The following is a 54,238-nucleotide window of genomic DNA, read 5'->3' as shown; positions in this document are numbered from 1 at the left end:
GGCCCACCCTAGGGCGGGTCCGTCTCCGTGACGACGGCGAGCAGCTGGAACGGCAGCTCCTTGTCCCAGTGCGAGACCCCCAGGGCTATCCAGAGCCCGTGCGCGCGCCAGAGGTGGACGTCGGGCACGGAGCTGCTGAGGATGTCCCAGGGGTCCGGTATCTCCTCGCCCGCCATGCCCCGGTCGAAGACCGACCACAGGCTGAAGCTCTGCGGCTCGCCCCAGCGCGCGGTCAGCAGCACCGCCAGCGCGTCGCGCTCCGCCTCGTACTGCTCCTCGACGAGCGCGCGCCGCGTGCCGTCGTCGTCCCAGAACTCCTCGCTCGTGGCGAGCTCGGCGATGTGGTAGCCGGGGCCGCTGTCGCCCGCGTCCGATCTGCCGCGCTGCCCGGGGAAGGGGCGGGAGCGCAGCCGATCGATGGTCGCCAGGTGCCGAGCGGTGGTCATGGGTCCAGTAAAGCCGCAGCCACTGACAATTGGCGTTCCGTCAGGCATCCCTGAGGGGGAGCCGGCTCCGGCGGCGCTGAGCACCTGGGGATACACGGCGGAGAGACCCAGACCCCTCAGGACAACCGGAGCACCCAGGTGGGCCGCGTCGTAGAAGTTCCGGCCGGTATGCCATGGAACGGTGGGGGCCTGGTTGCCCACGACGTTTCGGGGCAGGCGGGTGGGTAACGTTCCGTGCAAGCCCCCGCCCGGAGGTGGGAGATGCCCGACCTCGCAGAGCTGCTGCGTGACACCATGCGCCGACGCCATCTGAACGCCCAGGCGCTCGCGGAGCTGACCGGAATCCGCACCCCACGTATCAGGGTGTTCGCCGTTGACGGCGCCACCGGCCCGATCCGCCCCACCGAGCAGGAGCTGCACGAGCTGGCTCACGCGCTCTCCCTGCCCGCGTCAACCGTGCTCGATGCCGCAGGTCTCCTGCCGGTGGGTACGCCAGGCTCGTGACGCCCGGCCGTTGCGGACGGTCACGTTGTTGGTCTCCACCGCGATGTTCTCGCCGACGAGCAGCCTGCTCACGGTGGCCTTCAAGCGATTGCCGTCCTTCAGGTCCTCCTGCTGGGCGGCCATCGCCCGGGACTGCAGGAGCTCCATGGTGGCGAGGTCGGTCGAGTAGCCGGCGCCGTCGACGGTGTGCGGGTGCACCCCAGCCAGTCGCGTGAACATGCTAGGCAAGATCGATCTTGTGGGGCCGACCTTCCGTGAGCCGGGCGCCGCTCGCCGGCCGTCCGGGCATTGAGTACGATCCGCAGACACGCGTTCGAGCTGGGAGGACACACGGTGGGCCGGCTGACCGGCGGAGATCCGTCGCTGTTGCGGCGGATCAACTCCGCGGTGGTACTCCATGCGCTGCGGGGCTCCGACGCGCGTACGCTCACGGACCTCACCCGCATCACGGGCCTGTCCCGGCCCACCGTCGAGGGCGTGGTCGAAGGGCTCATCGAGACCGGTCTGGTGGTCGAGGCCGCGGCCGAGGAGGGCGAGACCCGGCGCCAGGGGCGGCCGGCGCGGCGTTTCCGGTTCCGCGCGGAGGCCGGGCACCTGATGGGCGTCGAGATCGGCCCACACCGGGTGGCCGCGCTCATCTCGGGGCTGGACGGCCGGATCATAGGAGCGGGGTCCCGGGAGGTCTCGGAGACGGCTTCGGCGGACGAGCGGCTGGAGCGCGTGCGGACGGTCGTCGCCGATGTGCTCCGGCGCACGGGCGTGCCGCGCAGCAATCTGCGCGCCGTCGGCGTCGGCACGCCCGGCATCGTGGAGGCGGACGGGACGGTACGGCTCGGCACGGCGCTGCCCGGCTGGACCGGACTGGCGCTGGGCGAGCGGCTGCGGCGTTCGTTCCGCTGCCCGGTGCTGGTGGAGAACGACGCGAACGCGGCTGCGGTGGCCGAGCAGTGGAAGGGCGCCGCCACCGATTCGGACGACATCGTTTTCGTGCTCGCCGGGCTGAGTCCCGGGGCCGGCTCGCTGATCGGCGGGCGGCTGCACCGGGGCTTCGGCGGGGCCGCCGGGGAGATCGGCGCGCTGCACCTGCTGGGGCGGGGGGCGACGCCGGAGAAGCTGCTGTCGACGACCGACGAGCCGCTGCACCCACTGGACGAGCAGGCGGTGGCGGAGGTGTTCGCGCTGGCCCGGAAGGGCGACGCGCGGGCACGGGCGGCGGTGGAGCGGTTCATCCAGCGGCTGGTGCACGACGTGGGGGCGCTGGTGCTGGCGCTGGACCCGGAGGTCGTGGTGATCGGCGGCTGGGCGGCCGGTCTGGACGGGATACTCCCGCCGCTGCGGGAGGAGTTGGCGCGGTTCTGCCTGCGTCCGCCGCGGGTGGTGCTGTCGATGCTGGGCGAGGCGGCGGTGGCGACGGGTGCGCTGCGGCTGGCGCTGGAGCACGTGGAGGAGCAGCTCTTCGCGGTGGAGGGCACGGTGACGGCCCGCCGCTGAAGAGCGGGACGGCGGGCCGGTATCCCCTGACCCGTGCGCGCCGTGGGCCCGTACACGCGTGGCCCGTACACACCATGGCCGGAACGCGCCCTGGTCAGGAGACGGCGCGGTCCGGCACGACGTGGTCAGGAGACCACGCGGGTGAGGGCACGGCGTGGTCGGGTGACGCCGTCAGGACGCGATCTGGAAGTCGCCCGCGTCGCCGAAGGTGAGCCGGCAGGTGTCGGCGCGGTACGTGGCCACCGAGACCGCCGCCGTACGGCCCTCGGAGAAGTACCGCGTGGTGACGACGAGCACCGGGGCGCCGGGCAGCCGGTCGAGCTCCCTGGCGTCGTCCGCGCGGGCGGAGCCCAGCTCGACGGCGCGCTCCTGGCCCTCCAGGGTGAGGCGCTGCAGCTCGCGCAGGACGGTACGGGCGCGGGCCGGGCCGGAGGGCGCCTGGATGGCGGTGAGGTCCGGCACCGAGGCGGTGGGGACGTACAGCTGCTCGGCGGCGACCGGCTGGCCGTGCGTCACGCGCAGGCGGCGTACGGAGTGGACCGCCTCGTCGGCGTCGGGGGCGAGGTCGAGGAGGCGCGCGACGGCGGCGGGCGGCACGGTGGAGACACAGTCGACCGGCTCCCAGGCCTCGTCGCCCGGGCCGGGCCACTGGTGCTGGGTGGTGGAGACGTCGACGCCCACGCGCGGCGGGGCCACGGTGGTGCCGACCCCGCGGCGGCGCTGGAGGCGGCCTTCGAGTTCGAGCTGTTCGAGCGCCTGGCGCAGCGTGGCACGGGCGACGCCGAAACGGGCGGCCAGTTCACGCTCGTTGGGCAGGATCTCCCCCACCGCGAAATCCGAGTCCAGCGCCTCGCTGATCACGGTCTTGAGGTGCCAGTACTTGGGCTCCGGCACCGATTCCAGCTGCGTGGTCCCCACCCTGATCCTCCGCGATCGCCCTGCCCCGGCGGCTTTCCGTGCCTTGTTTATTAAAGGTTCCTGCACTAACCCTCCGACCGACCATAAGGGGGCGCTCCCCCTTGGTCAAGACCAATGCGCGCCGGACGCGAGCGCGGGAACGCGCCGGCCCCGCGTCCGGGAGGGGAGCGCGGGGCCGGTGGGAAAAGGAGCGGACCGGCCTCCTACGGCAGCGGTCGCGGCAGCGTGAGCGCGGCCAGCTTGTCCGGGTTGCGGATGACGTAGACGGTGTGGATCCGGCCGTCGACCGCTTCCACCTGGATGAGGGTTTCGGGCTTTCCGTCCACGTGTACGACCAGCGCGGGGGCGCCGTTGATCTCGGTGTAGCAGTACTCCGAGCCCGGCAGGGGCGCCTTGGCGATGGCGAAGAAGAAGCGGCCCACCTTGTCGGCGCTTTCGATGACGCGCAGCGGCGCCTTGGCCTTGCCGCCGCTGTCGCCGACCAGCCGGACGTCGGGGGCCAGCAGGGCGAGCAGCTCGCCCAGATCGCCGCCGGCGGCCGCGTCCAGGAAGCGCTCGGTGAGGTCACGGCGCTCGGCCGGGTCCACGTCGTACCGGCGCCGGCCCTCGTCCACGTGGCGCCGGGCGCGGCCGGCGAGCTGGCGCACCGCCGCCTCGGACCGGTCGAGGGTGGTGGCTATCTCCGCGAACGGGAAGCCGAACGCCTCGCGCAGCACGAACACGGCGCGCTCCAGCGGCGAGAGGGACTCCAGGACGACCAGGACGGCGAGCGAGACGGAGTCGGCGAGCACGGCGCGCTCGGCGGTGTCCGGGACGGTGGGCCCGAAGTCCGTGGTGACGGGCTCGGGGAGCCACGGCCCGACGTACGACTCGCGCCGCGCCTGCGCCTGGCGTAGCCGGTCGATGGCGAGCCGGGTGGTGATCCGTACGAGGAAGGCGCGTGCGTCGCGGACGGCGGCGTGGTCGGCGCCCGACCAGCGGAGCCATGCCTCCTGGACCACGTCCTCGGCGTCGGCGACACGGCCGAGCATCCGGTAGGCCACGCCGGTCAGGACGGGCCGGTGCGCTTCGAAGACCTCGGCGATGCCGGTGACGTCGGAGACGTCTGACTGGGTATCAGTTGCCACGCGTCCATCCCAGCCGACGAGGAAGGGCGTGTCCAGGTGAGAAGGATGCGGTTCTGACCACATGTGGACGGCCGTGCCCCTTGAACTGAACACTACCGAACGGTAATGGTTGCTGACAGAGCGTCTTAAACAGGGCGCCCACGGCAGGGAGCAGGTGCAGCCAGCATGGCCGGACAGGTCTCGTTCACCGTCGAGTCCCTCCAGGGGCCCCGCACACTGACGCTCGAATACGAACGGGCCGGTTCGGGCCGGCCGCTGCTCCTGCTCCACGGCATCGGGCACCACTGGCAGGCGTGGCAGCCGGTGCTCGACATCCTGGCCGCCGAACGGGACGTGATCGCCGTCGACCTGCCGGGGTTCGGTTCCTCGCCCGCGCTGCCCGACGGGCTGCCGTACGACCTGCCCACGGTGGGCCGGGTGCTGGGCATGCTGTGCGAGACCCTGGACGTCGACCGTCCGCACGTGGCGGGCAACTCCCTCGGCGGGCTGCTCGCCCTGGAGCTGGGGCGCGAGAGGCGCGTGCGGTCCGTGACGGCGCTGGCCCCGGCGGGCTTCTGGAACGAGAGCGAACGCCGGTACGCCTTCGGGACGCTGCGCGCGATGCGGACGGGCGCCGAGTCCCTCCCCCTGCCGGTGATCGAACGGATGTCACGGTCCGCTGCCGGGCGGGCGGCACTGACCAGCACCGTCTACGCCCACCCGGGGCGGCGGTCACCGGAGGCGGTCGTCGCCGAGACACTGGCGTTGCGTCATGCGACCGGCTTCCACCCGACGCTCACCGCGGGGCGCGACGTCCTGTTCACCCACGACGTGCCGGATGTGCCGGTCACCATCGCCTGGGGCACCCGCGACCGGCTGCTGCTGCGCCGGCAGGGCGTCCGCGCCAAGCGCGCCATCACCGACGCCCGGCTGGTGAGCCTGCCGGGGTGCGGGCACGTGCCGATGAGCGACGACCCGGCCCTGGTCGCACGCGTCCTGCTGGACGGGAGCCGCCGCTGAGCCGCCCCGCGAGAACGCCGACGGCGGACGGGCGTTGGCGGAGGGGGTCCGCTCACCGCGTCGGCGCTGAGGCCTGGACCGGGGGCGGGAGCTCGGCCCGGGGCGATTGTCAGTGGTGGGTCCTACCGTCTTTTCCATGACGCGATCCGTGCAGGCACTCGCCTATTCCCGTCCGTCCGCCCTGGAGTCCTCGCAGGCCGGACGGCTACTCGGCCTGGAGACGTCCGGCGGGCTGACGCCCGCCGGCGCCGAGGCCCATCCCCGTTTCTTCTCCGGTTTCGTGACGTCGCCGCAGATAGCGGCGCGCGGCCTGCTGGCGGTCGCGGACGTCGCGGCCGCCCGGTACTTCCAGCGGCTGCGACCGGCGTCGCTGGACCCGGTGGTGACGGGGAACGGCGACCGGCTGCGCTTTGAGTCGTTCTCGGGCTGCGGCGGGGTGTACGCGCGGCTGGACGTGCTGAGCGAGGGCCTCGACGGCGCCGAGACCGGGCACGGCACGACCAATGTGGACGTCAACAACCCGCTGCGTGAGGCGCTCTCCCGGCTGACCGGTGGGGACCCGCTGCACCTGCGCGTCGGGCCCGAGGAGTTGGCCGTGACGACGCTCGGTGGCGCGGTGGTGGAGAAGAAGGTGCCGTTGCCGGACCGCTGGCTGCGGGGCTTCGCCGAGGCCCAGGTGGCGTGCGCCGGGTTCGACCTGCGCGCGGAGCTGTCCGCCGCCGAGGCCGTACGGTTCCTGCGGGCGCTGCCGCGGACGGCGGGCGGCTCCGGGCGCGGGCCGCTGTGGGTGGTGCCGGCCGGGAAGACCCTGCGGCCGACGACGCGGCCGGTGCCGGGCGCGGTGTGCCTGCCGGGTCCGGAGCGGCTGGTCGCGCTCCAGCGGGTGCTGCGGCACGCGACGGCGCTGCGCGTGTACGGGCCGGTGGTGGACGGGGCGGCGACGGCGAGCGCCTGGGAGGTGGCGCTGCCCGGGATGCGGCTGACGCTCACACTGTCCCCGGACGCTTCGCGCGGCTTCTCCGGCGAGGGCGGGGTGCTGGAGGCGCTCGCCACGGAGGAGGCGGCGCAGGACGCCGAGCTGGTGTCGGTGCTGCTGGCGTGGGAGCCGCGGATCGACCTCGCCGACCTGGCCGCGCAGGCCGGGCTGTCGGTGGAGCGGGTGCGGGCGGCGCTGACCCGGCTGGGCACGGCGGGCCGCGTGGGCTACGACGTGGCGGACGCCGCGTACTTCCACCGTGAGCTGCCGTACGACGCCGACCGCGCGGAGCGGCACAACCCGCGGCTGGTGGCGGCGCGGGCCCTGGTCGCGTCGGGTTCGGTCGAGCTCTCCGGGGACGAGGGCCTGGCGCTGGTGTCCTCGGGTGAACGCCGCTACCAGGTGCGGTGGTCGGAGGGCGGGGTGCTGAGCTGTACGTGCCAGTGGTGGGCGGACTACCGGGGCAGGCGGGGGCCGTGCAAACACGCGCTGGCGGTCAGGATGGTCCGCCGTGGCGCCCTGGCGGTCGCCGGAGGTGCCCGATGATCGCGGCGGAGGAGCTGCTGAAGGCCGTGCGCGAGGGGCGGCGGGACGATGTGCCGGCCCTGGTGCAGGAGCTGGACCCCGCCGGGCGCAAGGTGGCGCTCGCGGAACTGAAGGAGCTGCGCAAGGAGCTGCGCGGCTGGGACTGGGACCGCTGGGAGGAACGGCGGAGCATCTCGCGTGCGCTGCTGGTGGCGGGTGCGGGCTGCCACACGGGGGCCGCGGCGGCGGCCGCGTGGATCGGCGCCCGCGATCTGCGGGACTGGGAGCGGCTGCCGACGGGGATGCTGCTGGACCTGCTCGCGGACCGGGAGGCGGGGTGGCTGGGCGATGTGGCGCACCGGCTCGCCGGGAGGCCCGCCACGGCCGAGGAGGACTACCCGCTGGTCCACGAGCTCGTCCGGCTCTCGGACTGCCCGGTGCCGGTGACGGACGGGTACGTCCACGGCTGGGCGGACGCGGTGGCCCGGCAGGGCATCCTGCCCGCGCTGCGCACCGACCCGTATGCGCCGGCGCTGGTTCCCCGCCTCTTCGAGACCACGGAGCTGCCGAGCACGCTGACGTGGTGCTCCGACGACTGGCAGGCCGGGCTCGTGGCGCTGGCCGACGAGGGCGTGGTGGAGCGGGGCGTGCTCGTCGACGCCTGTGTGGCGCGGCTGCTGCGCGGGGCCAAGCCGGGGGCCGTCCGGTTCTTCCTCGACCTGCTGCGGCGGCTGCGGCTGACGGCCGATGAGGAGCGGGTGCGCAAGGCCGACTGGATGGGCATGGCGGCCGACGGCCCGTCGATCGTGGCGGCGCACGCCCAGGAGGTGCTGGCGCGGCTGTCCGCGGCGGGGGACCTGTCGGCGCGGGAGCTGGCCGAGGTGTCGGGGTCGGTGCTGTTCCGTACGGAGAAGAAGCTGGTGCGGGCGCAACTGGTCCTGCTGGGCAAGGCGCTGCGGCAGGGCGGCGCGGACGCGGCGGCGGAGCTGCTGCCCGCGGTCACCGAGGCGTTCGGCCATGCGGACACCGGGGTGCAGGAGCGGGCGCTGAAGCTCGTCGGGCGCCATCTGTCCGGCGTGGGCGAGGAGACGCGTACCGAGCTGGCCGGGGCGGCCGCTCTGCTGAGCCCGGTGCACCGGGCCGCGGCGGCCGAGGTGTTCGGCGAGGCGCTCCCGGCGGAGGGGGACGGGGAGGCGGAGCCGTACGAGGAGTTCCTGCCTCCGGCGCCGGAGGCGCGGCGCGTGGCCCCGGCGGCGGACAGCCTGCCGGAGCTGGTGGAGGACGTGGCGGTCCTGCTGAAGGCGGGCGACGACGTCCTGGGCGTCGAGCGCGCGCTGGACGGCCTGGTGCGGTTCGCGTACCGGGACCTCGACGCGCTGCGTGAGGCGCTGCTGCCGCTGGTCGCGGATCTGCGGTGGTACGGGCGCGACGCGAACTTCATGCAGTACCTCCAGCCGCTGGACATCGTCGTGGGGACGGTGGTCGGCAAGGTGACGACGGGACATCTGCACGCGGCGTTGCGGGCGGAACCCTCACACGGCTGTGTGCACCGCGCCCTGGACCGGCTCCCGCTGGTGCGGGCCCAGGAGGCGGCGGTGACGCTGCTCAAGGGGTCGACTCCGTATCTGCTGGCCACGCCGACCTGGCACGCGGGGGCGGTGGATCCGGGTGAGCTGGTGGAGCGACTGCGCGGCTACGAGCAGCTCGGTGTCACGCCGGGGGAGATCGATTTCGCGCAGGCGCTGCTGCGGGTGCGAAGGGCCGGGCCCAAGGCGGCCCGGGCCGCCGAGGACGCCGCCCGGATGGGCACGCCGGCCGGGGAGCGCCTCGCGCGGTGGCTCACCGCCCCCGAGCTGTGGGCGCCCGCCGTACGCGGGGTCGCCGAGCCCACGGCACCGGCGGACCACTGGCCCGCCTGGACACGTCAGCTGCCGCGGCGGATCGTGATGACCACCGACCAGACCCCCGGGTCGCTGCGGGACTTCCCGCGCGCGTTCCGTGCCCTGGGCGCGGCTTCGACCGACGACGGCCGGGGCTGCTACCACTGGTCGGGTGCGGCGCCCCACTGGACCGCCGTACTGCCGGAGGATCGCGAGCGGCTCGCGACGTGGCTGCTGCCGCTGGCCACGGCCGCTGCCGACGACATACGCGGCGGCACGTCATTCCTCGCGCCGCTCGCCGAGGCGGGCGGCGAGGCCGGGCCCTCGCTGCACCTCGCGCTGGCCACCGGGATGGGTGCGCGGCACGCGGAGGACCGGCTCGTCGCGGTCGACGCCCTCCTGGTGCTGGCGGCGCGCGGCGAGCTGGACGCGGCGCGGCTCGGCCAGGACCTGGCGGAGCTGGTGCGCATCGGCACGGTCAAGCCCAACCGGCTGGCCGACTCGGCGCGTACGGCCGCGGCGACCGGGGCGTACGCCACCACATGGGCGGTGCTCGCGAGCGCGCTGCCCGGGCTGGTCGAGGGTGGTGAACCGGTGCGCGGGCTGGGCGAGATACTGGCGGTCGCCGCCGACTGCGTCGAGCGGTGCGGTGCGGTGTCGGCCCCCGTCCGCCCGATCCCGGGGCTGGACGCGCTGGCGGCCCGCCGCGGCTCGTCGCAGCTCGTCGCGCAGGCGAAGCGGCTCGCGCAGGCCCTGGCGAGGACGCCCGACTCCCCCGTACGTCCGGTCGAACAGTCCACGCCAGAAACGGCGGAAAATGGTCGTTAAAGCACCAGACCCATGCTTAACCCATCAGTCACAAAGGGTTCGTGATCACGCAACACCGCTGGGTCACAGTGATGCCATGACTGATGTGACCGCTACGAAGAGCGCCCGCCGCCACCAGCACCGCCACCACCACTGGCGGCGGGACCTCGTCGAACTGGCCGCCCTGTTCACCGCCGTGGCCGTCGCGGACGCGGTGGCGAACACCATCGCGCACGGCCCCGAAGGGCCGTACCTCCTCGGTGTCTCGGCGGTCGTCCTGATCGCCACGGCGGCGTTCCACACCTGGTGGGCACGGCGCCACAGCCATGCGCCGCCGGCCGAAGACGGCCTTGATACCGGCGGCGGCACGGCGCCCGCCACGTCCGCCGTGTCCGCCGCCCCGGAACCGGCCGGGGCGACGGCGCCCGAGGATTCCGCGCTGTGGCGGATGCGCACCACCGTGCGCGACGAGCCGGGCAGCCTCGCCGCCCTGTGCACGGCGCTCGCCCGGCTGCGCGTCGACATCCTCACCCTGCAGACGCACCCGCTGGCCGAGGGCACGGTGGACGAGTTCCTGCTCCGCGCCCCCGCCTCGCTCCCGGCGGCCGAGCTCACCCGGGAGGCCGCCGCGGCGGGCGGCACCTCCACGTGGATCGAGCGCGCCGACGCGCACGACCTGGTCGACACCCCGACGCGGGTGCTGGGCCTGGCCACCCGTACCGCGCTCGACGCCGCCGAACTGCCCCTCGCCCTGCGCCGGCTGCTCGGCCGGTGCACCATCCACTCCGTACCCGCCGTCTCGCTGTCCGGCCGCCCCACCGGCGCGACCGCCCCGGTGGAAGGAGCGCTGGAGGACGGCGAGAGGGTGATGCGGCTGCGTGACCCGAACGGCGGGGTGATCACGATCGAGCGCCCCTACCTGCCGTTCACGCCCACCGAGTTCGCCCGCGCCCGCGCGCTCGTGGAGCTCGACGCCCGCCTCGGCCCGCGCATCCCCCACGGGCAGGACGTGCTGACGCTCCCGGAGGGCAACGAGATCACCGTCCGCCGCGCCGACCGGCGCGACCTGCGGGCCGCGCGCGCCATGCACGACCGCTGCTCGGACCGCACGCTCGGGCTGCGCTACCACGGTCCGGTCGGCGACGCCGACCGCTATCTCGACCACCTCCTCAGCCCCCGCTTCGGCCGCACCCTCGCCGTCGAGACGGCGTCCGGCCGCCTCGTCGCCCTCGGCCACCTGCTGTGGGACGGCGACGAGACGGAGGTCGCCCTGCTCGTCGAGGACGAGTGGCAGCACCGCGGCATCGGCTCCGAGCTGCTGCGCCGCCTGGTGGAGCTCGCCGTCGAAGCCGGCTGCGCGAGCGTGTACGCCGTGACGCAGTCGTCCAACACCGGCATGGTCGCCGCCATGCGGGGGCTGAACCTTCCCCTCGACTACCAGATCGAGGAAGGAACCCTGGTGATCACCGCGCGGCTGGACGCCCCGGGCGCCCCGAACGGCGCTCCGGGCTCCGCTCCCGTCCACCGCTCCGGCGAGGGCCACGGACAGGCGCGGCGCTGAGCGCCTCCGTCAGGTCCCGCCACAGGTCCTCGACGTCCTCCAGGCCGACCGACATCCGCAGCAGCCGGTCACTCACCCCGGCCGCGCGCCGGTCCGTCTCGTCCACCACGCGGTGGCTGATGGACGCCGGGTGCTGGATCAGCGTGTCGACGCTGCCGAGGCTCACCGCGGGCGTGATCAGCCGCACTCCGGCGATCACGTCCCGCGGGTCCCCGTACACCTCGAAGGAGACCATGGCGCCGCCGATCTCCGGGTAGTGCACCCGAGCGATCCGCGGATCGACCGCCAGCCGGCGCGCCAGTTCGGCGGCGGACACCGACGCGGCCCGCATGCGCACCGGCAGCGTGGACAGCCCCCGCAGCAGCAGATAGGCGGCCAGCGGGTGCAGTACGCCCCCGGTGGCGAACCGGATCCGCCGCAGCTGGCCGGCGAACTCCTCGTCGCAGGCCACCACACCCGCGAGCACGTCGCCGTGACCGCCCAGGTACTTGGTCGCGCTGTGCAGCACGATCCGCGCCCCGTGCTCGGCGGGCCGCTGGAGGACGGGAGTGGCGAAGGTGGAGTCGACGAGGAGCGGCACCTCTCCGCAGGCGTGGGCGACGGCGCGGACGTCGACCTCGGCGAGCGTGGGGTTGGCGGGGGTCTCGACCATCACCAGACCGGTGTCGGGCCGGATCGCGTCGCCGATGCCGGCGGGGTCCGTCCAGGTCACCTCCGTCCCGAGCAGCCCCGCCGTGAGCAGGTGATCGCTGCACCCGTACAGGGGCCGTACGGCGACCACATGGCGCAGGCCCGCGCTCGCCCGGGCGAGCAGGACGGCGGTGAGGGCCGCCATGCCGCTGGCGAACGCCACGGCGCTCTGCGTGCCCTCCAGCCGGGCGAGCGCCGTCTCGAAGCGCGCGGTGGTGGGGTTGTCGAGGCGGGCGTAGACCGGCGGTCCCTCCGGGAGGGCGCCGGTGGCGGCGAACTCGTCGATCCGCGCGGCCTCCGCCCTCGCGTCGTACGAGGGGTACGTGGTGGACAGGTCGAGGGGGACGGCGTGCAGGCCCAGAGCGGCGAGGTCTTCGCGCCCGGCGTGCACGGCTTGGGTGGCCGGCGCCCACGGGGTGCGGGGCTCGATCGCGGCGGTGCGGTCCATGGCATCCATGGACCGCACTGTGAACACATTCCGGGGAGGCGGCGGATAACCCCGTGCTACGTTCGCCGCATGGCCGAATCTGTCGTACTGGACACGGTCGATCTGCACATACTTCGCCTTTTGCAGAACGACGCCCGGACCACGTACCGCGAACTCGCCGCCGAGGTGGGCGTCGCCCCCTCCACCTGCCTCGACCGGGTGGCGCGGCTGCGCCGCACCGGCGTCATCCTGGGGCACCGGCTGCGACTCGATCCGGCCAAACTCGGACGCGGCCTGGAAGCGCTCCTGCTGGTGCAGGTGCGCCCGCACCGGCGGGAGTTGATCGGCCCGTTCGTCGAGCGGATCCGCGCCCTGCCGGAGTCCCGGGCGCTGTTCCATCTGACGGGACCGGACGACTACCTGGTGCACGTGGCCGTCGCGGGCCCCGCTGACCTGCAGCGACTCGTACTGGACGAGTTCACGTCGCGGCGCGAGGTGGCGCGGGTGGAGACGCGGCTGATCTTCCAGCAGTGGGAGTGCGGGCCGCTGCTGCCGGCCGCCGCGGGCGCTCATGTGTCAGCCGACTAGCCACGGATGAGGGTGACGCCGAGACCCGTGGCATACCAGGATGGCCTCATGCCAGAGACCTCCAGCAGCGCTCTCCCCCGCCAGGTGGCCGACGCGTATGTCGACGCCCTGGTCGCACTCGATCCGATCACCGGTACGTACCTGGGCGTCAGGGAAAGCGCCGGACTCCTCCCGGACTTCACGCCCGCCGGACAGGAGGAGCGCGCCGCGCTGGCCCGTGCCACGCTCGCCCGGCTCGACGAGGCAGAACGCCGGCCCGGCGCGGACAGCGACGCCGAGCGGCGCTGCGCGCGCCTCCTGCGCGAGCGGCTCACCGCGGAGCTCGCCGTCCACGAGGCCGGGGAGGGGCTGTGCGCGGTCAGCAACCTGCGCTCGCCCGCGCACAGCGTCCGCATCGCCTTCACGGTGATGGCGACGGAGACGGACGAGGACTGGGCGGCGGTCGCCGAGCGGCTGCGCGCCGTGCCCGCCGCGCTGGACGGCTACCGCGCGTCGCTCCGGGCAGGGCTGGACCGGGGCCTGAAGGGCGGTCCGCGCGCCACGGCCACCGTCGTCGGGCAGCTCACCGAGTGGACGGGCCACGGCGGGGCCCGGACCGGCTGGTTCGAGGAGTTCGTCACCGCCGGACCCACCGCGCTGCGCACGGAGCTGGACGCGGCGGCGCGCGGCGCCACCCGGGCCCTGGCCGAGCTGCGCGACTGGATGCGCGACGTGTATGCCCCCGCGGTGGAGGGCGCGCCCGACACCGTGGGCCGCGAGCGCTACGCCCGCTGGGCCCGCTACTTCACCGGCGCCGACTTCGACCTGGACGAGGCGTACGCGTACGGCTGGGCCGAGTACCACCGGCTCCTCGCCGAGATGCGGACCGAGGCGGAGAAGATCCTGCCGGGCGCCGGCCCGTGGGAGGCGCTCGCCCACCTCGACAAGCACGGCTCCCACGTGGGCGTCGAGGAGGTACGGGTCTGGCTGCAGGAGCTGATGGACGAGGCGATCGAGGCGCTGGACGGCACCCACTTCGAACTCGCCGAACGGGTACGGAGGGTGGAGTCGCGGATCGCTCCGCCCGGCAGCGCCGCCGCGGCGTACTACACGGGTCCGTCCGAGGACTTCTCACGCCCCGGCCGCACCTGGCTGCCGGTCGACGGCGAGACCCGGTTCCCGGTGTACGACCTGGTGTCCACCTGGTACCACGAGGGCGTCCCGGGCCACCACCTCCAGATCGCGCAGTGGGCGCACGTGGCCGACCAGCTCTCGCGCTACCAGGCGACGGTCGGCGGGGTGAGCGCCAACCTGGAGGGGTGGGCGCTGTACGCGGAGCGGCTCATGGACGAGCTGGGTTTCCTGCCGGACCCGGAGCGGCGGCTCGGCTACCTGGACGGGCAGATGATGCGGGCGTGCCGTGTGATCGTGGACATCGGCATGCACCTGGAGCTGGAGATTCCGGCGGATTCGCCGTTCCACCCGGGTGAGCGGTGGACGCCGGAGCTGGCGCAGGAGTTCTTCCGGCGCCACAGCAGCAGGTCACCGGCGTTCGTGGAGAGCGAGTTCACCCGCTATCTGTCGGTGCCCGCGCAGGCCATCGGCTACAAGCTGGGCGAGCGGGCGTGGCTGCGGGGCCGGGAGAACGCCCGCAGAGCGCACGGTGCCGCCTTCGACGCGAAGAAGTGGCACATGGCGGCGCTGTCGCAGGGGCCGCTGGGCCTGGACGACCTGGTGGACGAGCTGTCCCGGCTCTAAACTCCGCCCGGCTCTGAGCTCCGCCCGGCCCCGGCGCCCTCCGTGAACGCGGGGCGTCGGGGCCGCAGGCCGGGCCTGCGGGCGCGCGGGTGGGGTGCTCGGCGCGAACAGCGGTCAGCAGCCGCAGTCGCCGTCGACCGGGGCGGTCAGCGGGTCGGCGTCGCGCCGCTCGCGCCCCTCCCAGGTCTCGAACTCGAAGCCCTCGCGCGCCCAGTACTCGAAGCCGCCGAGCATCTCCTTGACCTGGTAGCCGAGTTCGGCGAGGGCGAGCGCCGCCCGCGTGGCGCCGTTGCAGCCGGGGCCCCAGCAGTACGTGACCACCGGCACGGACTTGTCGAGCAGCTGCTCGGCCTGCTCGGGGATGAGCGCCGTCGGCAGGTGCACCGCGCCGGGGATGTGGCCCTGGTTCCAGGACTCGGTGGAGCGGGAGTCCAGGACGACGAAGCCGGGGTCACCGCCGGCCGCGAGCGCCGAGGCGACGTCCGAGACGTCGGCGTGGAAGGCGAGGCTGGCCGAGAAGTACGCGGCCGCGGCGGCGGGCGAGGCCGGGGGGACCCGCAGGACGGGGTTGGCGGCGGCGGACGCGGGGGCGCTGGTGGTCTGGATCGTCGTCATGGCAGAAAATCTACGGCGCGATGATCATTGCAATGAAGTGACAATCCCCGGAGGTTGCCTTGATCAGCCGGTGATTCCCCTGTTATTCGTCATCCATGACGGGATATTCACCGGACGCCACCGACTGGCGCATACTGACGGCTCTTCAGGACCAGGGCCGGGCGACCTTCGCCGAGCTCGCCCGTACCGTTTCCATGTCCGCCAGCGCCGTCACCGAGCGGGTGCGCCGACTGGAGGAGGCCGGGGTGATCAGCGGCTACACGGCGGTGGTCGACCGCGAGAGGCTCGGACTCCCCATCCTGGCCTTCGTCCGGCTCCGGTATCCGCACGGGAACTACAAGCCGTTCCACGACCTGCTGGACACGACGCCGGAGGTCCTGGAGGCCCACCACGTCACGGGCGACGACTGCTTCGTACTGAAGGTGGCCGCCCGGTCCATGACGCACCTGGAGGAGATCTCGGGCAAGATCGCGGCGCTGGGGTCGGTGACGACGAGCGTCGTCTACTCGTCGCCGCTGCCGCGCCGCCCGATCAGCCGCTGACACCTCAGCCGCCGAGGCCGCTTCCGCCGGTGTGGAGCCTCACCCGGGAGCCCGCCCTCTCCTTGACGACCTCCAGCTGGACCGGGACGCGGCGGCGCAGGTCGCCGACGTGGCTGACGATGCCGACGCTGCGGTCCCGCTCCCGCAGGGAGTCGAGGACGTCCAGCACCTCGTCGAGGGTCTGGTCGTCGAGGCTGCCGAAGCCCTCGTCGATGAAGAGCGTGTCGAGGCGCACGCCGCCGGCCTCGTCCGTGACGACGTCGGCGAGGCCCAGCGCCAGGGCGAGCGAGGCGAAGAACGTCTCGCCGCCGGAGAGGGTGGCCGTGTCGCGCTCGCGGCCCGTCCAGGCGTCGACCACATGCAGCCCGAGGCCGGACCGCTTGCCGCCGGCGCGGGCGTCGGAGTGGACCAGGGTGTAGCGGCCGGCGGACATGCGCTGGAGGCGGGCGGTCGCGGCGGCCGCGACCTGTTCGAGCCGGGCCGCGAGCACGTAGGACTCCAGCCGCATCCTGCGCTCGTTCTCCGCGGACGTACCGGCGGTGAGTCCGGCGAGCCGCGCGACGCGGTCGTACTCCTCGCGCAGCGGTCCCAGCCTGCGGACCTCGGCGTCCGCCTCCCGGGACAGCCGGGCCAGCTGGGCGCACCGGTCGCGGTGCGCGTCGAGCGTGGAGGCGGCGTCGCGCAGGGCGCGGTCGGCGGCGGCCAGCGCGGCCAGCGCCGCGTCCGGGTCGGCGGGTGGGCGCTCGGCCGCGGCGCGCGTCCCCGGCTCGGCGAGCCGGTCGGCGACCGCGGCGGCCGCAGCCTGCCAGTCGTCCAGCCGGTGCTGGAGGTCCCGCTGCCGTACGTCGTCGAGCAGCGCGGCGGCCGCGGCGTCCGGGGTGTCGAACCCGGCGCGGAACGCCGCGTCGGCGAGCCGGTCGTCGGCCTCCTTGAGGCGCCGGGCGGTGTCCTCGGCGGCCCGTACGGCCTCGGCGGCCTCGGTGAGGCGGGCGATCCTGAGCTCCAGGAGGGTGGCGTACTCGGCGACGCCGCCGGTGCCGTCGACGCCGCGCACGCGCGCGAGTTCGGCGTCGACGTCGGCCTGCGCGCGGTCGAGGGCCTCGCGCTGCGCGGTACGCGCGGCGGCGCGGCGCTCCACCTGGCGGCGTACGTCGAGGCGCCGCCGGTGCTCCGCCTCCTCCCGGTCGAGCCTCTCGCGGGCGGCGTGCATGCCGCCGGCCACGGCCCGGGCCTCGTCGTACGCGCGCTCCAGCCGCTCGACCGCCGTGGCGAGCTCGCCGACCGTGGGCTGGGCGTCGCCCTCCGCGCCCGCCAGGGCTTCGGCGCGGGCGGCCGTCAGCGCCTCCCGCACCACGGCGAGATCGCGCTCCGCGGCGGAGCGGTTCTCGTCCGCGTGGGTGTACGCCGCGTAGGCGCGGTCCTCCGCCGCGCGGTCGACGTGGTCGTCGGCGGCGCGGGCGGGCGCGGGGTGGTCGGGCGAGCCGCAGACGGCACAGGGGTCGCCGTCCACGAGCTCCGCGGCGAGTTCGGCGGCGATGCCCCGCAGGCGGCGCTCGCGCAGGTCGAGCCACGTCTCGTGGGCGTCGTTCGCCTGCTCGCGCGCGGCCGCGAGGCGGGACTCGGCTGCCTCGGCGTCGCGTATGAGGGCGTCGCGGCGGTGCGCGGCGGCGAGGCGGCGGCGCGCGGGGTCGAGGCGGCCCGCGAGGTGCTCGGCGCGGGTGGCGGCCTCCTGGGCGGCCTCGACGCCGTCCTGGAGGGTGCGGCGCAGGGTGTCCCAGCCGGCCAGCCAGGCGTCCGCGTCGTGCAGGGTGTCCTCGTCGGCGCGGGCCTGGCGCTCCAGCTCGGCGCGCTCGCGGGCGATCTCGGCGCCGCGCCGCTCGGCCAGGCGGGCGTGCTCCAGTCCCCCGAGCTCCTGGCTCAGGTGTCCGGCCAGCGCCGTGAGGTGTTCGGTGCCCGTGTCGGCGAGGTCCGGCGCCAGTCCGGCGGCGGAGAGTGAGGCCGCGGCCCGCGCGTGGGCGGCGTGCGCGGCCCGGTGCGCCCGCTCGGCGTCGTCGCGCAGGCTCAGCGGCCCGGCCACCCGCTCGGCCTTGCGGGCCCGGTCGAGCCGGGCCTGCCAGGCATCGCGCTCGGCACGCCGCAGTTCGAGCTCCTCGCGGCGGCGCACGGCGTCCTCGTACCGCCGCTGTCGTGCTGCGAGCTCGCGCTCCTCGTCGAGGGCGCGGCGCGCGGCGGCCTGCCTGCTCTCGGCCGCGGCGAGCGCGCACGCGGCCACGTCCAGCGCCTCGCGGGCCCCCGCGCGGGCGACGGCGGCCCAGGCGAGCACGGAGTCGGCGAGCCCCGGGTCGCCGGGTTTGCCGTCGGGCGCGGGCCAGTCCGCGGCGGCGGGTCCCGCCGCCTGCGCCATCCGGTGGGCGAGGCCCAGGAGCCGCTCGTCGCCGTCCCGCACCTGCTGCTCGGCGACGCGCCGCAGTCCGGCGAGGTGCTCCTCGACGGCGGCGAAGCGCCGGGTGTCGAAGAGCCGGCCGAGGAGCTTGCCGCGCGCCTCGGCGTCGGCGCGCAGGAAGCGCGCGAAGTCGCCCTGCGGCAGGAGCACCACCTGGCAGAACTGCTCCCGGCTCATGCCGATGAGCTGGGTGATCTCCTCGCCGATCTCCTGGTGGGAGCGGCTGAGCGCCTGCCAGGCGCCGCGCTCGGGGTCGTATTCACGCAGCCAGGACTGGGCCTTGTCCTTGGTGAAGCCGGAGCCGCGCTTCTTGGGGCGGAGCTGTTCGGGCCTGCGGGTGATCTCCAGCCTGCGGCCGCCGACGGTGAGGTCGAGCACGACCTCGGTGGCCGTCCCGGCCGGGGCGTGGTCGCTGCGCAGCGAGGTGCCGGGGCCTTGACGGGCGCCGGGCACCGCGCCGTACAGGGCGTAGCAGACGGCGTCGAGGACGGAGGTCTTGCCGGCGCCCGTCGGTCCGTGGAGCAGGAACAGTCCCGCCTCGGTGAGGGCGTCGAAGTCGACGGTCTGGGTGGTGCCGAAGGGGCCGAAGCCGGTGATGTCCAGCCGGTGCAGCCTCATGCGGTCACCTCGCGCCGCTCCATGTCGACCCGTACGTCCTCGAAGGCACGCTGCAGCGCCTCCCTCTCCGGTGCGTCGGGGCCCGCTCCGCCGCGTACGTGCGCCACGAAGTCCTCGGCGATCTGCTGGTCGCTGCGGCCGCGCAGGCGCTGGGCGTAGGAGGTGGTGGGCTCGTCGTCGGGCCGGTCGGGGTCGAAGACGAGGCTGAGGGTGTGGGGGAAGCGCGCGGCGAGCCGGGCCATGGGCTCGGCCGGGCGGACCGGGTCGGTGAGGGTGGCCTCGATCCAGGACCGCTCGTGGCGGGCGAGCGCCGGGTCGTCGAGCAGGTCGTCGAGGCGGCCACGGATGCGGGCGAGGGGGCGCGGTACCGGGCAGTCGATCCGCTCGGCGGCGGTGATCCCCCCGTCCGGGCCGAGGTCGATGAGCCACATCGTCTTGCGGTGGTCGGTCTCGGAGAAGGAGTACGCGAGCGGCGAGCCGGAGTACCGCACGCGCGGGGTGATCGTCTGGCTGCCGTGCAGGTGCCCGAGGGCGGTGTAGTCGACGCCGTCGAAGACGGCGGCCGGGACGGCCGCCACTCCCCCGACGGTGATGTCCCGCTCGCTGTCGCTCGGCTCGCCGCCCGCGACGAAGGCGTGGGCGAGGACGACGGAGCGCGTGCCGGCGGGCCGCCCGGCGAGGTCGGCGCGGACCCGCTCCATGGCGGCCGACAGGACGGCCTCGTGGCCGGCCTTCTTCGCCCCGAACTCGTCCCGTACGAGGGCCGGTTCCAGGTACGGCAGCCCGTAGAAGGCGACGTCGCCGTGCGCGTCGGCCAGCACCACCGGGGTGCCGACCCCGGCCGGGTCGGTCCTCAGGTGGATCCCGGCGCGCCCGATGAGTCCCGCGCCGACGCCGAGTCTGCGCCCCGAGTCGTGGTTCCCGGAGATCATCACGGTCGGTACGCCGGCCTCGGCGAGCCGGTGCAGCGCCGTGTCGAACAGCTCGACGGCCGGCAGCGGCGGCACCGCCCGGTCGTAGATGTCCCCCGCCACCAGCACCGCGTCCACGTCGCGGTCGCGCACCGTCGCCACCAGGTGGTCGAGGAACGCCGCCTGGGCGTCGAGCAGGCCGACGCGGTGGAAGGACCGCCCCAGGTGCCAGTCCGACGTGTGCAGGAGTCTCATGGGCCCTGAGATTAACGGTGTGCTCTGACAACGCGTGCCGCTTCAGGCATCTCCGTACGCCTCGCCGCCCAGTTCCAGCGCCGCCGTCCCGGCCGTCGCATCCGCGAGCCAGGCACGGAAGTTGCCGACGTCGGTGTCCGGCAGGCCGACCTCGATGGTGACGGCCTCGGCGTAACGCACGTCACGCACCGCCCGCCCGGTCGCCCGCAGGTCGTTCTCCAGCTTCCCGGCCCGCTGGTGGTCGACGGTGACGGTGGCGAGCCGGTAGCGGCGCCGGGTGACGGTGCCGAGGGCGTCCAGTGCTTCACCGACGACACCGCCGTACGCCCTGATCAGTCCGCCGGCGCCGAGCTTGACCCCGCCGTAGTAGCGGGTGACGACGGCGGCGACGTACCGCACGTCCCGGCGCAGCAGCATCTGGAGCATGGGCACACCGGCGGTGCCGCCCGGTTCGCCGTCGTCACTGGCCTTCTGTACGGCGGCGTCGGCGCCGATGACGTACGCGAAGCAGTTGTGGGTGGCGGTCGGGTGCTCCCTGCGGACGCGTGCGACGAAGTCCTGCGCCTCCTGCTCGGTCGCGGCGGGCGCGAGCGCGCAGAGGAAGCGCGAGCGGTTGATCTCGGTCTCGTGCACGCCTTCGCGGGCGACCGTCCGATACTGCTCCTGCATCCCGCCACCCTATGCGGGGCCGTCCGCGGGGAAGGAATCGCACCGGAGGGCGGTTGGCGCACTCACAGAGGGACACACCGAGGCATACACAGGAGGCAGAGCGTGCAGAGCCAGTCCGGGGCCGCGTCCGAGGCCGAGACCATCCGCAGGATCCTGACCGAGTCCGGGGACACGTGGGCGGTGGTCGGGCTGTCCAACAACCGCTCGCGCGCGGCGTACGGGGTCGCGGCCGTTCTCCAGCGCTTCGGGAAGCGGATCGTGCCCGTCCATCCGAAGGCGGAGACGGTCCACGGGGAGCAGGGGTACGCGTCGCTCGCGGACATCCCCTTCCCCGTGGACGTCGTGGACGTCTTCGTCAACAGCGACCTCGCCGGGGGCATCGCCGACGAGGCCGTGGCCAAGGGCGCCAAGGCGGTCTGGTTCCAGCTGGACGTGATCGACCGGGAGGCTTACGCGCGCACGCGCGCCGCCGGGCTCGACATGGTGATGGACCGCTGCCCGGCCATCGAGATCCCGAAGCTCGGCTGAGGGCGGGGGGCTCGGCTCGCGGCGGGGGCTCAGCTCGCGGCGGGGGCCGCCCCGAGCCCCTCCAGGACCACCGCGCCCGGCAGGTCGGCGAGGGCCTTGCCGGGCACGATGAGCTTGCCGCGGCGGCGGCCGCTGCCGAGCAGCACCCACTCGCGGTCGACGACGGCGGAGTCGATCAGGAGCGGCCAGTCGCCGGGCAGGCCGATGGGCGTGATCCCGCCGTACTCCATGCCGGTCCCGCCCGTCGCGGTGTCCATGGGCGCGAAGGACGCCTTGCGGACGCCCAGGTGCCTGCGGACGACGCCGTTGACGTCGACGCGCGTCCAGGACAGCACCACGCAGGCCGCGAGCGAGCTCTCGCCGCCCCGCTTGCCCGCCACGACCACGCAGTTGGCGGAGGCGTCGAGCAGGTCCTGCCCGTGGTGCTCGACGAAGGCGGCGGTGTCGGCGATGGCCGGGTCGGTGTCCACGTACAGCAGCCGCTCGGCGGGCACGTGCCCCCGCCACGCGCGTACGGCGGCGGCGACGGGTGCGGTGAGCTCGTCGAGGCAGTCGGGGGCGGGGCGGGCGTGGTCGAAGTCTCCGATGGGTGCGCGCATGCGCCGCACGCTAACAGCGGTGCGGCGAGGGACGTTTGAGCGTCTCAGAGGACGGGCTCAGCGGACGGGCGGGACGGAGACGGCCATCGTCATCTCGACCGCCTCGTCCCCGTCGTTGCGGTACGCGTGCGGGACGTTGGACTCGAAGACGGCGGAGGTTCCGGCCGGTACGCGGTGCTCGACGGCGTCGACGACCAGGGTGAGCTCCCCGGCCGTGACGTGCAGCAGCTCGGTGGTCCCGCCCGGATGCGGGTCGGAGGCGTGGACGTCGCCCGGCATCAGGACCCACGCCCACAGCTCCAGCGGCCCCCGCGCCTCGGTGCCGGCCAGCAGCGTGGTGTGACTGCCCTTGTCCGTGGACCACATGCGCACGGCCTGCTCCTGGGGCACGAGGCGTACGTGCGGGCCCTGTTCGTAGTCGAGCAGCGTGGTGATGGAGATGCCTAGCGCGTCGGCGAGCTTCACGGTCGTGCCGACGCTCGGGTTCGTACGCGCCTGCTCGATCTGGATGATCATGCCGCGGCTGACCCCCGAGCGGGCCGCGAGCGCGTCGAGGGTGAAGCCCCGCTCTCCCCGCCAGCGCTTCAGGTTGCGGGCGAGCGACTGCGTGAGCTGATCGAGGTCCGACACATTCCGTCCAATATTCTGGATGACAGAGTTCAACAGGCTGCACTACGGTGTGGTGCACTTCCTTGTTCACCGCACTGTACTGCGAGGCGACGACACCATGACAGCGCTGTTCGCCCTGGCCACCAGCCTCCTGTGGGGGCTGGCCGATTTCGGCGGCGGGCTGCTCACCCGGCGCACCCCCGCCCTCACCGTGGTCGTCGTCTCCCAGACGATCGCGGTCGTCGTCCTCGGCGCACTCGTCGTCGCGACCGGCGGCTGGAGCGAGGCGGGGCCGCGGCTCTGGTACGCGGTGGCCGCCGGCGCCGTCGGCCCGGTGGCGATGCTCGCCTTCTACAAGGCGCTGGCGCTCGGCCCGATGGGCGTGGTGTCCCCGCTCGGCTCCCTCGGCGTGGTCGTGCCCGTCTCGGTCGGCCTCCTGCTGGGCGACCGGCCGGGGGTGCTGCAGTTCGCCGGGATCGGCGTGGCCGTCGCGGGCGTGGTGCTGGCGGGCGGGCCCGAGCTGCGCGGTGCGCCGGTGCGGCGGCAGGCCGTGCTGCTGACGCTGGTGGCGGCGTTCGGCTTCGGCGCGGTGATGGCGCTGATCTCCGAGGCCTCCACCACCCTCACCGGGCTCTTCCTCGCGCTGTTCGTGCAGCGCGTCACCAATGTGGCCGTCGGCGGCGCGGCCCTGTACGCCTCCGTGAAGCGGGGCGGGCGCGCCCTTCCGGAGGACGGCGGCATAGGCGTGGTCGTGGGCGCCCTGCCCGCCCTCGCCTTCGTGGGGCTCGCGGACGTCGCCGCCAACGGCACGTACGCCCTCGCCGCACAGCACGGCCCCGTCACCGTGGCCGCCGTGCTGGCCAGCCTCTACCCGGTGGTGACGGCGCTCGCCGCGCGCGGTGTGCTCAAGGAGCGGCTGCGGGCGGTGCAGGCGGCCGGCGCCGGGCTGGCGCTGGTGGGGACGGTGCTGCTGGCCGCCGGCTGATCAGCGCCCCTCCGCTTCGGCCGGCGCCGCCACTTCCGCGAGTTCCTCCAGTTTCCCCAGCTCCCCCAGTTCCGCCAGTTCCGCGAGCGCCTCCAGCTGCTCCGGCGTGACGCCGTCCGGTATCGGCCGGGGCGTGGGCGTACGCAGCGGCGGCTGCCAGCCCTTTTCGGCGTCCCAGCTGCGTACGACGCGGGCAGGCGCCCCCGCCACCACCGCGTGGTCGGGCACCTCGCCGCGGACGACCGCGCCCGCGGCGACCACGACGTTGCGGCCGAGCCTGGCGCCGGGCAGGATCACCGCCCCGGTGCCGAGCCAGCAGCCGGGGCCGATCTCCACGGGCTCGCTGCGCGGCCACTGCCGGCCGATCGGCTCGTGCGGGTCGTCGTAACTGTGGTTGGTCGAGGTGATGTAGACGTACGGGCCGCAGAAGGTGTCCGCGCCGATCGTCACCCGGGCGTCGGCGATGACATGGCTGCCGCGGCCGAGGACGACGCCGTTGCCGAGGGTCAGGACGGGGTCGGGGCCCAGGTCGAGACCGGGCATCATGCCGGCGGTGAGGGTCACCTGCTCCGCGATGATGCAGCACTCGCCGAGCTCGATCCACCCCTCGCCGAAGACGGTGCCCTGGGGGAAGGCGAGCCGGGTCCCGGCGCCGAGCGCGCGGAACCGCAGCCGCCCGGGGTGCTCCGCGGTGACGGCCCCGGCCTCCTGCAGCCGGCGCCAGCCGGCGTGAGCCGCGCGGGAGAGGAGCTTTCGCCACCAGGCGGCCGGCGATGAGAACGTGTTTCTGTTCTTCGGCACCCGCACACGGTAGTCCGCGAGGTCACGGCCGACCGGCGCGCGGGCCTGTGATGTTCGCCCCACCGTCGTCCCGGGCCGGGCCGTCGCTTACGGTTCCCCCTGGCGCGACCCACAGCACATGAGCATCCGAGGGAGCAGGCGATGGCAGAGCGGGCCTTGATCACGGGCGTCGGCGGCAAGGAACCGAAGGTCGACCCGGAGGCCTTCGCCGCACCGACGTCCGTCGTGGTCGGCGAGGTGACGATGGCCCGCGGGTCGAGCGTCTGGTACCACGCCGTGCTGCGCGCGGACCTCGGGCCGATCACGCTGGGCGCCGACAGCAACGTCCAAGATAATTGCACGGTACATGTGGATCCCGGTTTCCCGGTCACCGTCGGCGAGCGGGTCTCGGTCGGCCACAACGCCGTCCTGCACGGCTGCACGGTCGAGGACGACGTCCTCGTCGGCATGGGCGCCACCGTCCTGAACGGGGCCCACATCGGCGCCGGCTCGCTGATCGCGGCCCAGGCGCTGGTCCCCCAGGGGATGCGGGTCCCGCCCGGCTCCCTGGTCGCGGGGGTCCCGGCGAAGGTCAAGCGGGAGCTGACGGCCGAGGAGCGGGAGGGCATCAAGCTCAACGCCGCGATGTACCTGGAGCTGGCGCGGGCCCACCGTGAGGTCCCGGAGGACTGAGCCCCCGCGGGCGGCCCGGCGCGCCGGGCCCGACCGGTCCGCCGGGCCCACCCGATCGCGCCGGCCCAGCGGACCCGCCCGGTCGAGCCGGCCCAGCGGACCCTCCTGGTCGAGCCGGCCCACCCGGTCACGCGGGCCTGGAGCGGCCGGTCAGTCGACGGCGACCGGTTCCGGGGCCACCGGAGTCGCCGGAGCCGCCGGGCCCTCGGCGGCGGCGCGGGCCTCCGCCTGGGCCGCCGCCTTCTTGGCGCGGCTCTTGAGGATCAGCATCGACGTCAGGCCGATGACGACGGCGAGGACGAGTCCCACCCACGAGAACCGCTTGAGCCAGGCCTCGGCGACGACGCCGACCGAGTAGATGACGGCCGTGGTGCCGCCCGCCCAGAGGATGCCGCCGAAGACGTTGGCGATGGCGAACTTCCAGTACGGCATGCGCAGCACACCGGCCAGCGGCCCCGCGAAGATCCGCAGCAGTGCCACGAAGCGGCCGAAGAAGACGGCCCACATGCCCCACTTCTCGAAGGACCGTTCCGCCAGGGCGATGTTGGCTTCGCTGAAGTGCTTGGGGAACTTGCCGCCGAGCCAGGCGAGCAGCGGACGGCCGCCCTTGCGGCCGATCGCGTACCCGATCGAGTCGCCGATGATCGCTCCGGCGGTGGCGCACGCGCCCAGGACGTACGGGTTGATGTCGCCGTGCTGCGAGGCCAGCAGCGCCGAGCTGACGAGGACGATCTCACCCGGCAGCGGGATACCGAGGCTTTCGAGCCCGATCACCACCCCTACCAGGAGGTAGATACTGAGCGGTGGAACGGTCTCGAGCCACTCCTGGACGTGCAACGCCGGCTCCTCCGTGTGGATCTGTGGATCGTGGACCCGCGGATCGTGCGTCCGCGGATCGTGGATCTGCTGATGGGCTGCGGCGGCCTCGATCGGGCTGCCCGGGGCGTGCGGCGCGGCGCGGCGGCGGCGCACGCCCGGGCAGCCTACCGCCTCACAGGGCGAGCACCCTCGCGCGCACGGTGAGCCGGAGGTCCCGGGCCGACGCCCCGAGCCGTACGGTGCGGGTTCCGGTTCCGAGGACCCAGGCGTGCCGCGCCGGGTCCCAGCAGGACAGGGTGCGGGGGGCGATGGGGATGGTGACGCGGCGGACCTGGCCGGGCCGCAGCTCCAGGCGCCGGTAGCCCGCCAGCACCAGCGGAGCCTGGTCCAGGGCCAGGTCGGGCGAGGGCCCGACGTACAGCTGGGGGACGGCGACGCCGGTGCGCGAGCCGGTGTTGCGGACGGTGAAGCTCGCCGTCAGGCCGCCCCCGCGCGCGGGCGTCACCACGAGTCCCGCGTACGCGAAGGTGGTGTACGAGAGCCCGTGCCCGAAGGGGAACAGCGGCTCCACGCCCTCCGCGTCGTACCAGCGGTACCCCGTCCTGACCCCCTCCGTGTACTCGGCGACGCCGTCGGCGCCGGGGTAGCGGCGCGGGTCGCCGGCGGTCGGGTGGCGTGAGTCGGAGGCGGGGAAGGTCTGGGTGAGCCGGCCGCCGGGGTCGGTGTCGCCGAACAGGACGGCGGCGGTCGCGGCGGCCCCCTCCTGGCCGGGGTAGTACATCTGCAGCACCGCCCCCGTCCTCTCCAGCCACGGCATGGTGACGGCGGACGAGGTGTTGAGGACGACGGTGGTACGGGGGTTGGCGGCGGTGACCGCGCCGATCAGGGCCTCCTGGTGGCCGGGCAGCGCCAGCGTCGTACGGTCGCGCCCCTCGATGGCGTCCTCGTACGCGAACAGCACCACGCTGTGCGCGGCGCGGGCGGTGCGCACGGCTTCGGCCACGTCCGCCGCGCGCGTGGCGCCCGTGATCCGGCGGAGCCGGAAGGCCTGCCCCTTCGCACCGCCCTTCGCGGTGACGTGGAGGGAGTGGCGCCCGGGGGCGAGGGTGCGGGTGGTACGCCGCACCTTGAGGCCGTCCGGAGCGGTGGCCGCCAGGCCGAAGCCGTCGAAGAGCTCGGCCATGGCGTCCCGGCGCGGGAAGAGTTCGCGGCCGTCCAGCACGACCCGGGGCCGCTCGCCGCTGTAGTGGACGAGGAGCGTCCACTCGTCGGGCTCGTCGACCGTGAGCGTCCCTTCGTACGTCCACGTCTCGCCGGCCCGGACGCTCTGGCGCTCGAAGCGGGCGCCCGGGGACGTGGCGGGCAGCGGCTTGCCGTAGAGGTCCTCGCCGAGGGCGTACGTCACGCGTGCGCCCCGTCCCGCGCGGGCGGTGAGGGCTTCGAGCGGGCTCACGGCCCGGTCGGGCACGACGTGGGCGCTGCCGCCGCCGCTGGAGAGGGGCAGCGCGCCGGTGGGGCCGATGACGGCGAGGGAGCGGGTGGCGGGGCCGGCGAGCGGGAGGGTGGCGCTCCCGTCGCGCGGGGCGTTGCGCAGCAGGGTCGCGCCCGCCACGGCGACGCGGTACGCGACCCGGGCGCCGGCCTCGGCGTCCCGGGCGGGGCGGGCGGGGGCCGTGCCGTCGAGGAGTCCGAACCGCTCCATGATGGTGAGGATCCGCCGTACGGCGCGGTCGACGGTGGCCTCGGGCACGGTGCCGTCGCGCACCGCGCGGCGCAGGGGTTCGCCGAACCAGCGACCTGCGGGCATCTCCATGTCGAGGCCCGCGCGGAGGGCGGGGGCGGCGCTGTGGGTGGCGTCCCAGTCGCTCATCACCCAGCCGTCGAAGCCCCAGCCTTCGCGCAGGATGCCGGTGAGCAGGGCCGGGTTCTCGCACGCGTGGAGGCCGTCGACCTTGTTGTAGGCGCCCATCACCGCTCCGGCCCCGGCGGCGACGGCGGCCTCGAAGCCGCGCAGTTCGGTCTCGTACAGGGCCTGTTCGCCGATCCGTACGTCGACGGTGGTGCGGTCGGTCTCCTGGTTGTTGAGGGCGAAGTGCTTGACCGTGGCGATCAGGCCCTCGCCCTGGATGCCGCGGATCTCCTCGGCGACGAGGTCGGCGGAGAGGAGCGGGTCCTCGGAGAAGGTCTCGAAGTTCCGTCCGGCGTACGGGGTGCGGATCAGGTTGACCATGGGCGACAGCAGGACGTCCTGGCCCAGCGCCCGCCCTTCGTGGCCGATGACCCGGCCGTACTCCCGGGCGAGGGCGGGGTCGAAGGTGCTCGCGAGCATGACGGGCGCGGGCAGGGCGGTGGCGCGGGCCGTTCTGAGGCGTACGCCGGCGGGGCCGTCGGCCAGCCGCAGCGGGGGGATGCCGAGGCGCGGGACGCCGGGGACGTAACCGGCCTGTCCGAGGTTCTCCGGGTCCTTCGCGCCGTGCAGGAGGCCGAGTTTCTCGTCGAGGCCCAGCCGGGCGAGCAGCTCGTCGACGCGGCTGTGCCGGGGGGTGGCCCGGGCCTCGGGGGCCGGTCCGGGGAGGGGCGTTCCGGTGGTGACGGCCGCGGCGGTGACGGCTCCGGTGAGCAGGCGGAGGGTGGTTCTCCGGGTGACGGTTTCCGACTCTTGTGACATAAGCGCACTATGCGGGACGACTCGCCTGACACCGGGTCAGACAGGGCCGCCCCCGCACCCGAAGAGGGGTGTGGGGGCGGCCGCACGCGCGCGCGTGCGCACGCGTGAAGGTGCTTTACGCGTTCGGGCGCAGGGTCCAGGTGATGGTCATCTCGCCGGTGACGGCGCCGTCCTCGCGCGTGATCTCTACGTTGACCGGGAACTCGGGGCGCTGACCGGCGTCCAGCTCGGCGACGACCTCGGCCTTGGTGCGGCCCAGCGTGGCGGTGGCGGTGACGGGGCCCATCGCGAGCTTCTTGTAGGCGATCTCGGCCTTGACGGCGAGCGGCACGGCCCGGCCCAGCTGGTCGCCGAAGGCGCCGATGACGATGGCGCCGCTCGCGGACTCGCCGAGCGTGAACATCGCCCCCGCGTGCGGGCCGCCGACGTGGTTGTGGAAGTCGCTCTGGTCGGGAAGCCGCAGCACAGCGCGCTCGGTGGTCGCCTCGACGACCTCGAGGTTCAGGGTCTTGGCCATGGGAACAGTGGCCAGCAGCATCTCGCCGATGTTCGGCTGGGTCTCGGACATGAGCCGAAGTTACCAGGCGGTAGCAAGTACGGGAACCCATGGCCGGGGGGCGCGCGTGGCAGCCGGCACCCCGGCCCCTCTATGGTTACTCGCCATGTGGCCAGGACAGCAGCCGCCCGGGGGCGAGCAGAACCCGCAGGACCAGAACCCGTACCAGCAGCCGGGGTATCCGCAGCAGAACCCGTGCCAGCAGCCGGGTTATCCGCAGCAGCCGCCGCAGGCGCAACCCCCGCAGGGGCAGCCGCCGCAGGCCAACCCGTACCAGCAGCCGGCACAGCCGATGCAGCCGAACGCGTACCCGCAGCCCAACCCTTACCAGCAGCCGACCGCGCCGCAGTACGCCGTGCCCGGGCAGCCGCCCGGTGCGCCCGTGCCGCCTCCTGCCGACGACAAGAAGAAGACGACGGTCATCGCGATCGTCGCCGCGACCGCCGTCGTCGTGGCCGCCGGCGTCACGGGCTTCCTGGTGCTGCAGGACGACGACAAGAAGGTGAGGGGCGGCGGGGACTCCAAGCCCTCGCAGAGCGCGCCCGCCGCCTCCAGCCCGTCGGCGATCGAGAATCCGCGCGACGGCTCCTCCGCGGCCAAGCCCACCATCCCCGGCTGGAAGGTCGTCTCCAACCCCAAGTACGGCACGCTCTTCGACGTCCCGCCGGAGTGGGAGGTCTCGAAGGTCGGCGCCATCTCCTCCTTCGACGACGTGCAGAAGGGCGACGGCAGCCCGGCGGTGGTGATGACCTCGCCCGCGTACTTCAAGAGCGAGTGGTGCACGGACGACACCGACAAGGACGGCCGCCAGGAGACCTGGACCCTGAGCGGCACCGGCACCAAGGGGGCGCAGGGCGCCAAGGACACCGCGGACGCGGCGTACAACGCGGCCGGCATGTGGGTGTGGGCGGCGTACGCCCAGACCGAGCCCAAGGGCACGGTCAAGGCGACCAAGGCGGTGCCCTACACCAGCACGTCCGGGCTCACCGGGCACATGGCGACGGCCACCGCGCTGGGCGTGAAGAAGACCGGCAAGTGCACGACGGACGGCAAGTCCATCGCCTTCTCCTTCAAGAACGACAAGGGCGACTTCGTCAGCTGGGTCCTGTACGGCGCCGAGGGCGTCGGTGACGAGCTGTCGGACGCGACGATCCAGAAGATCATGAGCACGGTCCGGCTGGCCGACTCCACGTCGTAGCCCGCCGCGGCCGCGGTGACGGAGAAACCGTTTTGCATCGGGGCGGGGTGTTGGCGATAGTCCCGGAGTGAGAACTCCCGCCGCCCCGCCCCACCCCCCGCGCCGGCTGCGCCGCCCCGCGTGGGCCGGCCGCAACTACACCCTGCTGACCGCCGCCGCGTTCGTCACCAACCTGGGCACCCACGGCGCCCTGATCGCGGCGGCGTTCGCGGTGCTGGAGTCCGGCGGGGACGGCGGCGACGTGGGCCTGGTGACGGCGGCCCGCACACTGCCGCTGGTGCTCTTCCTGCTCATCGGCGGCGCGGTGGCCGACCGGCTGCCCCGCCACCGGGTGATGGTGGCGGCCAACGCCCTCAACTGCGTCTCCCAGGGGCTCTTCGCCCTCCTCGTCCTCACCGGCGACGCGCGGCTGTGGCAGATGATGCTGCTGTCCGCGCTCGGCGGCACCGGGCACGCGTTCTTCAGCCCGGCCGCCGAAGGCATGCTGCTGTCGAGTGTCGGCGGCGAGCAGGTCAGCCGGGCCTTCGCGCTCTTCCGCATGGCCATGAACGGCGCGAGCATCGGCGGTGCCGCGCTCGGCGGCGCGATGGTCGCGGCGATCGGTCCGGGCTGGGTGCTCGCGGTCGACGCGGTGGCGTTCGCGGTGGCGGGGGCTCTGCGCGCCTTCCTCGACGTCGGGCACATCAAGGAGCGGGCGCCCGGTGGCGGGCTGCTGAAGGACCTGCGGGAGGGGTGGACCGAGGTCGCGAGCCGGCCCTGGCTCTGGTCGATCATCGCCCAGTTCGCGGTGGTCGTGGCGGTGGTGGGCGCGGCGGAGTCCGTGTACGGGCCGCTGGTCGCCAAGGAGGAGCTGGGCGGGGCGCGGCCCTGGGGCCTGGCGCTGGCCGCGTTCGGCGTGGGCACCCTGGGCGGGGCGGTGCTGATGATGCGCTGGAAGCCGCGGCGGATGCTGCTCGTCGGGACCCTGTGCGTCTTCCCGCTGGCGCTGCCGTCGGCGGCGCTGGCCGTGCCGCTTCCGCTGGGCGGCCTGGCGGCGGTGATGTTCTTCAGCGGCGTCACGCTGGAGGTGTTCGGGGTGGCGTGGATGACCGCGCTGCACCAGGAGATCCCGGAGGAGAAGCTGTCGCGCGTCTCGGCGTACGACTGGTTCGGCTCGACGGCCATGCTGCCGGTGTCGACGGCGCTGGCGGGGCCGGCGGAGAACCTGTTCGGGCGGCAGACGGCGCTGTGGGGGTGTGCCGGGCTGGTCGTCCTGGTGACGGCGCTGGTGCTGCTGGTGCCGGACGTACGCAACCTGACGCGGCGCACGAAGGAGGTCACGGCGGGGCCGGCCGCTCCCGCGCGGGCCGACGGCGCGTCGGCCCGAAGGCCCGTCAGCCGGTGACGGGCCGGCCGGGGGTCGGCCGGCCGACGGGCGGTCAGCCGATACCAAAGGCCCCGTCGGGCGGCTCGGGTGACGCGACCGCGTCCTCGTCGCGTACCGGGCGCGCGTCGCCCGTGAAGCGGGCCAGCGACGGGCCGTGCTCCACGCGCGCCGGGAAGGCGTCGGCGGCGGCCCGGCGGGCCAGCCCCGCCGTGTCGATCTCCCGGTGTGAGGCGACCAGCACCGCGTTGCCGAACCGCCGGCCGCGCAGCACGGCGGGTTCGGCGATCAGCGCGAGCTCCTCGAAGACGGTGGCGAAGGTGGCGAGCTGCGAGCGCAGGAAGGCGAAGGGCGCGCCGTCCGCGAGGTTGGCGATGTAGGTCCCGCCCGGCCGCAGCGCGCGCTCGGCGGCTCGCGCGTACGCGACGGACGTCAGGTGCGCGGGGACGCGTGAGCCTCCGAAGACGTCCGCGATGAGCACGTCCGCCGACCGCGCGGGCGCCGCCTCCAGCCAGGCGCGGGCGTCCGCGGCGTGCACGGTGATCCCCGCGCCGGGCGGCAGCGGCAGGTGCCGCTCGACAAGCGCGATGAGCCCCCGGTCCGCCTCCACGACGTCCTGCCGCGAGCCCGGCCGGGTCACCGCGATCCAGCGCGGCAGCGTGAGCGCGCCGCCGCCGAGGTGCAGCACGTCCAGCGGCTCGCCGGGCTCCCCGGCGGCACAGTCCACGGCATGGGCGAGCCGCCGCGCGTACTCGAACTCCAGGTACGCCGGGTCGTCGAGGTCGACGTACGACTGCGGCGCCCCGTCGACCGTCAGCAGCCAGGCCCGCTCCCGGTCCACGTCGGGCATGAGCTTGGCGGTGCCGTGGTCGACCTCGCGGAGTACGGGAAGCTGCTCGTTCACCTGGCCAGCCTAGGGGGTGTCTTGTCGATCAGGCCGCCCGGCAAGATCGGCGAAACACCTCCTCGTGACCTGAGTCAGAGATCTCCCGTCTGTTCTGGCAGCACAATGAACCATGAACCATCTGCTGCACCTCGACCGCACACTCGATGCGCTGGACCCACCTCGCTGGGCGCCTCCTGCCTCCGACGCGACCCACTTGGTCCGCAAGGTGCATGAGTTGCGGAGCGTTCCGCTGGGCGAACTGGGTCCGGCCGATCTGCGCACCCTCGTCTCCCAGCAGGTCGCGCTGCCGTACGTTCTTCCGCTCGCGGTGCGATTGCTGCTTGATGAGCCGATGCTCGACGCCTACTTCTACGAGGGTGACCTGCTGCTTGCCGCTGTGAACGTTCCGGCGTCGGCATGGGTCCCGTTCCCGGACCTCGCAATACGGTTGCGCACCGTGGTCATGACCCTGCCGGAGGCAGCGGCGGCCAGCCTGCCTCGCGGCGCCACCGAGGAGCTCGCCCACTTCGTCGCCCAGACCGCATCGCTTCGCTGATCAGATGCAGGAACCCGAGGAGGGCTCCGGACGGGGCTAGGGCCTGTCTTTCGGATCTTGCCGGGCTCGCGGGGTCTGGCCTGATCCGGAAGACGGGCCCTAGGCCGTCACAGCACGCCGCCCGCCTCGTCGTGGAAGACCTCCGGCCAGTACCGGTAGTCGTCGGGGCCCTCGGCGGGGCGGCAGGCTATCGGGTCGACCGAGGACAGCACCTCGATCATGGTGTCGGCGAGCTGGTGGTAGAAGTCGTCGGTGAAGTCGTGCTCTTCGTTCAGGGCTTGCTCCCGCTGGTGCAGCCAGAGGGTGAAGGCGAGCGTGGAGAGGTCGGCGTTAACCGGGACGACGTGGTCGGCGCCGGTCTCCGTGTAGAAGAGGGCACCGGTCCGGCCGTCGATGAGGACGGTGAAGTCGTGGACAAGCCCGCCGAGCACGACCAGGTGCTCCGCGTCGGGCGGCAACTGCTTGTCGCCGTGCCACAGGTGCGCGTGCTGGGGGTTGCTCTGCGACTCGGCCCAGTCCTGCGGGAGAGTGGGCAGCGGCTCCGGTTCGGGACCGTAGAACATGAATCCGTCGGAGGGCAGGCCCACGTCGGTCAGGAAACGGCGCGTCGGCGCGTGGACGAGGGCCGACGGCAGCTGGTCCTCCGTCAGCCGCACCATGTTCTCGGCGCCGAACACCCCTTCCAGCAGGCCTTCCGGCAGTGCCAGGGCAAGCTCCCGCCCGGGCCCGGCGATGAGGCCGAGGGGACGGATCGCCGCCGCGATCCGCCAGAACGCCGGTATCGGCTGGTCCCAGCCGGACCGCGGGCCGGCCTGACCCCAGCCGTCCTCGCCCCACACCTCCTCGGTGAACACCGCGGTCAGCGCCTGCTCGGCCGCCCGCACCGCTTCGGGCCCCGTCCGCCCGGCCAGGGCGGCGAACCTGCCACGCAGGCTCCGGAAGTCCTCCACCGCACCGAGGAAGCGGAGCAGCGCTCCGACCGACGGTGCCAGCGGGAACAGCTCGGCTCCGTCCGGCGACTTCTCGTAGAGCCACATGCTGAACACCCGCCCGGTGGCACCGTCGAGGACCACCTCCTCGGCCTCCTCCCCGTCCACGATCAGATGGCCGATCAGCAGCAGTTCCGCGAGGTCCGGATCGAGTTGCGCCGGATCGCCGCCCCGCACGATCAGATGTTCACGGACCGACAGCAGCGACGGCGCGGTGAGCGGGCGGAAGCTGACCAGGCCTTGGCCGTCCAGCCGCTCCCCCGGCGCCAGGGCGCGGCGGCTCGGCTCGTGGACGATCGACGGATGCAGCGCGTGCCCCGGCATGACGATGCTGGTCTCGGACATGGTCCCCCCTGTGCTGAGTTCGAGCGACAACCACCATAAGAGCCACCACTGACAAAGCCCTGGCCCGCCGGCCCTGGCCGAAGACGAGGACGGTCCCTGCCGATTCGAGGCTGGTGACTCCGAGGGGCGACTCGGCTGGGCCACGCTGGTGAGCATCACGGGTAGCGGCGCCTGGTGCCGCGGCAGGCGACGTTCGCCCTGAGCGGTCTGCGACGATGGCGCCATGGACGAGGAAGTCATCCCCATTCTTCGCGTCGAGGACGCCGCGGCGGCGGTCGCGTGGTACCAGCGGCTGGGCTTCGCCAAGCAGTGGGAACATCGCTTCGAACCGGGACTTCCCACGTTCGTCGAGGTCGCCCGGGGCGGGGTGCGGTTGTTCTTGTCGGAGCACACGGGAGACGCCCGCCCTGACACGTTGGTCTACCTCCGCGTTCGTGATGTCGAGGCCATCGCCACCGAGTTCGGTGCGCAGGCGAAGGACGCTCCGTGGGCGCGTGAGATCGAGCTGCGCGACCCTGACGGCAACCGGCTTCGGATCGGCACGCCGACGGAATGACACGCGCCGGCAGCGCGCGGCAGGGAAGCTGCCCCGGCCTGTCGGAAGGAACGGCTCGATCCACGCCACCTGCGCGTCAGTCAACGGCACCACCAGACCGACGATCGGATGATCCGAACGAAACGGCCGAGGGCCCCGGCCCCAGGCCCGGGGCCCGCCCACCGGGCAGGCCCCGGACCGTCCCCGCGGGGCGGGTGTCCGGTGCTCAGGCGGGGGCGGTGACCTCCGTCACCGTCCCGGCGCCGACGGTGCGGCCGCCCTCGCGGATCGCGAAGCCGAGCCCCGGCTCCAGGGGTACGTCCCGGCCCAGCTCGACCGTCATGGTGACCGTGTCGCCCGGGCGCGCGACGGCCGCCTCGCCGAGGTCGACGTCACCGACGACGTCCGCGGTGCGGATGTAGAACTGCGGCCGGTACCCCGTCGAGACCGGCGTCGTACGGCCGCCCTCGCGCGCCGACAGGACGTACACCTGGGCGGTGAAACGGCGGCGCGGCACGACGCTGCCGGGCGCCGCCACGACATGGCCGCGGCGGACCGTGTCGCGCGGCACGCCGCGCAGCAGCAGGGCGACGTTGTCGCCGGCCTGGGCGGACTCCATCGGCTTGCCGAAGGTCTCCAGGCCGGTGACGACCGTCTCCGTGTCCGCTCCCAGGACCTGCACCCGGTCGCCGACCCGCACGGTGCCGCGCTCGACGGCACCGGTGACGACCGTGCCGCGGCCGGTGATGGTGAGGACGTTCTCCACGGGCAGCAGGAACGGCGCGTCCACGTACCGCACGGGCATGGGCACGTACGTGTCCACGGCGTCCAGCAGCGCCTCGATGGCGCCGGTCCACCGCGGGTCGCCCTCCAGGGCCTTGAGCCCGGAGACCCGTACGACGGGCACGGAGTCGCCGCCGTAGCCGTGGGCGGAGAGCAGCTCCCGCACCTCCAGCTCCACGAGGTCGGTGAGCTCGTCATCGCCCGCGTCGGCCTTGTTGAGTGCGACGACGATGTGGTCGACGCCGACCTGACGGGCCAGCAGGACGTGCTCGGCGGTCTGCGGCATGATCCCGTCGAGCGCGGAGACGACGAGGATCGCCCCGTCGAGCTGCGCGGCTCCGGTGACCATGTTCTTGATGTAGTCGGCGTGGCCGGGCATGTCGACGTGCGCGTAGTGCCGGGTGTCGGTCTCGTACTCGACGTGCGCGATGTTGATGGTGATGCCCCGCTGCGCCTCCTCGGGCGCCCGGTCGATCCGGTCGAACGAAACATACGAGGTGCCGCTGCCGGTGCGCTCGCTGAGGACCTTGGTGATGGCGGCGGTCAAGGTGGTCTTGCCGTGGTCGACGTGGCCCATGGTGCCGATGTTGAGATGCGGTTTGGTGCGGACGTATGCCGTCTTGGACATGGCGACGTGGTTCCTTCCCGGAACGCGAAGCGGTGAGAGGGGACCCCTGGGCCTTGCCGACCCTCCCCCTGTGGGGTCCGCCGGACTGTCCGGGAAGGGTCAGCTTCGGGCGCCGTCGAGGGCGGCCGGGAAGTGGGAAGCGGCAGCCTTCGGCGCGTCCGCGACTGCGGACGGCGCTGCGGGGAAGGCGTACCGGGACATGCCGTCGATGATCGCGCGGCGGGTGGGTGCGCGTCGAACGGTTTTCGGCGGGGACGCACGTTACGGCGATCACCGGGCTCCGTCGGTTAGTCTCCCCGGATGCTCGACCCCGTCACGCGGCCCCAGGCCCCCGCCTTCGCCCTCCGCTGCTCGCGGGCGCTCGTCTCCCCGTGGTCGCGCCTGTCCCTGCTCCTGCTGCTGCTCGTGTCGGCGGCGGCGACCGTGGTCCTGTACGAGCCGCAGCGGCTGCTCTCGGCCGGCTGGCCGCCGCAGATCGGCGGCGCGGGCGCGGTGGTGCTGTTCGCGCTGGCGTACGGGCTGTGCACCGCCGCCTTCGTGCCGCGGCCGATCCTGAACCTGGCCGCCGGGGCGCTGTTCGGCTCCCAGGCCGGGCTCGGCGCGGCGGTCGCCGGAACGGTGCTGGGCGCGGGGATCGCGTTCACGCTGGGCCGGGTGCTGGGGCAGGACGCGCTGCGTCCGCTGCTGCGGGGGCGCTGGCTGACGGCGGCGGACGGGCAGCTCAGCCGGCACGGGTTCCGTTCCATGCTGGCGATCCGGCTCTTCCCCGGGGTGCCGTTCGCCGCGGCGAACTACTGCGCGGCGGTCTCCCGGATGGGGTACGCGCCGTTCCTGCTCGCGACGGGCATCGGGTCGGTGCCGAACACCGCCGCGTACGTGATCGCGGGCAGTCAGGCCGCGTCACCGACCTCGCCCGCCTTCCTCCTCTCGACGGGGTTCATCGTGCTGACGGGGCTCGGCGCGGCGGTGGTCGCGTGGTGCAAGCGCCACCGGCTGCGTGGCCGGTGAGTCGCCTGCGTGACGCCCTCCATTCACCTTCGCGCTGTACGCTGCGCACCGATCTGCCGCCGGTCGCCCGTCGACCGCGGCGGCCCGCCATGACCGCACGAGCACATTCGGGACGGCCCTAGCCCCATGACTTGGTTCGAATCACTCATCCTCGGACTCGTCCAGGGGCTGACGGAGTTCCTCCCCATCTCCTCCAGCGCGCACCTGCGGCTGACCGCCGCCTTCGCGGGCTGGTCCGACCCCGGCGCGGCGTTCACCGCGATCACCCAGATCGGTACGGAGACGGCCGTCCTCATCTACTTCCGCAAGGACATCGCGCGGATCGTCTCGGCGTGGTTCCGCTCGCTGACGGACAAGGCGATGCGCGCGGACCACGACGCGCGGATGGGCTGGCTGGTCATCGTCGGGTCGATTCCGATCGGCGTGCTGGGCGTCACCCTCAAGGACCACATCGAGGGGCCGTTCCGCGATCTCCGGCTGATCGCGACGACGCTCATCGTGATGGGTGTCGTGCTGGGCATCGCCGACCGCCTGGCGGCCCGGGTCGAGGAGGGCGGCCGGCACCGCGCGGTACGGGAGCGCAAGACGCTGCAGGACCTGGGTGTGAAGGACGGCCTGATCTTCGGCGTCTGCCAGGCGATGGCCCTGATCCCCGGAGTTTCGCGGTCGGGCGCGACGATCAGCGGTGGCCTGCTGATGAGCTACACGCGCGAGGCGGCGGCCCGCTACTCGTTCCTGCTGGCCATTCCGGCGGTGCTGGCCTCGGGGCTCTTCGAGCTGAAGGACGCGACCGAGGGCGGCCATGTCTCCTGGGGGCCGACGGTCTTCGCGACCATCATCGCCTTCGGTGTCGGATATGCGGTCATCGCGTGGTTCATGAAGTTCATCACCACGAAGTCCTTCATGCCGTTCGTGATCTACCGGATCATCCTCGGACTCGTGCTGTTCGCCCTGGTGGCGCTGGGGGTGCTGAGCCCGCACGCGGGCGAGTCCGCCGGGTGAGGACCTGAGGGAACGCGCGGGCGACGAGTGCGCGACGGGCGTGCGACGGGCCGCCGGCAGGGGGGGGTGACCGGCGGCCCGTGGCCCGGGTCCTCCGGCCCGAACACGCAGGAGCAGCGTCCCGCGCGCAGCGGTACGGGCGCCAGGGCATGCGCCGCATATATGCAGGCATTTCCTTCACACCCCGTGTGAAGAAACCCTCTGCCGGACGGGTGCGATCATGTGCCGCCGGGCGCACCCTGGTCCCATGGCCTGGCAGGCACCCATCGTCGTGCACCGCCCCTCCCCCGGCGGCGGGCGGCGCGTCACCATCCGCGGACAGATCGTCGGGCTCGCGCACAACGACGCGGACCTGATCGAGTTCCTGCGGCGCGCCGGGCTCGACGAGGCGGACATCTCGCTGGACGACCCCCACCTGGTGGAGTGGCGCGGCGGGCGCGCGCACCACTGGGAGGCGGCGTGAGCCGTGCGGCGCTCTTGGCGCGGGGGCCCGGCTGCTCGACACTGACCGAATGACACAGCGCGCGGATCTCGCGACCGTGATGGACCGCCTGGCCATCGACGAGGTGATCACCGGGTACGCGGTGGCCCTGGACGACGCCGACTGGCCCGGCTACCGGGAGCTCTTCACCCCGGACGGGCGGGCGGACTACCGGGGCGCCGGCGGGATCGAGGGCGCGGCGGCCGAGGTCGCCGACTGGCTGGCGGGGACACCGCGGCTGCGCCCGGTGCGCCAGCACCTCCTGGTCAACCGCCGGGTGCGGATCGAGGACCTGGGCGGCTATCCGGGCGACAGCGCCGACGCGCTGGCCGACTACCTCGCCCCCCTGCCGCTGGACTCGGGGGACGACGCCCTCGCGGGCGGGCGGTACAGCTTCTCCCTGGCGCGTACGGAGGCGGGCTGGCGGCTGCGTTCGGTGGTGGTGCGCGAGACGTGGCGACGCGCCGGAGGCCCGCTGTCGGCGGGCTGACCGTCTCGCGGGCACGTTCACGCACACTGGAGGCGTCACTCCGAGGGAGGCGCGGGTATGCGGATGCGCGGGCTGCGGATCCCGACCGGCCGACGGGCTCCGGTCGGCCGGGAGGTTCCGGCCGACCGACCGATTCCGACCGGCCTGGCGGGTCCGACCGGCCGGCAGGACGCTCTCGGGCGGGTGCTCACCTCGCCCCGGTGGCGCGCTGCCGTCGCGGTCGCGGCCGGGGCGCTGCCCGCGCTGGCCTTCCCGGCCCCGGCCCTCTGGTGGTTCGCGTACGTGGCGCTGGTGCCGTGGATGCTGCTGATCCGTACGGCGCCGACCGGGAGGCGCGCGGCGCTGGACGGCTGGCTCGGCGGGCTGGGGTTCATGATCGCCGTGCACCACTGGCTGATGCCGAGCCTCCATGTGTTCATCGTGGTGCTGGCCGGGCTGCTGGGGCTGCTGTGGGCGCCGTGGGGCTGGCTGGTGCGGCTGATGCTGGCCCGTACGCCGTCGCGGGGGCGGGCGGCCGCCGCGTTCGCCGTCGTACCGTCCGGGTGGCTGATGGTGGAGCTGGTGCGGTCGTGGGAGGGGCTCGGGGGTCCGTGGGGGCTGCTGGGCGCGAGCCAGTGGCAGGTGGACGCCGCGTTGCGGGTGGCGTCGCTCGGCGGGGTATGGCTGGTGAGCCTGCTCGTGGTGGCGGTCAATACGGCGGTGACCGTACTGGTGGCGGTTCCCTCCGTCCGTGCGGTGGCGGTGGCCGGGGTCACCGTGTGCGCGCTGACCATGGGTTCGGCGTGGCTGTGGGTGCGGTCGCCACAGCCGACCGGCGAGGTGCGGGTCGCAGTGGTGCAGCCGGGCGTGATCAACGGCGTCGGCGGCGCCGAGCGGCGGGTGGCGCGCGGCGAGGAGCTCACGCGCGAGCTGGCCGGACGCGACGTGGACCTGGTGGTGTGGGGCGAGAGCAGCGTCGGCGCGGACCTGGCGGCGCGGCCGGACCTGGCGCGGCGGCTCGCGGCGCTGTCCCGGGAGGTCGGGGCGGAGGTGCTGGTCAATGTGGACGCGCGCCGCTCGGACGTGCCCGGCATCTACAAGAGCAGTGTGCTGATCGGCCCGCAGGGCCCGACCGGCGACCGCTACGACAAGATGCGGCTGGTGCCCTTCGGCGAGTACGTCCCGTTCCGCTCGGCGCTGGGCTGGGCGACGTCGGTCGGCAAGGCGGCGGCCGAGGACCGCAGGCGCGGCGAGCGCCCGGTGGTGATGGCCGTCGGGGACGACGGGCTGCGGCTCGGCCCGCTGGTCTGCTTCGAGTCGGCGTTCCCCGACATGAGCCGGCACCTGGCCCGCGGGGGCGCCCAATTGCTGGTGGCCCAGTCGGCGACGTCGACGTTCCAGGACAGCTGGGCGCCCGGGCAGCACGCCTCGCTGGCGGCGCTGCGGGCGGCGGAGACGGGGCGGCCGATGGTGCACGCGACGCTCACCGGCGTGAGCGCGGTGTACGGCGCCGACGGTGACCGGATCGGCGCCCCGCTGGGCACCGAGCGCAGCGCGTCGGCGGTGTACGACATCCCGCTGACGGACGCGACGACGCCGTACGCGCGCCTCGGCGACTGGCCGGTGTACGCCGCCCTCGCGGTGCTGGCCGGGCTGTGCGCCGCCGAGGCCGCGGGGTCGTTCAGGCGGCGGCCTGGGCCAGGGCGTCCCGTACCACCCGCTCGCACAGTTCGTGCGTCCGCAGGGCGTCCTGGGCGCTGAGGGTCTTGCCCGCCGCCACGGCGTCGAGGAAGGCGCCGACGACCTGCTCGATGCCGCGCTGGCGGGCGACGGACACCCAGTCGCCGCGGCGCCGGACGGTGGGCTGGCCCTTGTGGTCGATGACGTCGGCGAGGTTGAGGACCTGCCGCTTGGTGTCCTGGCCGGAGACCTCGAGGATCTCCTCGGTGGAGCCGCTCATCCGGTTCATCACGCCGATGGCGGTGAAGCCCTCGCCGGACAGCTGGAGCACGACGTGGTGCATGAGCCCGTCGCGGATCCGGGCGCGTACGTCGACGTGGTCGGCCGGCCCGGGCAGCAGGAAGCGGAGGGTGTCGACGACGTGGATGAAGTCGTCGAGGACGAGGGTGCGCGGGTCCTCCGGGAGCCCGACGCGGTTCTTCTGCAGGAGGATCAGGTCGCGCGGGTGATCGGCGCACTGCGCGTAGCCGGGCGCGTAGCGGCGGTTGAAGCCGACGGCGAGGCTCACGCCGCGCCGCTCGGCGAGGTCCACCAGGCGGCGCGAGTCCTCGATCTCGTACGCGAGCGGCTTGTCGACGTACGTGGGAACGCCGGCCTCCAGCAGCCGCGTGACGATCTCGGCGTGGACGTCGGTCGGCGCGTGCACGAACGCGGCGTCGAGTCCGGCGGCGAGGAGGGAGTCCAGATCGGCGTGACGGCGGTCGGCGGGGACGTGGTACGCCTCCGCGACGCCGGCGAGGGTGGCCGGGGTGCGGGTCTGGAGGTGCAGTTCGAGCCCGGGGCGGGTGGCGAGGACGGGCAGGTAGGCCTTCCGCGCGATGTCACCGAGGCCGATGCAGCCGATCTTCACGGGGGTCTCCCTGTCGATGTGCGTGGCGGTCCTGACTGTCCTGACGGTCGTCCCGGTGATCGTATGCCGGGGCCGGTTCCGCGTGGCACGGGGGGCGCCAGTCCGCTAGGGAGTCGAAGGAGCGCAGCGCGAGGCCCGGGGCCGCCCCGGCGAGCGTCATGAGGGCGTCGCGCAGGAGGACCGCGGGCGCGGCCGTGCGCGTGTGCAGGCGCGCGACGCGGGCGGCGGTGCGCACGACGGCCGTGGTGCGGGGCAGGCGGTCGGCGGAGTACGCCGCGAGTCCGGCGTCCGTGGCGCGCCGGGGCGGGAGGTGGTGGGCGAGCACGATCGCGTCCTCGATCGCCTGGTTGCCGCCCTGGCCGAGGGTCGGCGCCATCGGGTGGGCGGCGTCGCCGAGGAGAGCGGTACGGCCGCGGTGGAAGGCGGGCAGCGGGGCGGTGAGGTGCCGGATGTCGTGGCGCAGGATCCCGTCGTCGTCGGCGGCGGCCAGGATCGCGGGGATGGGGTCGTGCCAGTCGCCGTAGCGGCGCAGCAGCTCGGCCCGCTCGCCGCCGAGGGCCTTCCCGCCGGCGGGGGCGACGGCGGCCGCGTACGCGTAGATCCGGCCGTCCTTGAGCGGCTGGGTGCCCCACAGGGCGCCGCGGCCCCAGCTCTCGTGGGGGTGGAAGGGACGGGCGGGCGCCGGGACGAGCAGGCGCCAACTGGTGAGGCCCGTGTACACGGGGGCGGGGTGGGACGGGAACAGGGCGGTGCGGACCGCCGAGTTGATGCCGTCCGCGCCGACGACGAGGTCGGCCTCGACGTCGCCGTGCGGGGTGGTGACGACGGCGGGGCGGCCGTCCGCGGTGCCGCCCGGCTCGGCGAGCGTCGCGGGAGCGGCACAGCGCACCGCGCCGTCGGGCAGGCGGGAGGCGAGCAGGTCGACGAGCGTGGCCCGGGGCAGCACCACGAGCGGCCAGCCGAAGCGCTCCGCGGCGGCCCGGGCGTTCGTACGGGCGAGCCAGCGGCCGCGCGCGGTGCGCAGGCCGCCGTCGCCCTGCCAGGCGGCCAGGGCCCGGACGTCGTCGCCGAGGCCGAGGGTGTCGAGGGCCCGCAGGGAGTTGGGGGCCAGGCTGATGGCGGCGCCGACGGGCCTCAGCGAGGCGGCGCGTTCCAGGACGGTGACGCGCCAGCCGCGCCGGTGCAGGGCGACGGCGGCGGTGAGCCCGCCGATGCCGCTGCCGATGACGACGGCGTGGGGGGTGGTGGGCGGGTTGGTGTCCATGGCTCCTCCGGTGGTCCGGGCGGGCGGCACTACACCTGTAGTGCCACGCACCGAACCGTACTACAGGTGTAGTGGGGGCGGTAGGTTGTCCGTATGACCGCACGCGCCGAACTGATCGCCGACGCCGCCCTCGCCCTCCTCGCCGAACGGGGCATGCGCGGCCTGACCCACCGCGCGGTGGACGAGCGCGCGGGCCTGCCGCAAGGCTCGACGTCCAACCACGCTCGTACGCGGCAGGCCCTGCTGGAGGCGGCGGTGCGGCGGCTGGCGGACCGCGAGGCGCAGGTGATCGGCCCGGAGGAGCTCGGCGCGGTGGGGGGTGCCGACGCGCTCGGCGCGCGGGACAGGGGCGGCGCCGACGCGCTCGGCGCCCTGCTCGACCTGCTCGCCCTGGCGCTGCACCGCTACCTCACCGACCACGGCGATCTCCTCGTCGCCCGCTACGAGCTCGCCCTGGAGGCGACACGGCGGCCCGAGTTGCGGGCCTTCTACGACGAGACCGGCCGACGGTTCCGGGAGCCGCTGACCGCGCTGATGCGGGCGGCCGGGTCCACCGAACCCGAGCGTCACGCCCTGTCGCTGGTGGCGTGGTGCGAGGGGCTGATGTTCTCCTGCGCCGTGGGCGCGTACCACTCCGCCGTGCCCGGCCGGGAGGAACTGCGGAACGGCTTCGCGGAGTTGCTGCGCGGCATGATCGACCGATAACCGCTCGCTACGCGGCCCGGGGTCGGCGAGGATGCCGGACATGACGACAACCGAACAACCCGCACGGGACCCGCGCCTCGGGCCCTCAGGACTCGCCGGCGAGCGCGAGATGCTGGAGGGCTGGCTGGAGTACCACCGGGCGACCCTGGCGAAGAAGTGCCAGGGCCTGGACGACAAGCAGGTGCGGGAGCGGTCCGTCCCGCCGTCCGACCTGTCCCTCCTCGGACTCGTACGGCACATGGCCGAGGTCGAACGCGCCTGGTTCCGCCGGACCCTGATCGGCGAGGACGCCGCACCGATCTACTACACCGAGGAAGACCGCGACCGGGACTTCCACGCCTCCGAGGACGACACCTGGGAGGAGGCGTACGCGACCTGGCAGGCGGAGATCGCGCGGGCCCGCGACATCGCCGCCGCGCACGGTCTCGACGACGTGGCGGTGCGCCCGGACCGGCGCAGCGGGGAGCCCTTCAACCTGCGCTGGATCTACACGCACATGATCGAGGAGTACGCGCGCCACAACGGCCACGCCGACCTGCTGCGCGAGCGCGTCGACGGCGCGACCGGCGACTGAGCGCGTCGCCCGCACGGCGGGCTGTCACCCGTGCGGATCAACAACCGCGCGTAGCCGTCCCGAACGGGCCCCGGAACCACCAGAGTTACGGCGTGCAACGAACGAGAACCACCGCGAAGATCCTGGCCGCCGTGGCGATGGCCGCCGTCTCCGGTTGCGTGGCGGTCGAGCCGCACCCCGATTCCGCGCCGGCCGCGCCGGAGGCGAGCCACCCGGCGTCGCGGGGCGCGGCGCCGCAGATCGTCGAGGGCCCGGCGCGCGAAGCGCTGGAGGCCGCGCTGCCCTCACCGCGGGCCGCTCCGACCCGGCCCCCGTCCGCCGCGCAGGACCGGCGGAAGCCGGGCGGCGGCGCGGGGCCCGGGGGCGCGGGGTCCGGCGGCGCGCACCGCGACGACCGCCCGCCGCGCCGGACGCCGCGTGCACCGGGCGTCCCGGACGCGGACGAGCTGCGCGCGCGACTCCCCACGTTCCGGACCCCGGTCCGGCCCTCCCTGCCCGTCCACGTGCCGGACGTCTGCGCCCTCGGCGAGGACTACGGCGGCTGGCAGCGCAGCAGCCAGGAAGCCCGCGCCTGCCGGGAGGCCTACGGCCACTGACCGCCGGGCGCCGGGGCCCCCGGCGCGCGGGCGCGGGCGCGCGCTCAGTGTCCGCGCGCCTCAGTGTCTGCCTGCCTCACTGTCCGCGCAGCCGCCGGTCCAGCCGCTCGATGGCCGCGCGGACGCCGCTGCCGTACCCGCCGGCGTCCAGGGCCTCCGAAGCCGCGCGGGCGCGGTCGAGATGGGCCCGGGCGGCGTCCGGGCGGTGCAGCTTCAGGTAGTCGGCGGCGAGGTTGAGGTGGAGCGAGGGGTACAGCGCCCGCAGCGCCACGGCGGCGGCGTAGCGGGCGGGCGGCTCCCCTTCGGCGCCGCCCCGGATCTCGGCCCCGCCCTCGATCGTGACCTCGCCCTCGGCCGCGCTGAGCGCCCGCAGGTCCCAGGCCAGCTCGTCGTCGGGGTCGTCCTGGGCGTCGGCCAGGCAGTGCGCGAGCGTGCAGCGCTGGAGGGGGTCGCCGTCCGCGCCGATCTGCTCCCACAGCGCGGCGAGGCGGTTGCGGGCCTCCTCGCGGTCCCCGCCGTGGAGCAGCATCGTCGCCTGCCCGATCCTGGTCATGACGGCGTCGTCCGGCGCCGCCTCCTCCTGCTCCTGCTGCTCACGCACTGCGGCCTCCGCTCGTCGGTCCTGCCTCCGACGCTAGCGGCGGGCGTACGGCGAGCCCGGGAAGCGGGGCCCGCAAGCCCCGGGCCACCGCACGCGTCGTGCCGACGGCAGCGCCTCAGCCGCCCAGGTTCGGGAGGCGCCAGTCGATCGGGTCGTGGCCCTGCGCCTTGACCGCCTCGTCGATCTGCGTGAACGGACGGGAGCCGAAGAACTTCTTCGCGGAGAGCGGCGAGGGGTGGGCGCCCTTGATGACCACGTGCTGCGTCTCGTCGATCAGCGGCAGCTTCTTCTGGGCGTAGTTGCCCCACAGGACGAAGACCGCCGGGTCGGGCCGGGAGGCGACGGCGCTGATCACCGCGTCCGTGAACTTCTCCCAGCCCTTGCCCTTGTGGGAGTTGGCCTCGCCGCCCCGCACCGTCAGGACGGCGTTGAGCAGCAGGACGCCCTGCCGGGCCCACGGCATGAGGTAGCCGTTGTCCGGCACCGGGTGGCCGAGCTCCTCGTGCATCTCCTTGAAGATGTTCCGCAGGGAGGGCGGGGTCTTGACGCCGGGCCGCACGGAGAAGCACAGCCCGTGCCCCTGCCCCTCCCCGTGGTACGGGTCCTGGCCCAGGACGAGGACCTTGACCTGGTCGTACGGGGTGGCCTCGAGGGCGGCGAACACCTGGTCGTGCGGCGGGTGGACCGGCCCCTTGGCCCGCTCCTCCTCGACGAACTCGGCGAGCAGCTTGAAGTACGGCTTCTCCAGCTCGTCGCCGAGGACGCCGCGCCAGGACTCGGGCAGCGTGTAGGTGTCGGTCACGTCAACAACCTCCGGTGTGTGATCGTCTTACGTGACAGAAACTACCGGCCACCACTGACAACCGGCCCTCCGCCTCCCACCGGCTCTCCCCCACCGGCCTCGCCTACCAGCCGGCCTTCACCTACCAGCTGGCCTTCACCTACCAGCCGGCCTTCACCTACCAGCTGGCCTTCCGCTCCAGCTCCCACATCTGCATGACGGTCTGCGGGTCGAGGGCCCGCTCGCCGCCCGCGATCTCCTCCGTCGCCGCCACGTACAGCTTGCCCTGCCACAGCGGCAGCAGGCGCACGTCCTCGGCGAGGATCTCCTGCGCCCTCTCGAACTGCTTGGAGACCGCCGCACGGTCGCTCTGCCGGCGCGACAGCAGCAGCTGCTCGATGATCTCGGGGCGCTCGTATGGCGTGGAGTGGACGTTGTCCTTGCCGACGAAGGGCGCGACGAAGTTGTCCGGGTCCGGGAAGTCCGGGGACCAGCCGCGGCCGAAGACCGGGTACTGCCCCTTCTGGTAGCCCGCCTGGAACTCCTTCCAGGCCTTGCTCTTCAGCGTGATCTTGAAGAGGCCCGACGCCTCGAGCTGCCGCTTGAGCTCCGCGAACTCCAGAGCGGTGGCGGAGCCATAGCGGTCGGTGATGAACCAGAAGGTCAGCTCCACCGGTGCGTCGATGTTCGCGTCGCGGAGGATCTCCTCCGCCTTGTCGACGTCCGGCTCGCCGAACCGGTCGAAGAACTCGGTGGTGTGCCCGGCGATGCCCTTCGGGACCATGGAGTACAGCGGCTCGGCGGTGCCCTGGTAGACCTTGCCGACCAGCGCCTCGCGGTCGACGACCTGGGCGATGGCCTGCCGTACCGCGGGCTTGGAGACGGAGGGGTCCTCGGCGTTGAAGACGAGGTAGCGGATGTCCGCGCCGGTCGCCTCGACCAGCTGGAGGCCCTCGTTGGCGGGCTTCCTCTCCCGCAGGTCGACGACCTCCTCCGCGGTCAGACCGCGGTACGTGGCGTCGATCTCCTTCTTCTTCAGCGCGTCGACCATCGCCTCCGATTCCGCGAAGTAGCGGATGGTGACGCCATCGTTCTTACGGTTGGCGAAGCCCTTGTAGTTCGGGTTCTTCGACAACTCGGCCTTGACGCGCTCTTCGTAGGAGTCGAGGACATACGGGCCCGAACCGGTCAGCTTGCCGTCCTCGCGGAGCCTGTCCGCGGGGTATTCCTCCGGGTCGACGATCGACATCGCGGGGGTGGCGAGGATGAACGGGAACGTCGCGTCCGGTTCCTTCAGGTGGAAGACGACGGTGGAGTCGCCGTTCGTCGCGACGCGGTCGAGCGAGCCGAGAAGGCCGCTGGGGCCGCCCTTCACGTTGATCGTCCGGATACGGTCGATCGAATGCTTCACGGCCTGCGCGTCGAGCTTGCCGCCGTCGGAGAACGTCAACCCGTCCTTGAGGTCGCACTGGAAGACCTTGCTGGACGCGTCGGTGAACTTGCACTCGGCGGCGTCGGGCTGCGGAGTCGTGCTACCGGTGGGGAAACTCAGCAGCGTCTGGAAGACATTCCGGTACAACTCCCATGAATTGTCCCAAGCGGCTGCGGGATCGAGCGTGGTGGGGGCGCTCGTCGTACCGACAACGATCTTGTTCTGCCCGTCGGTCTCGCCATCGGAGAAGAGGCCACAGCCCGCCAGCAGAGATATGGACGCAAGGGCTGCAGCGGCCTGCAGGCTGGTCCGGTTGAACACGTGCACGCTCCTCGTTCAGCCATGGGTCGGCCGACCATACCGCAGCGCCCCGCCCGGTCAATGCGCAGGCCCGGCGGGGCGCTTGGCTGGCAACACTCAATCGGGAACAATCCGGCTCAGCCGACTCCGGCATTCAGGAAAATTCCCCCGTCGACGACGAGTGTCTGGCCGGTGATCCAGTCCGACTGGCCGGAGGTGAGGAATGCGGCGGCACCCCCGATATCCGCCGGGACGCCGAGCCGGCCGAGCGGATAACCGGCCGTGACCTCCTCCTCCCTCCCCTCGTAGAGGGCGGAGGCGAATTTCGTCTTCACGACCGCGGGGGCGATCGCATTGACCCGGACGACCGGAGCGAATTCATGGGCGAGCTGCAAGGTCAGATTGACCATGGCCGCCTTGCTCATGCCGTACGCGCCGACGAAAGGCGAGGCGGTGAGACCGGCGACGGACGCGATGTTCACGATCGCACCGCCGTGGTCCTTCTGCCATGCCTTCCAGGTCTGCTGCGCGAAGCCGAGCGCGGAGATCACATTGGTCTCGTAGACCTTGCGGACCACGTTCAGGTCGAGCTCGGCCATCGGGCCGAAGACCGGGTTCGTACCGGCGTTGTTGATCAGGAAGTCGACGCGGCCGAAGGCCTCCATCGTGCGCTCCACCGCGAGCGCCTGGTGCGCCTCGTCGTGGGCCTTGCCGGCGACGGCGATCACCCGGTCGGCGCCCAGCCGCTCGGCGGCCTCCTTGAGGGCCTCCTCGCCGCGCCCGGTGATGCACACGCGGTCGCCGCGGGCGACGAGCGCCTCCGCGACGCCGTATCCGATGCCGCGGCTGGCGCCCGTGACGAGGGCGACCTTTCCGGACGGCTCGGGCAGTTCCTGTGCGGTCATGTCCGTGACCTTCCTTAGTTGAGCGGGCCGCCGGCCACGTACAGGACCTGGCCGGAGACGAAGCCGGCGTCGTCGCCCGTGAAGAAGGCGATCGCATTCGCGACGTCCTCCGGCCTGCCGACCCGCTGCACCGGGATCTGGGTGGCCGCGGCGGCCTGGAAGTCCTCGAAACCCATGCCCACGCGGGCGGCGGTCTGCGCGGTCATCTCGGTGACGATGAAACCGGGTGCCACGGCGTTGGCGGTGATGCCGAACTTGCCGAGCTCCTTGGCGAGGGTCTTGGTGAAGCCCTGCAGGCCCGCCTTGACGGCGGCGTAGTTGGCCTGGCCGCGGTTGCCGAGCGCGGAGGACGAGGAGAGGCTGACGATGCGGCCGAAGCCGGCGTCGACCATGTGCTTCTGGCACGCCTTGGCCATCAGGAACGCACCCTTCAGGTGCACGTTCACGACCGTGTCCCAGTCGGACTCGCTCATCTTGAAGAGCAGGTTGTCGCGGAGCACGCCCGCGTTGTTGACGAGGATCGTCGGCGCCCCGAGCTCGTCGGCGACGCGCGCGACGGCCGCCTCCACCTGGGCGCTGTCGGAGACGTCGCACCCGACGGCGATGGCCTTGCCGCCCGCCGCGGTGATCTTCTCGACGGTGTCCTTGCACGCGGCCTCGTCGAGGTCGAGTACGGCGACGGCGCGGCCCTCGGCGGCCAGCCGGACGGCGGTGGCGGCGCCAATGCCCCGCGCGGCCCCGGTGACGACGGCTACGCGCTGCTCGGTGGTGGACATGCTGGTTCTCCTCGCCCTTGGATCCCTGGGATGCGGCCGCCCGCCCCCTGACACGTCCTTGCCGGTGAGCGACCGCTTAGTACCTTCAGCAGACGAGACGCTAGAAGCCCTGGCACCCGGTGTCAACGGCCCACCGGGTGCCCCCGGTCACGTGGCGAGCGCCGGACCCGGCTCTCAGCGCACCAGCAGGTCGAGCAGCCGCTCGGCCTCCGCCTCCGGATCGGTGGTCAGACCGGTGTGGACGGGGCCCGGTTGGACCACCGTGGAGCGCGGCGCGATCAGCCACCTGAAGCGCCGTCCGGCGTCGTCGCCCGCCGCCTGTCCGGCGTGCTCGCCGCCCTGGCAGACGCCCTCCACGGCGCGCAGGGCGGCCCGTACGCCCACCACGTCGGCGTGCGGGTCCAGGGCCGTCAGCTTGGCCTCGTCGAGGTGCGTACGGGCGCACACGAAGGACTTGGCGCGGCAGTAGACCACCACGCCCGCGTTGAAGCACTCGCCGCGCTCGACGCGCGGTACGACGCGCAGCAGCGCGTACTCGAAGACGTCCCGGTCGGTCACGTGGTGCTGTCCTTCGTGCGGTCCTGCTTGGAGGGGGGAGCCAGCCGTTCGGCGAGCCAGCCGGGGGCCCGCGAGGGTCCCGGTTCGGTCCGCTCGCCGATGGTGATCCGTTCGTGGATGGTCGCCGTGCGCGACAGGAGCGTCTCCACATAGGCGCGGCGCAGCGCGTCGGCGGTCGCGAACCCCGGCTCGTCCAGGAGCCATTCGTCGGGTACGTCGGCGGCGACCTCGGTCAGCAGCTCCTCGGTGACCAGCGGCGCCAACTCGGCCGCCGCGGTGGCCACGTCCGGGCCGAACGTGGCCAGGACGTGGTCGGAGGCGTCGTACGGCTTGGCGGCGGAGGCGGCTGCGCCCGGCCAGTTGTGGTGCCAGATCATGGTGGCGCCGTGGTCGATGAGCCAGGGTTCGCCGTGCCAGACGAGCATGTTGGGGTTGCGCCAGGAGCGGTCGACGTTGTTGACCAGCGCGTCGAACCAGACGACCCGGCCCGCCTCCACGGGGCCCATCGCGTAGGCGAGCGGGTCGAACCCGATGGAGCCCGGCAGGTAGTCCATGCCCAGGTTCAGCCCGCCGCTCGCCTTGAGCAGCTCCTGCACCTCCTGGTCGGGCTCGGCGAGTCCGATGACCGGGTCCAGCTGAATGGCGACCAACTCCGGCACCCGCAGCCCGAGCCGCCGGGCCAGCTGCCCGCACACGACCTCGGCGACCAGGGTCTTGCGGCCCTGCCCGGCGCCGGTGAACTTCATGACGTACGTACCGAGATCGTCGGCCTCGACGATCCCGGGGAGCGAGCCGCCCTCACGCAAAGGCGTGATGTAGCGGGTCGCGACGACCTCTTCCAGCACTTCCCAGGCCACCAATCTTTTCAGCCTTATGATGCACGGACGACTTCTCCGGGGCGCAGGGGCGGGAATCACCGGTCGACGACGCTGGGGAGAATCCGGGAGGTTTCGGCCGGCGAGCCGGTCACCCCGCTCCCCCAGCAGACCGTCGATGGTGCCGCGCCCCTTACTGCCGGCCTCCGGCATGAAGTGAGCATAGTAACCGAGGGTGATCGCCGGTGAGCAGCGTCCTTTCCGGATCGGCGTGGAACCTTCTGACGATCGACTGGATCGAAGCCCAGTTGGATCACCTCGGATACCCGGACTACTTCGCCTATGTACTGGGCGTGTGTCAGTTCGGCGCGGCCGTGACGATCGTCGTGCCCGGTTCCGGCTGATCAAGGAATGGGCCTACGCGGGCATCCTTTTCACCGGCAGCGGACCTTCGGTAGACCGTCTGCGCGGTCACCTCACCGCCGGGGACCGGACACCGCGGTGGATGTCGAGGGCCGCCGTGGAGTGGTTCAGGGTGATGTAGTGCAGCCCGGGGGCGCCTTCGGCGAGGAGCCGTTCGGCCATCGCGGTGGCGTGGTCGACGCCGATGCGGTGGGCGAGGGCGGGATCGTCGCGCGCCGCCTCCAGGCGGTGGGCGAGGGCCTCGGGGAAGGAGGCGTTGCTGAGCTCGGCGAAGCGCCGGATACGGCGGACGTCCGTGGCGGGCATGATCGCGGGGATGATCGGCGTCTCGCAGCCCGCCGCCGTCACGCGGTCGCGCAGCCGCAGGTAGTGCTCGACGTGGAAGAACATCTGGGTGATGGCGTAGTCGGCGCCTGCTCGGCACTTGGCCACGAAGTGGCGTACGTCGCTGTCCCAGTCGGCCGAGCGCGGGTGGCGTTCGGGGAAGGCGGCCACACCGATCCGGAAGTCCCCGAGCGAGCGTACGAGTTCGACGAGTTGGTAGGCGTGGCTGAAGCCGTACGGATGGGGCGTCCAGGGGCCGCGGGGATCACCCGGCGGGTCACCGCGCAGGACCAGTACGTCCCGGATGCCCGCGTCGGCGTACTGGCCGATCACGCGCCGCAGCTCACCCACCGAGTGGCCGACGGCCGTGAGGTGGGCGACCGGGCGCAGCGTCGTCTCGGCGGCGATGCGCCGGGTGACCTCGATGGTGCGGTCCCGGGAGGACCCGCCCGCGCCGTAGGTGACGGAGACGAAGTCCGGGGAGAGTGCCTCCACCCGGCGAATCGCCTCCCACAGAGTGCGCAGGCCGGCCGTGGTCCTGGGCGGGAAGAACTCGAACGAGAAGGTCGTCATGAGACCACCGCTCGCGCCGGCCTCGCCGTGCCGGGGCCGGCCGTCAGGTGGGGGGCGAGCACGCCGGCCGCCGCGGGCCCGTACGTCCGTGTGATCCGGGCGAGCAGGACGTCGCCGTCGAGGACGTGGCACTGGGCTCCGGTGGACTCCAGCACGGTCGCGGCCACGGCGCAGCCGAGCCGGCCCGCGCTTTCCTGGCCCAGCCCCCATGACAGGGCCGCGAGGTAGCCGGCGCGGAAGCCGTCACCGACGCCCGTCGGCTCGGCGGGGCCCTCGGCCGGCACGGCCGGGATGTGCAGGGGTGGGGTGGCGCCGGCCCGCTGGACGCGGGCGCCGTCGGACCCGAGGGTGGTGACCCAGGTGCCGACCCGGTTGAGCAGTTGCCGCTCGGTCCAGCCGGTGCGCTGCTGGACGAGCGCGGACTCGTACTCGTTGGTGAACAGGATGGCCGCGCCGTCGACCAGGGCGCGTACGTCGTCGCGTTCCATGCGGGCCAACTGCTGGGAGGGGTCGGCCAGGTACGGCACGCCCAGGGCGCGGCTGTCGAGCGTGTGGCGCACCATGGCCCGTGGGTCGTTGGGGGAGACGAGCACGGCGTCGAGGCCGCCGACCCGGTCGTGCACGGCACCGAGGTCGATGGTCCGGGCCTCCGACATGGCGCCCGCGTAGAAGGAGCCGATCTGGTTCTGATCCGCGTCGGTGGTGCACACGAAGCGTGCCGTGTGGTGTTCGGCGGAGACGTGCACCGAGGCGGTGTCGACGCCGTGCTCCTTGAGCCACACCTGGTAGTCGGCGAAGTCGGCGCCCACGGCGCCCACCAGGTACGGCGTCAGGCCGAGGCCGCCCATGCCGAAGGCGATGTTGGCGGCGGCGCCGCCCCGCCGGATCTCCAACTCCTCGACGAGGAAGGAGAGGGACACCTTGTCGAGGCTGTCGGCGATCAGCTGCTCCGCGAATCGGCCCCGGAAGGTCATCAGGTGATCGGTCGCGATGGACCCCGTGACGGCGATGCGCACCTCAGACCCCCGCGGCCGTGCGCAGGGCGTCGACGCGGTCTGTGCGCTCCCAGGTGAAGTCGGGGAGCTCGCGGCCGAAGTGGCCGTAGGCGGCCGTCTGGGAGTAGATCGGGCGCAGCAGGTCGAGGTCGCGGATGATGGCGGCCGGGCGGAGGTCGAAGACCTCGGCGATGGCGGTCTCGATCTTCTCGACGTCGACCTTGGCGGTGCCGAAGGTCTCGACGAAGAGGCCGACGGGCTCGGCCTTGCCGATGGCGTAGGCGACCTGGACCTCGCAGCGGGAGGCCAGGCCGGCCGCCACGACGTTCTTGGCGACCCAGCGCATGGCGTAGGCGGCCGAGCGGTCGACCTTGGACGGGTCCTTGCCGGAGAAGGCACCGCCGCCGTGACGGGCCATGCCGCCGTAGGTGTCGATGATGATCTTGCGGCCGGTCAGGCCGGCATCACCCATCGGGCCGCCGATCTCGAAGCGGCCGGTCGGGTTCACCAGCAGACGGTAACCCTCGGTCTCCAGCTTGATGCCGTCGTCCAGGAGCTGCTTGAGCACGTGCTCGACGACGAACTCGCGGATGTCGGGCGCGAGCAGCGACTCCAGGTCGATGTCGGAGGCATGCTGCGAGGAGACCACGACCGTGTCCAGGCGCACCGCCTTGTCACCGTCGTACTCGATGGTCACCTGGGTCTTACCGTCGGGGCGCAGATAGGGGATGGTCCCGTTCTTGCGGACCTCGGTCAGACGGCGGGAGAGCCGGTGGGCGAGGTGGATCGGCAGCGGCATCAGCTCCGGCGTCTCGTC

At 73.4% G+C, this 54,238-nt stretch carries 55 protein-coding genes; 25 read left to right on the top strand and 30 right to left on the bottom strand.

The features are described from left to right. Window positions 1-8: 8 nt before the first annotated feature. Window positions 9-446: a hypothetical protein gene (locus ACZ42X_RS19660; RefSeq protein WP_468291388.1), complete on the bottom strand. Its 438-nt coding sequence runs from the start codon at window positions 444-446 to the stop codon at window positions 9-11. A 261-nt stretch (window positions 447-707) separates the two neighbouring features. On the opposite strand from ACZ42X_RS19660, the gene ACZ42X_RS19655 reads away from it, so the two are divergent. Further along, the gene (locus ACZ42X_RS19655) at window positions 708-950 is read left to right on the top strand and encodes an XRE family transcriptional regulator (protein WP_468291385.1); all 243 of its coding nucleotides are present in this window, start codon (window positions 708-710) and stop codon (window positions 948-950) included. Here ACZ42X_RS19655 and ACZ42X_RS19650 read toward each other — a convergent pair. Next, the gene (locus ACZ42X_RS19650) at window positions 897-1,169 is read right to left on the bottom strand and encodes a hypothetical protein (protein ID WP_468291382.1); all 273 of its coding nucleotides are present in this window, start codon (window positions 1,167-1,169) and stop codon (window positions 897-899) included. The two genes, ACZ42X_RS19655 and ACZ42X_RS19650, sit on opposite strands and share 54 nt — an antisense overlap. Window positions 1,170-1,283: 114 nt before the next feature. On the opposite strand from ACZ42X_RS19650, the gene ACZ42X_RS19645 reads away from it, so the two are divergent. After that, window positions 1,284-2,441: an ROK family transcriptional regulator gene (locus ACZ42X_RS19645; protein ID WP_468291379.1), complete on the top strand. Its 1,158-nt coding sequence runs from the start codon at window positions 1,284-1,286 to the stop codon at window positions 2,439-2,441. Window positions 2,442-2,612: 171 nt separating this feature from the next. On the opposite strand, the gene ACZ42X_RS19640 is transcribed toward ACZ42X_RS19645, so the two are convergent. Both ACZ42X_RS19640 and ACZ42X_RS19635 read right to left on the bottom strand, forming a co-directional pair. Then, window positions 2,613-3,359, bottom strand: a complete 747-nt coding sequence (locus tag ACZ42X_RS19640; protein WP_468291376.1) for a GntR family transcriptional regulator — start codon at window positions 3,357-3,359, stop codon at window positions 2,613-2,615. Window positions 3,360-3,562: 203 nt separating this feature from the next. Then, window positions 3,563-4,486 carry an RNA polymerase sigma-70 factor gene (locus tag ACZ42X_RS19635; RefSeq protein WP_468291373.1) on the bottom strand — a complete coding sequence of 308 codons (924 nt, stop codon included), beginning with the start codon at window positions 4,484-4,486 and terminating at the stop codon, window positions 3,563-3,565. A 165-nt stretch (window positions 4,487-4,651) separates the two neighbouring features. Between ACZ42X_RS19635 and ACZ42X_RS19630 the strand changes: the two genes are divergently transcribed. The 4 genes from ACZ42X_RS19630 to ACZ42X_RS19615 all read left to right on the top strand — a co-directional run bounded on the left by ACZ42X_RS19630 (window position 4,652) and on the right by ACZ42X_RS19615 (window position 11,234). After that, window positions 4,652-5,485: an alpha/beta fold hydrolase gene (locus ACZ42X_RS19630; protein WP_468291370.1), complete on the top strand. Its 834-nt coding sequence runs from the start codon at window positions 4,652-4,654 to the stop codon at window positions 5,483-5,485. Window positions 5,486-5,621: 136 nt separating this feature from the next. Continuing rightward, window positions 5,622-7,007: an SWIM zinc finger family protein gene (locus ACZ42X_RS19625; RefSeq protein WP_468291367.1), complete on the top strand. Its 1,386-nt coding sequence runs from the start codon at window positions 5,622-5,624 to the stop codon at window positions 7,005-7,007. After that, window positions 7,004-9,694, top strand: a complete 2,691-nt coding sequence (locus ACZ42X_RS19620; protein ID WP_468291364.1) for a DUF7824 domain-containing protein — start codon at window positions 7,004-7,006, stop codon at window positions 9,692-9,694. The genes ACZ42X_RS19625 and ACZ42X_RS19620 overlap by 4 nt, the downstream gene beginning before the upstream one ends. Before the next feature lie 76 nt (window positions 9,695-9,770). Then, a complete protein-coding gene (locus ACZ42X_RS19615; RefSeq protein ID WP_468291361.1) occupies window positions 9,771-11,234 on the top strand; it encodes a GNAT family N-acetyltransferase in 1,464 nt (487 codons plus the stop codon). Here ACZ42X_RS19615 and ACZ42X_RS19610 read toward each other — a convergent pair. Continuing rightward, on the bottom strand, window positions 11,137-12,381 hold the full coding sequence (locus tag ACZ42X_RS19610) for a trans-sulfuration enzyme family protein (protein ID WP_468291358.1): 1,245 nt from the start codon (window positions 12,379-12,381) through the stop codon (window positions 11,137-11,139). The two genes, ACZ42X_RS19615 and ACZ42X_RS19610, sit on opposite strands and share 98 nt — an antisense overlap. A 60-nt stretch (window positions 12,382-12,441) precedes the next feature. Here ACZ42X_RS19610 and ACZ42X_RS19605 point away from each other — a divergent pair, with 60 nt between their 5' ends. Both ACZ42X_RS19605 and ACZ42X_RS19600 read left to right on the top strand, forming a co-directional pair. Next, the gene (locus tag ACZ42X_RS19605; RefSeq protein WP_468291356.1) at window positions 12,442-12,939 is read left to right on the top strand and encodes an Lrp/AsnC family transcriptional regulator; all 498 of its coding nucleotides are present in this window, start codon (window positions 12,442-12,444) and stop codon (window positions 12,937-12,939) included. A gap of 48 nt (window positions 12,940-12,987) precedes the next feature. Next, window positions 12,988-14,676: a DUF885 domain-containing protein gene (locus ACZ42X_RS19600; protein ID WP_468291353.1), complete on the top strand. Its 1,689-nt coding sequence runs from the start codon at window positions 12,988-12,990 to the stop codon at window positions 14,674-14,676. Between the two features lie 114 nt (window positions 14,677-14,790). Here ACZ42X_RS19600 and ACZ42X_RS19595 read toward each other — a convergent pair whose 3' ends face one another. Further along, the gene (locus ACZ42X_RS19595; RefSeq protein WP_468291350.1) at window positions 14,791-15,291 is read right to left on the bottom strand and encodes a rhodanese-like domain-containing protein; all 501 of its coding nucleotides are present in this window, start codon (window positions 15,289-15,291) and stop codon (window positions 14,791-14,793) included. Window positions 15,292-15,386: 95 nt separating this feature from the next. On the opposite strand from ACZ42X_RS19595, the gene ACZ42X_RS19590 reads away from it, so the two are divergent. Then, entirely contained in the window at window positions 15,387-15,833 is a 447-nt protein-coding gene (locus ACZ42X_RS19590) for an Lrp/AsnC family transcriptional regulator (protein WP_468291348.1), read from the top strand. A gap of 4 nt (window positions 15,834-15,837) precedes the next feature. Here the strand turns inward: ACZ42X_RS19590 and ACZ42X_RS19585 are convergent, their stop codons facing one another. From ACZ42X_RS19585 to ACZ42X_RS19575, 3 genes are read right to left on the bottom strand one after another with little or no spacing between them, the layout of a single operon-like run. Continuing rightward, window positions 15,838-18,894 carry an AAA family ATPase gene (locus ACZ42X_RS19585; RefSeq protein WP_468291345.1) on the bottom strand — a complete coding sequence of 1,019 codons (3,057 nt, stop codon included), beginning with the start codon at window positions 18,892-18,894 and terminating at the stop codon, window positions 15,838-15,840. Further along, entirely contained in the window at window positions 18,891-20,060 is a 1,170-nt protein-coding gene (locus ACZ42X_RS19580; RefSeq protein ID WP_468291342.1) for an exonuclease SbcCD subunit D, read from the bottom strand. Before ACZ42X_RS19580 ends, ACZ42X_RS19585 begins: the two co-directional genes overlap by 4 nt. Before the next feature lie 42 nt (window positions 20,061-20,102). Further along, window positions 20,103-20,729 (bottom strand): YigZ family protein, encoded by a 627-nt coding sequence (locus tag ACZ42X_RS19575; RefSeq protein WP_468291339.1) that lies wholly within the window; start codon window positions 20,727-20,729, stop codon window positions 20,103-20,105. Window positions 20,730-20,831: 102 nt separating this feature from the next. Between ACZ42X_RS19575 and ACZ42X_RS19570 the strand changes: the two genes are divergently transcribed. Next, complete coding sequence (locus ACZ42X_RS19570; RefSeq protein ID WP_468291336.1) at window positions 20,832-21,257, top strand: CoA-binding protein; 426 nt, start codon at window positions 20,832-20,834, stop codon at window positions 21,255-21,257. A gap of 29 nt (window positions 21,258-21,286) precedes the next feature. Here the strand turns inward: ACZ42X_RS19570 and ACZ42X_RS19565 are convergent, their stop codons facing one another. Both ACZ42X_RS19565 and ACZ42X_RS19560 read right to left on the bottom strand, forming a co-directional pair. Further along, window positions 21,287-21,856 carry a YbaK/EbsC family protein gene (locus ACZ42X_RS19565; RefSeq protein ID WP_468291334.1) on the bottom strand — a complete coding sequence of 190 codons (570 nt, stop codon included), beginning with the start codon at window positions 21,854-21,856 and terminating at the stop codon, window positions 21,287-21,289. Window positions 21,857-21,913: 57 nt separating this feature from the next. Continuing rightward, window positions 21,914-22,486 (bottom strand): helix-turn-helix domain-containing protein, encoded by a 573-nt coding sequence (locus tag ACZ42X_RS19560; RefSeq protein ID WP_468291331.1) that lies wholly within the window; start codon window positions 22,484-22,486, stop codon window positions 21,914-21,916. A gap of 97 nt (window positions 22,487-22,583) precedes the next feature. Here ACZ42X_RS19560 and ACZ42X_RS19555 point away from each other — a divergent pair, with 97 nt between their 5' ends. After that, window positions 22,584-23,450, top strand: coding sequence for an EamA family transporter (locus tag ACZ42X_RS19555; RefSeq protein WP_468292400.1), 867 nt, complete (start codon window positions 22,584-22,586; stop codon window positions 23,448-23,450). Here the strand turns inward: ACZ42X_RS19555 and ACZ42X_RS19550 are convergent, their stop codons facing one another. Further along, entirely contained in the window at window positions 23,451-24,251 is an 801-nt protein-coding gene (locus tag ACZ42X_RS19550; protein ID WP_468291329.1) for an acyltransferase, read from the bottom strand. It lies immediately after the preceding gene. Window positions 24,252-24,392: 141 nt separating this feature from the next. Here ACZ42X_RS19550 and ACZ42X_RS19545 point away from each other — a divergent pair, with 141 nt between their 5' ends. Beyond that, window positions 24,393-24,923, top strand: coding sequence for a gamma carbonic anhydrase family protein (locus tag ACZ42X_RS19545; protein WP_468291326.1), 531 nt, complete (start codon window positions 24,393-24,395; stop codon window positions 24,921-24,923). Between the two features lie 150 nt (window positions 24,924-25,073). Here ACZ42X_RS19545 and ACZ42X_RS19540 read toward each other — a convergent pair whose 3' ends face one another. From ACZ42X_RS19540 to ACZ42X_RS19530, 3 genes are all read right to left on the bottom strand, one after another. Then, window positions 25,074-25,760, bottom strand: a complete 687-nt coding sequence (locus ACZ42X_RS19540; protein WP_361420586.1) for a DedA family protein — start codon at window positions 25,758-25,760, stop codon at window positions 25,074-25,076. Window positions 25,761-25,914: 154 nt separating this feature from the next. Further along, a complete protein-coding gene (locus ACZ42X_RS19535) occupies window positions 25,915-28,410 on the bottom strand; it encodes a beta-glucosidase (protein WP_468291323.1) in 2,496 nt (831 codons plus the stop codon). 115 nt (window positions 28,411-28,525) lie between these two features. Beyond that, window positions 28,526-28,978 carry a DUF4442 domain-containing protein gene (locus ACZ42X_RS19530; protein ID WP_468291320.1) on the bottom strand — a complete coding sequence of 151 codons (453 nt, stop codon included), beginning with the start codon at window positions 28,976-28,978 and terminating at the stop codon, window positions 28,526-28,528. A gap of 94 nt (window positions 28,979-29,072) precedes the next feature. Between ACZ42X_RS19530 and ACZ42X_RS19525 the strand changes: the two genes are divergently transcribed. Further along, complete coding sequence (locus tag ACZ42X_RS19525) at window positions 29,073-30,164, top strand: DUF8017 domain-containing protein (RefSeq protein WP_468291317.1); 1,092 nt, start codon at window positions 29,073-29,075, stop codon at window positions 30,162-30,164. Between the two features lie 67 nt (window positions 30,165-30,231). Then, window positions 30,232-31,548 (top strand): MFS transporter, encoded by a 1,317-nt coding sequence (locus ACZ42X_RS19520; RefSeq protein WP_468291314.1) that lies wholly within the window; start codon window positions 30,232-30,234, stop codon window positions 31,546-31,548. A gap of 34 nt (window positions 31,549-31,582) precedes the next feature. Here ACZ42X_RS19520 and ACZ42X_RS19515 read toward each other — a convergent pair whose 3' ends face one another. Next, on the bottom strand, window positions 31,583-32,431 hold the full coding sequence (locus tag ACZ42X_RS19515) for a spermidine synthase (protein ID WP_468291311.1): 849 nt from the start codon (window positions 32,429-32,431) through the stop codon (window positions 31,583-31,585). A 112-nt stretch (window positions 32,432-32,543) separates the two neighbouring features. Here ACZ42X_RS19515 and ACZ42X_RS19510 point away from each other — a divergent pair, with 112 nt between their 5' ends. Beyond that, a complete protein-coding gene (locus ACZ42X_RS19510; RefSeq protein ID WP_468291308.1) occupies window positions 32,544-32,969 on the top strand; it encodes a contact-dependent growth inhibition system immunity protein in 426 nt (141 codons plus the stop codon). Between the two features lie 107 nt (window positions 32,970-33,076). Here ACZ42X_RS19510 and ACZ42X_RS19505 read toward each other — a convergent pair whose 3' ends face one another. After that, entirely contained in the window at window positions 33,077-34,303 is a 1,227-nt protein-coding gene (locus ACZ42X_RS19505) for an SUKH-4 family immunity protein (RefSeq protein ID WP_468291306.1), read from the bottom strand. Window positions 34,304-34,526: 223 nt separating this feature from the next. Between ACZ42X_RS19505 and ACZ42X_RS19500 the strand changes: the two genes are divergently transcribed. Further along, the gene (locus ACZ42X_RS19500; protein WP_468291303.1) at window positions 34,527-34,859 is read left to right on the top strand and encodes a glyoxalase superfamily protein; all 333 of its coding nucleotides are present in this window, start codon (window positions 34,527-34,529) and stop codon (window positions 34,857-34,859) included. A 205-nt stretch (window positions 34,860-35,064) separates the two neighbouring features. On the opposite strand, the gene tuf is transcribed toward ACZ42X_RS19500, so the two are convergent. Next, window positions 35,065-36,249: an elongation factor Tu gene (gene tuf, locus ACZ42X_RS19495; protein ID WP_468291300.1), complete on the bottom strand. Its 1,185-nt coding sequence runs from the start codon at window positions 36,247-36,249 to the stop codon at window positions 35,065-35,067. A gap of 300 nt (window positions 36,250-36,549) precedes the next feature. Here tuf and ACZ42X_RS19490 point away from each other — a divergent pair, with 300 nt between their 5' ends. The 5 genes from ACZ42X_RS19490 to lnt all read left to right on the top strand — a co-directional run bounded on the left by ACZ42X_RS19490 (window position 36,550) and on the right by lnt (window position 40,970). After that, window positions 36,550-37,257 (top strand): TVP38/TMEM64 family protein, encoded by a 708-nt coding sequence (locus ACZ42X_RS19490; RefSeq protein WP_468291298.1) that lies wholly within the window; start codon window positions 36,550-36,552, stop codon window positions 37,255-37,257. Window positions 37,258-37,383: 126 nt separating this feature from the next. Further along, complete coding sequence (locus ACZ42X_RS19485; RefSeq protein WP_468291295.1) at window positions 37,384-38,259, top strand: undecaprenyl-diphosphate phosphatase; 876 nt, start codon at window positions 37,384-37,386, stop codon at window positions 38,257-38,259. Between the two features lie 247 nt (window positions 38,260-38,506). Further along, window positions 38,507-38,722, top strand: a complete 216-nt coding sequence (locus tag ACZ42X_RS19480) for a hypothetical protein (RefSeq protein ID WP_073755598.1) — start codon at window positions 38,507-38,509, stop codon at window positions 38,720-38,722. Between the two features lie 49 nt (window positions 38,723-38,771). Next, the gene (locus ACZ42X_RS19475; protein WP_468291293.1) at window positions 38,772-39,230 is read left to right on the top strand and encodes a nuclear transport factor 2 family protein; all 459 of its coding nucleotides are present in this window, start codon (window positions 38,772-38,774) and stop codon (window positions 39,228-39,230) included. 57 nt (window positions 39,231-39,287) lie between these two features. Then, a complete protein-coding gene (lnt, locus tag ACZ42X_RS19470) occupies window positions 39,288-40,970 on the top strand; it encodes an apolipoprotein N-acyltransferase (protein WP_468291290.1) in 1,683 nt (560 codons plus the stop codon). Here the strand turns inward: lnt and ACZ42X_RS19465 are convergent. After that, window positions 40,891-41,799, bottom strand: a complete 909-nt coding sequence (locus ACZ42X_RS19465) for a Gfo/Idh/MocA family protein (protein ID WP_468291287.1) — start codon at window positions 41,797-41,799, stop codon at window positions 40,891-40,893. The genes lnt and ACZ42X_RS19465 overlap by 80 nt on opposite strands. Next, entirely contained in the window at window positions 41,771-43,063 is a 1,293-nt protein-coding gene (locus tag ACZ42X_RS19460) for an FAD-dependent monooxygenase (RefSeq protein WP_468291285.1), read from the bottom strand. Before ACZ42X_RS19460 ends, ACZ42X_RS19465 begins: the two co-directional genes overlap by 29 nt. A 93-nt stretch (window positions 43,064-43,156) precedes the next feature. Here ACZ42X_RS19460 and ACZ42X_RS19455 point away from each other — a divergent pair, with 93 nt between their 5' ends. The 3 genes from ACZ42X_RS19455 to ACZ42X_RS19445 all read left to right on the top strand — a co-directional run bounded on the left by ACZ42X_RS19455 (window position 43,157) and on the right by ACZ42X_RS19445 (window position 44,938). Further along, window positions 43,157-43,768 (top strand): TetR/AcrR family transcriptional regulator, encoded by a 612-nt coding sequence (locus ACZ42X_RS19455; RefSeq protein ID WP_468291282.1) that lies wholly within the window; start codon window positions 43,157-43,159, stop codon window positions 43,766-43,768. Between the two features lie 31 nt (window positions 43,769-43,799). Beyond that, on the top strand, window positions 43,800-44,342 hold the full coding sequence (locus ACZ42X_RS19450; RefSeq protein WP_468291279.1) for a DinB family protein: 543 nt from the start codon (window positions 43,800-43,802) through the stop codon (window positions 44,340-44,342). A 92-nt stretch (window positions 44,343-44,434) separates the two neighbouring features. After that, window positions 44,435-44,938 (top strand): hypothetical protein, encoded by a 504-nt coding sequence (locus ACZ42X_RS19445; RefSeq protein WP_468291277.1) that lies wholly within the window; start codon window positions 44,435-44,437, stop codon window positions 44,936-44,938. A gap of 76 nt (window positions 44,939-45,014) precedes the next feature. On the opposite strand, the gene ACZ42X_RS19440 is transcribed toward ACZ42X_RS19445, so the two are convergent. From ACZ42X_RS19440 to ACZ42X_RS19410, 7 genes are all read right to left on the bottom strand, one after another. Further along, window positions 45,015-45,491, bottom strand: a complete 477-nt coding sequence (locus tag ACZ42X_RS19440; RefSeq protein ID WP_468292396.1) for a hypothetical protein — start codon at window positions 45,489-45,491, stop codon at window positions 45,015-45,017. 163 nt (window positions 45,492-45,654) lie between these two features. Continuing rightward, window positions 45,655-46,341 carry a uracil-DNA glycosylase gene (locus ACZ42X_RS19435; protein ID WP_468291274.1) on the bottom strand — a complete coding sequence of 229 codons (687 nt, stop codon included), beginning with the start codon at window positions 46,339-46,341 and terminating at the stop codon, window positions 45,655-45,657. A 157-nt stretch (window positions 46,342-46,498) separates the two neighbouring features. Next, a complete protein-coding gene (locus ACZ42X_RS19430) occupies window positions 46,499-48,073 on the bottom strand; it encodes an ABC transporter substrate-binding protein (RefSeq protein WP_468291271.1) in 1,575 nt (524 codons plus the stop codon). A gap of 116 nt (window positions 48,074-48,189) precedes the next feature. Then, window positions 48,190-48,957, bottom strand: coding sequence for an SDR family oxidoreductase (locus ACZ42X_RS19425; protein WP_468291269.1), 768 nt, complete (start codon window positions 48,955-48,957; stop codon window positions 48,190-48,192). Between the two features lie 14 nt (window positions 48,958-48,971). Continuing rightward, a complete protein-coding gene (gene fabG / locus ACZ42X_RS19420) occupies window positions 48,972-49,733 on the bottom strand; it encodes a 3-oxoacyl-ACP reductase FabG (protein WP_468291266.1) in 762 nt (253 codons plus the stop codon). Between the two features lie 174 nt (window positions 49,734-49,907). Next, window positions 49,908-50,291 (bottom strand): DUF3037 domain-containing protein, encoded by a 384-nt coding sequence (locus tag ACZ42X_RS19415; protein ID WP_361420651.1) that lies wholly within the window; start codon window positions 50,289-50,291, stop codon window positions 49,908-49,910. After that, the gene (locus ACZ42X_RS19410; RefSeq protein WP_468292393.1) at window positions 50,288-51,136 is read right to left on the bottom strand and encodes a HipA family kinase; all 849 of its coding nucleotides are present in this window, start codon (window positions 51,134-51,136) and stop codon (window positions 50,288-50,290) included. Before ACZ42X_RS19410 ends, ACZ42X_RS19415 begins: the two co-directional genes overlap by 4 nt. 215 nt (window positions 51,137-51,351) lie before the next feature. On the opposite strand from ACZ42X_RS19410, the gene ACZ42X_RS19405 reads away from it, so the two are divergent. Continuing rightward, complete coding sequence (locus ACZ42X_RS19405; RefSeq protein WP_468291263.1) at window positions 51,352-51,510, top strand: DoxX family protein; 159 nt, start codon at window positions 51,352-51,354, stop codon at window positions 51,508-51,510. Window positions 51,511-51,577: 67 nt separating this feature from the next. Here the strand turns inward: ACZ42X_RS19405 and metF are convergent, their stop codons facing one another. The 3 genes from metF to metK all read right to left on the bottom strand — a co-directional run. Next, on the bottom strand, window positions 51,578-52,426 hold the full coding sequence (metF, locus tag ACZ42X_RS19400; protein WP_468291261.1) for a methylenetetrahydrofolate reductase [NAD(P)H]: 849 nt from the start codon (window positions 52,424-52,426) through the stop codon (window positions 51,578-51,580). Continuing rightward, a complete protein-coding gene (locus ACZ42X_RS19395) occupies window positions 52,423-53,442 on the bottom strand; it encodes a carbohydrate kinase family protein (RefSeq protein ID WP_468291258.1) in 1,020 nt (339 codons plus the stop codon). The genes metF and ACZ42X_RS19395 overlap by 4 nt, the downstream gene beginning before the upstream one ends. Window position 53,443: 1 nt before the next feature. Then, a partial coding sequence (gene metK, locus ACZ42X_RS19390; protein ID WP_468291255.1) for a methionine adenosyltransferase occupies window positions 53,444-54,238 on the bottom strand: 795 nt, incomplete at its 5' end.

This window comes from Streptomyces sp. NPDC030862, assembly GCF_055571835.1.
The sequence above is the reverse complement of the archived record's forward strand: the minus strand, read 5'-3'. Positions and strand labels throughout refer to the sequence as shown.

What these genes read in the sequence shown, in the direction of transcription:
- ACZ42X_RS19580 (WP_468291342.1), bottom strand. Translation starts at nt 20,060, where the DNA reads ATGAGACTCCTGCACACGTCGGACTGGCACCTGGGGCGGTCCTTCCAC.
- ACZ42X_RS19500 (WP_468291303.1), top strand. Translation starts at nt 34,527, where the DNA reads ATGGACGAGGAAGTCATCCCCATTCTTCGCGTCGAGGACGCCGCGGCG.
- ACZ42X_RS19490 (WP_468291298.1), top strand. Translation starts at nt 36,550, where the DNA reads ATGCTCGACCCCGTCACGCGGCCCCAGGCCCCCGCCTTCGCCCTCCGC.
- ACZ42X_RS19615 (WP_468291361.1), top strand. Translation starts at nt 9,771, where the DNA reads ATGACTGATGTGACCGCTACGAAGAGCGCCCGCCGCCACCAGCACCGC.
- ACZ42X_RS19585 (WP_468291345.1), bottom strand. Translation starts at nt 18,894, where the DNA reads ATGAGGCTGCACCGGCTGGACATCACCGGCTTCGGCCCCTTCGGCACC.
- ACZ42X_RS19455 (WP_468291282.1), top strand. Translation starts at nt 43,157, where the DNA reads ATGACCGCACGCGCCGAACTGATCGCCGACGCCGCCCTCGCCCTCCTC.
- ACZ42X_RS19605 (WP_468291356.1), top strand. Translation starts at nt 12,442, where the DNA reads ATGGCCGAATCTGTCGTACTGGACACGGTCGATCTGCACATACTTCGC.
- ACZ42X_RS19590 (WP_468291348.1), top strand. Translation starts at nt 15,387, where the DNA reads ATGACGGGATATTCACCGGACGCCACCGACTGGCGCATACTGACGGCT.
- ACZ42X_RS19625 (WP_468291367.1), top strand. Translation starts at nt 5,622, where the DNA reads ATGACGCGATCCGTGCAGGCACTCGCCTATTCCCGTCCGTCCGCCCTG.
- ACZ42X_RS19660 (WP_468291388.1), bottom strand. Translation starts at nt 446, where the DNA reads ATGACCACCGCTCGGCACCTGGCGACCATCGATCGGCTGCGCTCCCGC.
- ACZ42X_RS19555 (WP_468292400.1), top strand. Translation starts at nt 22,584, where the DNA reads ATGACAGCGCTGTTCGCCCTGGCCACCAGCCTCCTGTGGGGGCTGGCC.
- tuf (WP_468291300.1), bottom strand. Translation starts at nt 36,249, where the DNA reads ATGTCCAAGACGGCATACGTCCGCACCAAACCGCATCTCAACATCGGC.
- ACZ42X_RS19650 (WP_468291382.1), bottom strand. Translation starts at nt 1,169, where the DNA reads ATGTTCACGCGACTGGCTGGGGTGCACCCGCACACCGTCGACGGCGCC.
- ACZ42X_RS19620 (WP_468291364.1), top strand. Translation starts at nt 7,004, where the DNA reads ATGATCGCGGCGGAGGAGCTGCTGAAGGCCGTGCGCGAGGGGCGGCGG.
- fabG (WP_468291266.1), bottom strand. Translation starts at nt 49,733, where the DNA reads ATGTCCACCACCGAGCAGCGCGTAGCCGTCGTCACCGGGGCCGCGCGG.
- ACZ42X_RS19440 (WP_468292396.1), bottom strand. Translation starts at nt 45,491, where the DNA reads ATGACCAGGATCGGGCAGGCGACGATGCTGCTCCACGGCGGGGACCGC.
- ACZ42X_RS19535 (WP_468291323.1), bottom strand. Translation starts at nt 28,410, where the DNA reads ATGTCACAAGAGTCGGAAACCGTCACCCGGAGAACCACCCTCCGCCTG.
- ACZ42X_RS19565 (WP_468291334.1), bottom strand. Translation starts at nt 21,856, where the DNA reads ATGCGCGCACCCATCGGAGACTTCGACCACGCCCGCCCCGCCCCCGAC.
- ACZ42X_RS19630 (WP_468291370.1), top strand. Translation starts at nt 4,652, where the DNA reads ATGGCCGGACAGGTCTCGTTCACCGTCGAGTCCCTCCAGGGGCCCCGC.
- ACZ42X_RS19450 (WP_468291279.1), top strand. Translation starts at nt 43,800, where the DNA reads ATGCCGGACATGACGACAACCGAACAACCCGCACGGGACCCGCGCCTC.
- ACZ42X_RS19485 (WP_468291295.1), top strand. Translation starts at nt 37,384, where the DNA reads ATGACTTGGTTCGAATCACTCATCCTCGGACTCGTCCAGGGGCTGACG.
- lnt (WP_468291290.1), top strand. Translation starts at nt 39,288, where the DNA reads ATGCGGATGCGCGGGCTGCGGATCCCGACCGGCCGACGGGCTCCGGTC.
- ACZ42X_RS19655 (WP_468291385.1), top strand. Translation starts at nt 708, where the DNA reads ATGCCCGACCTCGCAGAGCTGCTGCGTGACACCATGCGCCGACGCCAT.
- ACZ42X_RS19475 (WP_468291293.1), top strand. Translation starts at nt 38,772, where the DNA reads ATGACACAGCGCGCGGATCTCGCGACCGTGATGGACCGCCTGGCCATC.
- ACZ42X_RS19600 (WP_468291353.1), top strand. Translation starts at nt 12,988, where the DNA reads ATGCCAGAGACCTCCAGCAGCGCTCTCCCCCGCCAGGTGGCCGACGCG.
- ACZ42X_RS19575 (WP_468291339.1), bottom strand. Translation starts at nt 20,729, where the DNA reads ATGCAGGAGCAGTATCGGACGGTCGCCCGCGAAGGCGTGCACGAGACC.
- metF (WP_468291261.1), bottom strand. Translation starts at nt 52,426, where the DNA reads ATGACGACCTTCTCGTTCGAGTTCTTCCCGCCCAGGACCACGGCCGGC.
- ACZ42X_RS19595 (WP_468291350.1), bottom strand. Translation starts at nt 15,291, where the DNA reads ATGACGACGATCCAGACCACCAGCGCCCCCGCGTCCGCCGCCGCCAAC.
- ACZ42X_RS19460 (WP_468291285.1), bottom strand. Translation starts at nt 43,063, where the DNA reads ATGGACACCAACCCGCCCACCACCCCCCACGCCGTCGTCATCGGCAGC.
- ACZ42X_RS19505 (WP_468291306.1), bottom strand. Translation starts at nt 34,303, where the DNA reads ATGTCCGAGACCAGCATCGTCATGCCGGGGCACGCGCTGCATCCGTCG.
- ACZ42X_RS19530 (WP_468291320.1), bottom strand. Translation starts at nt 28,978, where the DNA reads ATGTCCGAGACCCAGCCGAACATCGGCGAGATGCTGCTGGCCACTGTT.
- ACZ42X_RS19610 (WP_468291358.1), bottom strand. Translation starts at nt 12,381, where the DNA reads ATGGATGCCATGGACCGCACCGCCGCGATCGAGCCCCGCACCCCGTGG.
- ACZ42X_RS19425 (WP_468291269.1), bottom strand. Translation starts at nt 48,957, where the DNA reads ATGACCGCACAGGAACTGCCCGAGCCGTCCGGAAAGGTCGCCCTCGTC.
- ACZ42X_RS19525 (WP_468291317.1), top strand. Translation starts at nt 29,073, where the DNA reads ATGTGGCCAGGACAGCAGCCGCCCGGGGGCGAGCAGAACCCGCAGGAC.
- ACZ42X_RS19480 (WP_073755598.1), top strand. Translation starts at nt 38,507, where the DNA reads ATGGCCTGGCAGGCACCCATCGTCGTGCACCGCCCCTCCCCCGGCGGC.
- ACZ42X_RS19510 (WP_468291308.1), top strand. Translation starts at nt 32,544, where the DNA reads ATGAACCATCTGCTGCACCTCGACCGCACACTCGATGCGCTGGACCCA.
- ACZ42X_RS19545 (WP_468291326.1), top strand. Translation starts at nt 24,393, where the DNA reads ATGGCAGAGCGGGCCTTGATCACGGGCGTCGGCGGCAAGGAACCGAAG.